Raw genomic sequence first — 57,671 nt, forward strand, 5'->3', positions numbered from 1 at the left:
TGAAGCAGGCACAGCCGCAGTTGTTTGCGCACATCCAGTCGACCTTTGCCGACACCCGGCAGGAGGCTGTCAGCCACGAACAATTCAAGCTGCTGACCAAAGATGCAGTTGCCATCATTCGTACCGGAGAGTGTTCTCCGTATGCCAATATCATTTTGCAATCCGGTGTAACCTTTTAGACGGCTGAACGAGCAAGGGAGGGAGAGAGCATGTCGGATTCATTGTTGGAAATGAAGGAAATCAGCAAGTCGTTTCCCGGTGTCAAAGTGCTGAACAACGTCCAGTTATCCTTGTCCGGCGGCGAACTGCTGGCACTGATGGGGGAAAACGGTGCGGGCAAATCTACCTTGATGAAGATTCTCGGCGGCATTTATGAGCGGGATTCCGGGACGATCGTGGTCAAGGGAGCCGTCCAGGAAAACATGACGCCTGATCTGGCCAGCAAGCTGGGGATCGCGATTATCCACCAGGAGTTGAACCTGATTCCCCACCTGTCCGTGATGGAAAACATTTTCCTCGGGCGCGAGTTTACCTATGGCAAGTCAGGATTTGTCAACTGGCGCAAGATGCGGCATGAGACAAAATACTGGCTGGAACAATTGGGCATCGAGATGGACCCGGACGTGCTGGTCGGCGATCTGTCCGTCGGTCAGCAGCAAATGATCGAGATCGCCAAGGCGCTTTCCATGCAGGCAGACATCCTCGTTCTTGATGAGCCGACAGCGGCGCTGACGAACAGGGAGATTGAAGCCTTGTTCCAGGTAATCGCCTCGCTCAAGGAAAAAGGGGTCGGGATGATCTACATTTCGCACCGGATGGAAGAGATTTTTCAGGTGAGCGATCGCATTACCGTATTGCGCGACGGTCAGTACGTCGGGACCGTGAGAACCGCCGAGACGACCATGGATGAACTGGTCAAGATGATGGTAGGACGGGAAATTACCGACCGTTTCCCCAAAGTGGAAATCGAGCAGGGGGCGGAGCGGCTTCGTGTCGAGAACCTGAGCGTCAAAGGGAAACTGAGCGGCATCAGTTTTTCTGTAAAAGGCGGAGAAATCGTCGGTGTCGCCGGTTTGATGGGAGCGGGACGCACGGAGATGGCCAAAGCGATTTTTGGCTTGGAGGATATACAGCAGGGAGACATCTACGTCGATGGGCAGCATGTGCGGATCAATCGCCCGATTGACGCCATCCGCGCGGGCATCGCACTCGTCACGGAGGACAGAAAAGAAGAAGGGCTGGTGCTGTCGCTGCCCGTCCGGGAAAACATTTCCCTGCCCAATCTCGCAAACGTCTCGTCCGTAGGCGTCTTGAAGCCGAAAGCCGAGCAGGAGCTAAGCGACGAAACCATCCGCCGCCTGCTGATCAAAACGGCGGGTGGAGAGCAGATCGTCGGCTCCCTGTCCGGCGGCAACCAGCAAAAGGTGGTTATCGGCAAATGGCTCGCCACCAAGCCGAAGATTCTGATTCTCGATGAGCCGACCCGCGGCGTCGACATCGGAGCCAAAAAAGAGATTTACGACATTATGAACCAGTTGGCTCAGTCAGGGGTAGCCATCCTGATGATCTCCTCCGAACTTCCGGAGGTACTGGGAATGAGCGACCGGGTGCTGGTCATGCACGAAGGGCGCATTACCGGCGAGTTTACCCGCGAAGAGGCGACACAGGAATCGATCATGCATGCTGCGACAGGAGGGAAGAGCCATGCAGTTTAATGTTTTGAAAAGAATGGGCCCGCTGCTTGGGCTGGCGTTGATCGTCATCGTCCTGTCGGTGACGACGGAGAACTTTCTTACTGTAAGCAACATCTTTAACGTACTCAGGCAAATTTCGATCAACGCGCTGATTGCCTTCGGGATGACCTTTGTCATCCTGACGGGCGGGATTGACCTTTCTGTAGGCTCGATCCTCGCACTCTCCAGCGCGGTTACCGCTGGGTTGATGACCGGTGGGATGGATACGAGCCTCGCTGTCTTGGTCGGGTTGCTCGCCGGTGCTGTCATGGGGGCGATCAACGGTGTCATCGTAGCCAAAGGAAAAGTGGCTCCGTTTATCGCCACCCTGGCGACGATGACGATCTTCCGCGGGCTGACGCTCGTGTATACGGAAGGAAAGCCAATCACCGGACTGAACGAAGACTTCGGCATGCTCGGAAAAGGCTTCTTCCTGGAGATTCCGATGCCGGTCATCTGGATGCTGATTTCCTTTGCCATCCTGTACTTCATTCTTCGCCATACTACGTTTGGCCGGCACGTCTACGCGCTTGGCAGCAATGAGGAAGCGACGAGACTGTCCGGGATCAGCACCAGCAGGGTTAAAGTCATGGTCTACTCGATCAGCGGCCTGTTTGCCGCACTGAGCGGGATCATCCTGACTTCCCGTCTCAATTCCGCGCAGCCTACTGCGGGAACCTCGTATGAACTGGATGCCATTGCCGCCGTCGTACTCGGCGGGACCAGCCTGTCAGGTGGCAATGGATGGATCGTCGGTACCCTGATCGGGGCGATGATCATCGGTGTGTTAGATAACGGTCTCAATCTGCTCAATGTCTCTTCTTTCTACCAGGCAGTGGTAAAAGGGGCAGTCATTTTGCTGGCAGTATTGATTGACCGATCTAAAGCAAAAAAATAAAGAAAAAAGATGCATGCTATTAAGGAGGATGGTTTTCATGAAAAAGGTTTTGAAAATGGCGTTGACTTCATCTTTGGTGCTCGCGATGCTGGCGGGCTGCTCCACATCGTCCAACCTGGAAAACAACACGCCGGAACAATCGACAGGCAACGCAGGTGAGGGCGACGGCAAGCTGACGATTGGTCTGGCTGTCTCGACCCTGAACAACCCGTTCTTCGTTACATTGCGAGACGGTGCCCAAAAAGCGGCAGACGAAGCTGGCGTGGAACTGCTCGTCGTCGATGCGCAGGATGATACCGCGAAGCAGATCAGCGGCGTAGAAGACCTGATTCAGAAAAAAGTAGACGTGCTGCTGATCAACCCGACAGACAGTGCGGCGATTGTGACTGCGGTAGAAGCGGCCAACCAGGCCAATATCCCGGTCATTACCGTTGACCGCGCTTCCGAAGGAGGACAAGTCGTATCCCATATCGCTTCCGACAATATCGCAGGCGGCAAAATGGCCGGCGAGTTCATCCTCGAGAAACTGGGCGGAGCCGGCAACATCGTAGAGCTGCAAGGCATCGCCGGAACGTCTGCGGCCCGCGATCGCGGCCAAGGCTTCCACGAGGCAGTAGACAACAAGGACGGCGTTGCTGTAGTCGCCTCCCAGCCTGCTGACTTCGACCGTGCCAAAGGAATGAACGTCATGGAAAACATCCTGCAATCGACTCCTGACGTGCAAGCTGTGTTTGCCCACAACGACGAAATGGCGCTCGGTGCTTTGCAAGCGATCGAAGCACAAGGAAAAGACATCCTCGTAGTCGGCTTCGATGCCACAGACGATGCTGTGAAAGCGGTAAACGACGGCAAGATGGCGGCGACGGTAGCGCAAAAGCCTGACCTGATCGGGGAAACCGCGCTGCAAACCGCTGTAAAGGTAGCCAATGGCGAACAAGTGGAAGCCAACATTCCGGTCGAGCTGGAACTGGTGACCAAGCAATAGGACAGTAATAATTGAGAAGAAAGAGCCTCCTGAGGGAATCAGGGGGCTTTTTTCTCATTTTTTGTTTTTTCTGATGGGAAAATAGTGGCAAGATAGGGCATGTCTGCCCTTATTGTTCCTATTTTTCTTAATAATCGCAACTAATACGACTATGTGAAACCAGAGGGCGTAAAGAAAGGATGAGCGCGGTGTATGGTGTGGAGAAAATGAATACGAAAGGAGGGCGCCGGATGAGGAGTATCATCGCCCGCATACTGGTGATCCTGTTGCTGGTCGGGGTGGTTCCTTCCCTGGGGGTGTCGCAAGAAGTCTACGCGCAGGAGATGCGTCCGAATAGGGTGGATGTGGCAATCGCTGCGTCTAATATCAAGTTTGTGTATGGAGATGTGATCGGCGGAGGCAGCATAATCGTGGGGGATCAAATATCCAGCGATATCTTCAATGCCAAAGGAGCCATCCGTTTTCAACTGAACGCCACTGATCGAGACAAAGAGATCGAGTCTGTCGTCCTCAGTTTGTACGTTTCGACGTTTAGCGAATCGCCGAGCTTAAGTGTATATGGAGCCGACGAGAACTTTTGGACTGAGAAAGACCTTACACTGCCTGATCAAAATTGTGTGTTGATCCCCCATAACATCCAGCAAATCCGTGCAAATGAGAAAATTGTTGTTGACGTAACGAATTTTGTGAAGACGAAGATCGCAGCAGGCGATCAAGGGGTCAACTTTCGTTTGGAAGGAAACACACCAGGCAACTTTGTTGAGTTCATAGGTAGCGTGTACTATGGCACTAAACTTCCTCATCTGGAAGTCACCTATGTAAACCATCCTCCAACCAATCTGACATTGTCCAGCAACACCATCCCGGAAAACAGTCCGACTGAAACGGTTATCGGCACGCTTTCCGCCACTGATCCGGATGTTGGCGATACGTTGACGTACAGCTTGGCAGACGGGGATACGGCTGCATTTCGCATCGAGGGAGACCAGTTGCTCTCCAATGCGCTGTTTGATTACGAGACGAAGAACGAGTACTCCATCAAGGTACGGGTCACGGATTCGGCAGGCAATATAGTGGAGGAACAGTTCACCATCACCGTCACCGATGTAAACGAGGCTCCGCAGATCACATCCTTCGAGTTGGTTGGCGGGAGCACATACACAAACGATGAAGAAGTGTCGCTCTCCCTTTCGATCACCGATCCTGATGCAGGCGATTCGCTGAGGTACCAGCTCAGCAATACGAAAGATACGTGGGACGGCAACTGGCAGAACTACACGACTACTCCGAGCATTGCAAACTGGACGTTTTCTGCTCCCGGGCAGGACGGCTCCAAAACGGTGTATGTGCTGGCGGAAGATCGCGACGGTCTGCGGGCAGAGTCGGAACTGACGATTACGCTCGACAAGACCCGGCCGACAGGCTCCCTCACGATCAACCAAGGGGCTTTGTACACCAGTTCTGCGCAAGTTTCTCTTTTCCCGACAGGCAGTGATGCAAACGGAATCTCAAGTATGCGCTTCTCCAATGACGCGATTGAGTGGGAGTCGTTCCGCCCCTATTCCGCGGACAGCGTCACATGGACTGTGCCTGCAGGAGACGGAGTAAAAGAAGTGTGGATGCAACTGCGCGACACAGCAGGAAACATTTCCGATCCGATTCGGGCCACGATCACTCTCGATACGACTCCTCCTGTGGTCAGCGGTGTCGCAAATGGCGGAGTGTACAACACGGATGTCGTCATTGAGTTCAACGAGGGCACTGCTGTACTCAATGGGATGTCGATTCGAAATACTACAAATGTCTCTGCAGAAGGCAGATACGTGCTGATCGTCACAGACATGGTTGGCAATACCACCACGATTCCGTTTGTTATCGACCGAACCGCGCCGACAGGTGACATAACGATTAACGACGGAGCAGCGACTGCTACGTCACGCAATGTGACCCTGACGATCACCGCGACAGACAATCTCGGCAGCATCGAGATGCGCGTCTCCAACGAGTACGGCACATGGAGCAATCGGCAGCCGTGGACGAACAGCCTGCCGTGGACATTGGAAAGCGGCAATGGTCAGAAAAAAGTGCTGCTGGAGCTGAGAGATGAGGCAGGGAATGTATCGGCATGGGAGGATACGATTGAGCTGATATTGCCAACGCCGCCAGCTCCGAACCCGAATCCAAATCCAAATCCAAATCCAAACCCGAACTGCCAGCCGAGATTTCGGTGACGGATGTCCAACTGGACGTACGCACGTTCACATTGCGTACGGGTGAAACGAGAGGATTGACAGCTACGATTCAGCCGTACGACGCCACAGACAAGACCGTCTCCTGGGAAAGCAGCGACTCGCGGGTGGCCGAAGTGGACGATACGGGCAAGGTGACGGCGAAACAAGCAGGAACCGCGACGATTACCGTCACTACCCGTGATGGCGGAAAAACGGATTCGGCGGAGGTAACTGTCCGTGACCGTGAAGCATCCTTCCATCTGGAGGCATCTGAATCTGCCTACTGGCTGCAAACAGGACAGCGCACGATCCTCTATATTTACAAGGTAGAGGGAGGAGAGCGTACGAACATTACCAAAGACAAAGGGATCACGTACAGCACAGAACACGATCTGGTCACGGTAGGTTCGGGAAGGATCGAAGCCGGCAAAGAGCCGGGCGAGGACATCGTTACCGTGCATTACGAGGGAGAAGAGCTGAGGGTTCCGGTTACGGTATCAAGTTCTCTCCTTCGCACACTGACCCTGTCCAACCCTTACGCGGTGTTGGAGGAAGGGGAAGAGCGCCAACTGGAACTGACGGGCACCTTTAGCAACCGCGAAGAGCAGGACGTCAGCGAACTCGCTACCTGGGACTCCAGTGATACGGACGTCGTGGAAGTGACCGGTGATGGCCGACTGATTGCCCATGAGCCCGGAACGGCAGTCATCACCGCCCGGCTCAGCGGCAAGATCGTGATCGCGCATGTACGGGTCATGGAGGAGAAGAAACCGCAAAGGATCGTCGCTTCTCCGGCGTTCCTGCGCCTGGACGTAGGCGATACACAAGAAATCGTCCTGTACGCGGACTATGGGAACCGCTACCTTGACTTGCTCGAGGAAAAGGTGGAATGGGACGTACAGCATCCCGAGATCGTCACAGTCGAAGACGGAGAGGTAATTGCACTGCAAAAAGGGCGCACGGTCATCACTGTACGTTATCAGGGCAGAGAAGACACGATTCCGGTCACTGTTCGCTAATTGCAGAGGAAGTGCCAGCATCTCGCTGGCACTTTTTTCATCTCCGCAAATTCCCAATGGTACGGGAAGAAATAACTACCAGGATTGGCTGTTTTTATACGTCAGGAGGCTTATTTCGTATTTTTTGTTTTACGCAAGCATGAGAATAGTTGTAAAATATATGCAGGTCTGTCTTCTTAATTGTATTTTTCCTAATAATCACAACATCAGTAACGACAAGGATCATCTAGGGCAAAAGACCAAATATGGCTGTTCGGATAGGCCTGCTTGTTCGAATTTTGTTTATCAAGAAAGGGTGAAGTGCATTGCATGCTACAGAACAAATCAATATGAAGGGAGGGAGTACGATAAGGAGCAAAATCGCCCGCATGCTGGTCGTCCTGTTGCTGGTTGGGTTGATACCGTCCGTGGGTGTGCCGCAGGAGGCGCGTGCGGAGGAGGTGCGACCGTATCAAGGAGATGTGTCCATTCGTCCAGAGGCAGACAAGTTTGTGGATGACCTAGGCGCATATCCAAATGGTGAAGTCGATGGTGCGGATTTAAGTAATCAGAATGCGCTGTACATCGGTTTTCAACCTCCTGATTTCAATTCCATGAAAGTAGCGTTTCGTTTTCCGCTGGGTGCGATTGATCAAAACAAAGAGATCCAGTCCGTTGTCCTCAGTATGTACGTCAGGAGCAGGCAAGGCGCGAGAACCGAGCCGATTCTCAACGTGTATGGAGCCGACGAGAACTTTTGGACTGAGACCGACCGCACACTGCCTGATCAAAATTCTGTGTTGATCCCCCATAACATCCAGCAAATCCGTGCGAATGAGAGAATCGGTGTTGACGTAACGAATTTTGTGAAGACGAAGATCGCAGCAGGCGATCAAAGGGTCAACTTTCGTTTGGAAGGACACCCAAACTTGGACAGCATGTTCACCATCACCGATAGTTTCATCGATAATCCTCTCTACAATACCTACCTGGAAGTAACCTATGTACCCAACCAACCTCCGACCAATCTGACATTGTCCAGCAATATCATCCCGGAAAACAGTCCGACTGAAACGGTTATCGGCACGCTTTCCGCCACTGATCCGGATGTTGGCGATACGTTGACGTACAGCTTGGCAGACGGGGATACGGCTGCATTTCGCATCGAGGGAGACCAGTTGCTCTCCAATGCGGTGTTTGATTACGAGACGAAGAACGAGTACTCCATCAAGGTACGGGTCACGGATTCGGCAGGCAATATAGTGGAGGAACAGTTCACCATCACCGTCACCGATGTAAACGAGGCTCCGCAGATCACATCCTTCGAGTTGGTTGGCGGGAGCACATACACAAACGATGAAGAAGTGTCGCTCTCCCTTTCAATCACCGATCCTGATGCGGGCGATTCGCTGAGGTACCAGCTCAGCAATACGAAAGATACGTGGGACGGCAACTGGCAGAACTACACGACTACTCCGACCATTGCAAACTGGACGCTTTCTGCTCCCGGGCAGGACGGCTCCAAAACAGTGTATGTGCTGGCGGAAGATCGCGACGGTCTGCGGGCAGAGTCGGAACTGACGATTACGCTCGACAAGACCCGGCCGACAGGTAGTCTTACGATCAATCAAGGAGCTTTGTACACCAGTTCTGCACAGGTTTCCCTTCTCGCAACAGGCAGTGATGCAAACGGGATTTCGGGTATGCGCTTCACCAATGATCGGAATGTGTGGGAGTCGTTCCGCCCCTATTCCACGGACAGCGTCACATGGACTGTGCCTGCAGGAGACGGAGAAAAAGAAGTGTGGATGCAACTGCGCGATACGGCAGGAAATATCTCTGATCCGATTCGGGCCACGATCACTCTCGATACGACTCCACCTGTGGTCAGCGGTGTCGTAAATGGCGGAGTGTACAACACGGATGTAGAGATTACCTTCAATGAAGGAACGGCTACGCTGGACGGAATTCCGTTTACCAATGGCAGCCTTGTCAGTGCGGAAGGAAATCATACCCTCGTCGTAACAGACAACGCGGGCAATACAACGACGATCTCCTTTTCGATCTTGAAAAACGCCCCGACCGGGTCGGTGTCGATTAACGGAGGAGCGGCGTACACCAACACGCGAAATGTGACGCTGGCAATCACTATAGACGGCTCTGCGGACGGACTGCAAATGGCAGTGACAGAAGCGGGAGGCACTCCGACGTATGAAGCGTATGCCCCGACCAAAGCATGGACGCTCTCTGCGGGAGACGGGCTGAAAACGGTCGAGGTGCATCTGAAGGATCGCGCAGGAAACGAGCGAATCCTGCCCGCCACGATCACCCTGGATACAATCAAACCTACCGGAAGCATTACCATCAATGACGGTGCCAGTGTCACCGGCTCGCCCCAGGTGACTCTTGGTATACAGGCTGCTGATGCAAACCCGGTGGAGGTTCGTTTCAGCAACGATGGTACGGACTGGACAGCTTGGGCTTCCCCGCCCCAGGACGGCACGCTGAGCTGGGTGCTGACAGGTGCGGACGGCTCCAAGACGGTAGTGATGGAAGTGCGTGATCAGGCAGGGAATACAGAGATCTTTACGGGTTCCATCACGCTGGATACGATTCCACCTGTCGTGTCGGGTGTGACGAATGGCTCATTCTACAATCAAGATATCACTATCACCTTTAACGAAGGTACAGCTACGTTGAACGGTGAGCCGTTCACCAGTGGGACGATTGTATCGACGGAGGGCGAATACACGCTCATTGTCACCGATGAGGCAGGCAATGCCGCCACTGTGTCCTTCAGCATTGTGAGAACACTGCCAGAAAGCAGGCTGCAGATTAACGGAGGAGCGGCGTACACCAACACGCGAAATGTGACGCTGGCAATCACAGTAAACGGCTCTGCGGACGGACTGCAAATGGCAGTGACAGAAGCGGGAGGCACTCCGACGTATGAAGCGTATGCCCCGACCAAAGCGTGGACGCTCTCTGCGGGAGACGGGCTGAAAACGGTCGAGGTGCATCTGAAGGATCGCGCAGGAAACGAGCGAATCCTGCCCGCCACGATCACCCTGGATACAATCAAACCTACCGGAAGCATTACCATCAATGACGGTGCCAGTGTCACCGGCTCGCCCCAGGTGACTCTTGGTATACAGGCTGCTGATGCAAACCCGGTGGAGGTTCGTTTCAGCAACGATGGTACGGACTGGACAGCTTGGGCTTCCCCGCCCCAGGACGGCACGCTGAGCTGGGTGCTGGCAGGTGCGGACGGCTCCAAGACGGTAGTGATGGAAGTGCGTGATCAGGCAGGGAATACAGAGAGCTTTACGGGTTCCATCACGCTGGATACGATTCCACCTGTCGTGTCGGGTGTGACGAATGGCTCATTCTACAATCAAGATGTCATTATCTCCTTTAACGAAGGTACAGCTACGCTCAACGGTTTACCATTCACTAGTGGGACGACAGTATCGGCAGAAGACCAGTACGTATTGATCGTCACGGACATGGTTGGCAATACCACCACGATTCCGTTTGTTATCGACCGAACCGCGCCGACAGGTGGCGTAACGATTAACAACGGAGCAGCGACTGCTACGTCACGCAATGTGACCCTGACGATCAACGCGACAGACAATCTCGGCAGCATCGAGATGCGTGTCTCCAACGAGTACGGCACATGGAGCAATTGGCAGCCGTGGACGAACAGCCTGCCGTGGACATTGGAAAGCGGCAATGGTCAGAAAAAAGTGCTGCTGGAGCTGAGAGATGAGGCAGGGAATGTATCGGCATGGGAGGATACGATTGAGCTGATTTTGCCAACGCCGCCAGCTCCGAATCCAAACCCGAATCCGAACCCGAATCCAAATCCGAATCCAGAACCGCCAGCCGAGATTCCGGTGACGGATGTCCAACTGGACGTACGCACGTTCACATTGCGTACGGGTGAAACGAGAGAATTGACAGCTACGATTCAGCCGCACGACGCCACAGACAAGACTGTCTCCTGGGAAAGCAGCGACTCGCGGGTGGCCGAGGTGGACGATACGGGCAAGGTGACAGCGAAACAAGCAGGAACCGCGACGATTACCGTCACTACCCGTGACGGCGGGAAAACGGATTCGGCGGAGGTAACTGTCCGTGACCGTGAAGCATCCTTCCATCTGGAAGCATCCGAATCTGCCTACTGGCTGCAAACAGGACAGCGCACGATCCTCTATATTTACAAGGTAGAGGGAAGGGAGCGTACGAACATTACCAGAGACAAAGGGATCACGTACAGCACAGAGCACGATCTGGTCACGGTAGGTTCGGGAAGGATCGAAGCCGGCAAAGAGCCGGGCGAGGACATCGTTACCGTGCATTACGAGGGAGAAGAGCTGAGGGTTCCGGTTACGGTATCAAGTTCTCTCCTTCGCACACTGACCCTGTCCAACCCTTACGCGGTGCTGGAGGAAGGGGAAGAGCGCCAGCTGGAACTGACGGGCACCTTTAGCAACCGCGAAGAGCAGGACGTCAGCGAACTCGCTACCTGGGACTCCAGTGATACGGACGTCGTGGAAGTGACCGGTGATGGCCGACTGATTGCCCATGAGCCCGGAACGGCAGTCATCACCGCCCGGCTCAGCGGCAAGATCGTGATCGCGCATGTGCGGGTCATGGAGGAGAAGAAACCGCAAAGGATCGTCGCTTCTCCGGCGTTCCTGCGCCTGGACGTAGGCGATACACAAGAAATCGTCGTGTACGCGGACTACGGGAACCGCTACCTTGACTTGCTCGAGGAAGAGGTGGAATGGGACGTACAGCATCCCGAGATCGTCACAGTCGAAGACGGAGAGGTAATTGCACTGCAAAAAGGGCGCACGGTCATCACTGTACGTTATCAGGGCAGAGAAGACACGATTCCGGTCACCGTCCGCTAATTGCAGAGGAAGTGCCAGCATCTCGCTGGCACTTTCCCTCTACTTTTTTCACGGGTATTGAAACGGGAACGAAATGACGTCACAGTTTGTACGGGGTGAATATGTACACGACAAGACTGGCTGTCTTGAATCAGGACGATGATTTTCAGTTCGAATTGTACGCCTCCACCAGGCAGGAGGAAATGGCCCTGTGGGGGTGGAGCGAATGGGACAAGCGGGAATTTTTGCACATGCAGTTTCGCATGCAACAACATTCCTATGCCAGCCAGTATCCGGAGTTGGAGACCCGAATCATCCTGGCTGAAGAAGAGCGAATCGGCAGAATCCTGACAGCGTGCACGTCCGAGGCGATCCATTTGGTTGATCTGTCGCTGCTGCCGCCCTATCGCAACAAAGGGATTGGCAGTGAACTGATTCGAGTTCTGATGGACAAGTCATGCGAGTTGCAACTGCCTTTGTTGTTGCAGGTTCTTCAGGTCAATACGGCAAAGCGACTGTACGAACGCCTTGGCTTTCAGGTCGTCGATGCATCTGGTTTGTATGTAAAGATGGCGTACATGGTGTAGCAGGAAGAAGGAACGGGAGGGAGTCTATCCACCCGAGAAGCGGAGGAGGTACCTTATGGATCAATATGTCGGAGAAATCAGAATGTTCGGCGGGAATTATGCGCCTCAAGGCTGGGCTTTTTGTAACGGTCAGCTTTTGTCGCCCGATCAATATCCAGCGCTGTTTGCCCTCATCGGAACTACCTATGGAGGAGACGGAGTGGGGACATTTGCCTTGCCAGATTTGCGGGGACGTCTGCCTGTTCATATGGGCACCAATCCCGGCACGAATACCGCGTATAGCTTGGGGCAAAAGGGCGGTGTGGAGACGGTCGCGCTGACACAAAACCAGCTCCCCCACCATACTCACGTTGTACAAGCATCATCCCAGGCGGGAACTTCGAACAATCCTGAAAACAATGTGTGGGCGAGCGGGCAACAGTTGTTTTACAACGGGGTCCAGTCCTCTGGCATTACGATGGGCAGCAGCATTAGCGCTACCGGAGGAGCCCAACCCCATAACAATATCATGCCGTTTCTCGCCACTAACTTCATCATCGCATTGGATGGGAATTGGCCGCCACAAGATTGAATCATGCGTGAATAAAGGAGGAGATTTCGATGGCAGAACCATTTATCGGTGAAATTCGTCTGTTTGCTTGGAACAATGTTCCGACAGGCTGGGCTTTGTGCGATGGACGTCTATTGACTATTCACCAGAATCAGGCGTTATATTCCATTTTGGGAACGATGTATGGCGGGAATGGACAGACTACATTTGCTCTTCCCGACCTGCGTGGCCGCGTGCCGATCCATCCGGATGGATCTCAGGTAAGGATCGGGCAAAGCGGCGGTGAGGAGACGCATACCCTGACAGTAGGGGAAATGCCAGCGCATAATCACTATGTCCTCACCACAAGCAGCTTGGCAGACCAGCGAAATCCAGAGGGTCTTTTTTGGGCAAAGACCAGTGACGCGGTTCATATTTACAATAATACGCCAGATGCTGACATGAGCTCCGAAGCCTTGAGTGCATCTGGTGGAAACCAGGCGCACACGAATATGCAGCCGTATGCTGTACTGAATTTTTGCATTGCGCTTCAGGGATATTTTCCGCCAAGAAACTAATCGAGAGCGAGGGATGAAAAATGGATCCATTTATAGGTGAAATCCGATTGTTTGCGGGTAGCTTTGCGCCAAGAGGGTGGGCTTTGTGCGATGGTTCACGCTTGTCTATTAGCCAATATAGAGAGTTGTACAGCATTTTGGGCACTGTGTATGGCGGGGATGGGAAGACCACTTTCGCCTTGCCTGATTTTCGCGGAAGAGCACCTGTTCATGCCGGAGCAGGCCCTGGATTAACGACGTATGTTCCTGGACAGACGGGAGGTACGAGCAATGTAGCATTGATGGTAAATGAAATGCCGTCCCATACCCATCAACCGATAGCCGCTTCCACAGTAAATGCGACGAGTCCTGAAGGGGGGGTTTGGGGCAGCACACAAAGCGTAAGAGGCTCCATCGCAGCGTATGCAGCAGGAGGTGGCAGTTCCACGCCGATGAGCCCGTCAGCGATCAAGCCTGCAGGAAGCAGTGCCCCTCATAACAATATGCAGCCGTACCTGGGCCTGAATTTTATTATCGCGCTTGATGGAATTTTTCCTCCCCGCTCGTAAACGAGCGCTTGTTCAAAACACCGGATGTGAAAGCTCCGGTGTTTTTCTACATGCTGTCACTGTCAGCCTCGGCATGAATCGGAGTTTTTGTAAACTTGTCCGCAATCTGTTTACAAAACGGTATAGACACGGTATATTTACCTAGATTGAGATGTGTATTCCTACTTTTGGTGAGATGACATGATGAAAACGATCATCCGTTTGGATACGATTGAAAAACAGTTTGCCGGCTCAGTCGTCATTCCCCCTTTTTCTCTTTCCATAGAAGAAGGGGAGTTTTTGACATTGCTAGGTCCCAGTGGCTGCGGAAAAACGACATTGTTACGTATGATCGCAGGATTTGAGGAGCCTACCTCCGGGGAGATTTATCTCGACGGCAAGCCGCTCAGCAAAGTGCCTGCCTATCAACGGGACATGAACATGGTGTTTCAGCAGTACGCGCTGTTTCCGCACATGACAGTCGAACAGAACATCCTGTTTGGCCTGAAGATGAAGAAAGTGGATGCTGCGGAGCAAAAGCGGAGGCTGGAAGAAGTGCTGCACTACGTCCAGTTGGGCGAATTGCGCAAACGGACGCCCAAACAGTTGTCTGGCGGTCAGCAGCAACGCGTGGCGATTGCCAGGGCGATCATCAACAATCCCAAGGTGCTGCTTCTGGACGAACCGCTCGGGGCGCTGGACTATCAGCTTCGAAAGAGCCTGCAGCTTGAATTGAAAAATTTGCAAAAAAATTTAGGGATTACCTTTATTTACGTGACGCACGATCAGGAGGAAGCGATGGCGATGTCCGACCGGATCGCTGTCATGAACCAGGGCAGGATCGAGCAGATTGCGTCTCCCGCAGAAATTTACAACCATCCGCAAACGATGTTTGTAGCGACCTTTATCGGGGAAAACAACATCTTTCAGCAGGGGGATACGCGAATTGCGGTTCGTCCTGAAAAAATCAGGCTGTATCCGCTCGATCAGGAAACCAACAACGTGAGGCATACCGGCCGTATCGCGGATGTCGTGTTCCTGGGGAATGTATGCAAGCTGTACATCCACCTGGACGGACAGGATACACGCGTGATGGCCCATCAAAATACAGGTGACGGCTTTGACTGGAAGGTAGATCAACAAGTGGCAATTGGCTGGTCACAGACTGACGAGGTGATGCTTTCTTGCTGAAAAAGTGGGGAATAAAGCCTCTCGCGCTTCCGACACTGGTGTGGATGGGGGCGCTCTTCGTCTTGCCCATGCTCCTGATGCTGGTTCTTTCTTTTTTGAAAAGAGGCACATACGGGCAAGTTGTCTACGAGTTCACTCTGGAAAACTACGCACGGCTTGCCGATCCGCTGTACGCCCTGATTTTTTGGGATACGCTGATTGTCGCTGTGCTTACTACCATTTTTTGCATCCTGTGCGGCTATCCACTCGCTTATTACATATCGCGGCTGGAAAAATCGTCACAAAAAATCTGGCTGTTGCTCGTGATGATTCCTTTCTGGATCAACTTTCTCGTTCGTTCCTACGCCTGGGTCATCATCTTGCGCTCGCAAGGAGTCGTCAACACAGTTTTGCAATCGCTCGGTTTGATTGACGAGCCGTTGCCGCTGTTGTACAATTCCGGTTCCGTGTTGCTCGGCATGGTCTACACCTTGCTGCCGTTTATGGTACTGCCGATTTACGTATCGCTGGAGCAGATGGATCACCGCAAGCTGGAAGCTGCCTACGACCTGGGAGCGACGCCATGGAAGGCATTTTGGCATGTGACGCTGCCGATGACCCGAACAGGTGTAGTGACAGGCTCGATTCTCGTGTTTGTTTCTTCGATCGGCATGTTCGTCGTTCCGGATGTGATGGGAGGAGCCAAGTCAGCGCTGATTGGAAACGTCATCCAAAACCAGTTCCTCTCCGCGCGTGACTGGCCATTCGGCTCTGCGCTGTCGATTTTGCTCATGCTCCTGTCCATGCTGATGATTTATCTGTACTTCCGCGCGACTAAAGCGGGAGAGGCGAAGGAGGGAGGGGCGTGAAAAACTGGAGGCAAAATGCCTTGTCCGGCTATTCCTGGCTCATGCTCGTCTTCCTGTACCTGCCGATCGCCATCCTGATTCTGTATTCCTTTAACGAAGCGCGAATCAATGCGGTCTGGAGCGGCTTTACGTGGAAGTGGTACGTTTCCTTGTTTGAGAATCGCCACGTACTGGAAGCATTGCGCAACAGCCTGACGATCGGACTGATCAGCAGTGTGCTGGCTACGCTTTTGGGGACGGCGGCCTCGCTTGCGATCAAGCACTATTCCATCCGCTGGCAAACGGTCATCAACGGCCTCATCTACCTGCCGATTGTGATTCCCGAGATCATGCTGGGGTTGGCGCTGCTGATTTTGTTCAGCCAGGCCAACGTCGAGCTGGGCAAAGCGACTTTGATCATGGCGCACACTACGTTCAGCATTCCGTTTGTCATGGTCATCATCTCCGCCAGACTGGCCGATATGGGCAAAGAGCTGGAGGAGGCGGCACAAGATTTGGGCGCGACAGCGTGGGAGACGATTCGCTATGTGACGCTTCCGCTGATTATGCCGGGCGTTGTCGCTGCTTTTTTAATGGCCTTCACGCTGTCATTGGACGATTTCATCATTTCGTTTTTCGTGGCAGGCCCCAACTCGACGACACTGCCGCTGTATATTTACGGGCTGGTCAAGCGCGGCGTCTCGCCTGAGGTCAACGCGCTGTCTACACTGTTGATTGTAAGTACGGTTTTATTGGTGATCGTGGCGGAGCTCCTGCGTCGCAAGGATTCCAAGACGACCACGTATTGATTCATAGAGGGGGAGATAGAGAATGAAACGATTCAAATCACTGGTAATCGGCGCACTGGCCGCCACTCTGGCTTTGACTGCAGCAGGCTGTTCTTCTTCCAGCGAGGGAGGGGAAAAGGTTCTCAACATCTACAGTTGGGCTGACAACTTCAACCCGGATGTGATTGCGAAGTTTGAAGAACAGTACAACGTCAAGGTAAATTACGACGTATACGGCAGCAACGAAGAGATGCTGGCCAAAATCCAGGCTGGCGCTTCCGGATACGATCTGATCCAGCCTTCCGATTACATGGTCGCTACCATGATCGAACTGGGCTTGCTGGAAGAGTTGAACAAGGAAAACATTCCGAACCTGAAAAACATCGTCTCTTCCTTCCAGACGCCTCCGTACGATCCGGACAACAAGCACTCGATCGTCTACACCTGGGGGATTACCGGGATCGCGTACAACAAGAACTACGTGAAAGAGACGCCGACAAGCTGGAGTGATTTGTGGAAGGATGAGTACAAGGATCGCGTCATCCTGCTCAACGACCCGCGTGAAGTAATCGGGATGTCGCTGATCAAGAACGGTTTCTCCAACAGCACGACCGACAAGGCAGAGCTGGAGACCGCCTTTGCCGATTTGAAAACATTGGTGCCGAATGTGATCGCCTTTGACACAGACAATATCAAGCAAAAAATGATCGCCGAGGAAGCGTGGATCGGGACTGTCTGGTCTGGGGATGCCGCGTATATCCAGGCGGAAAATGAAAATGTGGACTACGTCGTTCCAAAAGAAGGGGCGACGATTTGGGCGGACACGTTTGCTATCCCGAAAGGTGCCAAGAACAAGGAAATTGCCGAGCAATTCATCAACTTCCTGATGGACCCCGAAGTGAGCGTGGAAAACTACGAGTGGATCGGCTACAGCAACCCGAACGAAGCAGCATATGAGCTGCACAGCGAAGAATATCGCGCCAACAAGATGATCTTCCTCGATCCGGCGGATATCGCGCGTGCCGAATGGCTGGTCGATGTAGGCGAAACGCTGCAAGAGTACGATCGCTACTGGACAGAACTGAAGAGCGGCAGATAAATAACTGCGAAAACGAAGCCAGGACTTGTGTTGTCACAACAGTCCTGGTTTTTTCGTGCTCGTGACGATTAAATATTGTAAGATGGTAAAGAATAGCAACGAGTAAAAGGCGAGGAGGGTGTACTCATGTCATCTGCCATTTTGCACAGCGCGCAAGCAGTCCGTTCGATTTTGCTGAAAAGAATCAAAGATGTACCGGAAGAGCTTTTTGACGTGCAGCCAGAAGGATTCAACAACACGATCCGCTGGAATCTGGGGCACATTGTGGTGTCTCTCGATTTCTTCTTTTCGATTGGCGCTTCATTCAGTACGAACCTTCCCGAATCGTACCCAGGGCTTTTCAAAACGGGAACGAAACCGGACCAATGGGAAGCTGCTCCACCGTCGAAAGAAGAACTGGTCCACTACCTTTCTCTGCAATTGGACAAAATCAAGGAAATGGACCCGGCAGCCCTGGACGTAAAACTCCAAAATCCGGTGGAAATGGCTTCGATCCGCATGGAGACAACTGCGGAACTGGTCAATTTCGGAGTCATTCACGAAACGATGCACGTCACCACCATATCCAACTACGTGAAATTGTTGAAAAACAAGCGTCAGCAATAGTCAGAACAAAATGGAACGTACCTGTTTCGCTGCAAGCAGGTACGTTTTTGCGTTTCTTTTTTTTTGTAAAAATTCGTGCCTGATTTTCGGCGACGCCAAAGTCTCGACCTCGCTATAATCAAGGTACATGGATCGAAGGCAGGGAGGAAACGTATGGAACCGATAGACACAATCAAACAGCAGCGCTACTACCAGGCGCTGCTCGACAAAAACACGGAGTATGAAGGTGTATTTTATGTAGGCGTGAAAACGACAGGAGTGTTCTGCAGACCTTCCTGTCCAGCGCGCAAACCAAAGCTGTCCAATTGCGAGTTTTTTGAGACGGCACAACAGGCATTGTTGGCGTCGTATCGGCCGTGCAAGCGTTGTCGACCGCTCTCCCATCCCAATCAGGTATCGGAACTGGTGCAAAAGCTGGTCGAGGAGGTGGAAGCCAATCCGGAGAAGAGGTGGAGGGATCAAGATTTCCGGGAGCTGAGCGTGGATGCCTCTACCGCGCGCCGGCAGTTCAAGAAGAGGTTCGGGATGACGTTCGTCGAGTACGCGCGGGCGCGAAGAATCGGGCTTGCGATGAAGCAGATTCGGGAAGGGGCTGCTGTCATCGATGCGCAATTGACGACCGGCTATGAATCGAGCAGCGGGTTTCGCGATGCGTTTTCCCGATTGCTCGGGGCAGCACCGACCCAGATGGAACAGCACAGCCAGGTACTCCGCGCGACGTGGCTGGATACGCGCCTTGGCCCGATGGTCGCCATCGCTGACGACGAGCGTCTGTATTTGCTGGAATTTGTGGATCGCCGCGGGCTGGAGCGGGAGATGGAGCGATTGCGAGAGAAGACTGGAGCGGCGATCATCCCGGGCAGGACCCGACCGATCGAGCAGATCGAACAGGAGCTCGGCCTGTATTTTGAAGGAAAGCTGCATACGTTCACCACACCGCTGCATTTGCTCGGCACACCGTTTCAACGCCGGGTATGGCAGGAGTTGTTGGCGATTCCGTACGGAGAAACACGTAGCTATCGGGAAATCGCCGACCGGGTCGGGCGTCCGGCAGCGTATCGAGCCGTTGCCCAGGCCAACGGAGCAAACCAGTTGGCGATCGTCATTCCCTGCCATCGCGTGATCAACACCAATGGCGATTTGGGTGGATACGCTGGCGGCTTGACGCGAAAAGAATGGTTGCTGTCACATGAAAAAAGGAGCGTGAATCGATGAGATCGCAAAGGAAACGGGATAATCTGTCCAACATCTGGGACGCCGGAGGTGCGATGGAGGTGGAATCGCTGCCGGGAGTCGGTCTGTGGCATCGGCGCATGGGGATCACGCCGGAAAAGAACTCCCCTTTGATTTGGTCATGGCCAATGTGGAACGAATCGTTGCCAGAGTTGCTGTTCCGCCGTCGCTAGATGTGGCGATAGGCTACGGGAAGCATGCCAGCAAGCTATGTCGCGATAAGTGAGAAAATCCGCAAAAACCCCCCTCTGGGACACACAAATGTGTTCTGGTGGGGGATTTTTGTGTTTTCAGTAGTGAAGCACGAATGATCTGAACATTTGTTCAAGTTTTGAACAAATGGAAACTTACGGTGGAATATTCGGAATGGTGTGCTTATAATGAAATTACGTACAGCATAGTGAACAAAATTTCAAAGGAATGTTGCCGGTGTATACCTTAAACGAGATGATTCGCGTGGCCAAATTGTATTACGAAAAAGGGCTGACGCAAAAAGAAATCGCCAAGCTGGAAAATATTTCGCGGCCTACAGTCAGCCGTATCCTCGATGCAGCCCTAAGAGAGGGGATTGTCACCTTTTCGATCCAGTACCCGGTGGAATCGGTCAATCATCTGGAGGATGAGTTGAAAAGCCGATTCTCGTTAAAAAAGGTATTTATCGTTCCTGCCATCATCCCGGAGCCGGCCTTTGTACTGGCGGACGTAGGCAAAGCGGTGGGCGAATATTTATCGGGTCTTGTACGCGATGGCGACACGATCGGTATTTCCTGGGGCACGAGCCTCAGCTATGTGGCCAGCCATCTGCGCTCGGCAGCGCGCAACAATGTAAGGGTCGTCCAATTGAATGGCGGTGTGAGCACGACCTCGTTTTCCACCGGGGCGATGAACATTCTGGAGCAATTTTCCAAGGCATTCGACGCCCAGCCCTACATGCTTTCCGTGCCGACGATTGTCGACTCGAAAGAAATCGCCTCCGCCATTTTGCGCGACTCCGGCATCAGCGAGATCGTTTCCATGGGCCGAGAAGCGAACATCGCGGTATTCGGGATCGGGAAAACCTCGTATCAGTCGGTCCTGAATCTGGCCGGATACTTCAAGGAAGGGGAATACGACAAGCTGCTCGCAGCAGGTGCGGTCGGCGATATTTGCTCCCGATTCTTTACCGTGGATGGGCACATTTGCGACGAGACCTTGAATGAGCGAACAATTGGCATTCACCTGGCAGATCTGCAACAGAAAGAACATTCCATCGCCATAGCCTGTGGCGAAGAAAAAGCGCTCGCGGTCCTCGGAGCGTTGCAGGGTAATTACGTGAACACCTTGTTTACAGACGAACTGACGGCAAAAGAATTGATCAAGCAGCATGACATTTCAAGAGAGCAGGGGGCTTTAGCATGAAAGCGGTGAAACTGTACGAGCCTGGCAATCTCCAGGTGGAAGAAGTGGCAGTACCGGAAATTGGTCCAGACGAAGTGCTGGTAGAGGTAAAAGCGGTAGGGGTATGCGGATCGGACATCCCGCGTGCATTGTACAAAGGGGCGTACTATCAGGGACTGACGCTGGGGCATGAATTTGCCGGCAAAATCGTCCAAGTCGGATCAGCGGTAGAGGGCTGGCAGGAAAACGACCGGGTGTCGGTGGCCCCTTTGCTGCCTTGTTACGAATGCACGTATTGCAAGTCTGGGGATTACTCGCTGTGCGATACGTACAGCTATTACGGATCGCGGACGGACGGAGCGATGGCCCGCTTTATCAAGGTGGCGGCGACCAACCTGCTGCGCTTGCCGGACAATGTCTCGTACGAGGCAGGCGCGATGATCGACCCTGCCGCCAACGCGATACACGGACTGTGGCGAGGCCAGTTCCGGGAGGGCGACAAAGTGGCTGTATTCGGGCTGGGGGCGATCGGCTTGTTCGTCATTCAGTTTGCCAAGGTGCTCGGCGCCAAGCAAATTGTCGCGGTCGACATCCATCAGGAAAAACTGGATCTCGCCGTGCAACTGGGCGCAGATGTGACGGTCAACTCAGCGCAGGGCAATGCAGTACAGGAAGTGCTGGCGCAAACAGGCGGCGTCGACTACGTGATCGATACATCGGGTTCGCCGATCGCGCAGAACCAAGCTGTATGCGTGGCGGCGAAAAAGGGCAGAGTCGTTTTTCTGGGAATCTCCAACAACGAGCTTGCGCTGAGCAAGGAAGCGGTCAATAACCTGCTTCGCTACGAATTGTCCGTAAACGGCTCGTGGAATTCGTTTTCCCATCCGTTTCCCGGCCGCGAGTGGACATTGACCGCCGAACTGATGGGACAAGGAAAACTCGTCGCCGAACCACTCATTTCCCATCGCTTCTCACTCAGTGAAGCGCCGCAAGTATTCGAAAAAATCAAAAAACGAGAACTGGTCTTCAACAAGATCATGTTTTTTCCTGAATGAAAAGGGAGTGGGAAGAAATGTTTGCAGACAAACCGTGCGTGATGGGTATCGATTTCGGCACACAGGGTCTGAAAGCAGGAATCTTCACCACAGATGGCAAGCTGGTATGGAAAAGCGAGCGTTCCTATCCTACCGTGTACCCGCAAGTGGGCAGGGCGGAACAGGAGCCGTTGGATTGGTGGCAGGCTTTGCGCGAAGTGCTAAAGTCCGCTTCCGACAACATCGACCTGCGGCAGATTGACGGCATCGCGGTATGCGCCACCTCGTCCACTGTGCTGCACACAGATGCCCAGGGTGTCCCCCGGCGGCCGGCGATATTGTGGATGGACCAGCGGGCGGTCGCCGAGATGGAAGAGATCAACGCCAACCGGCAGCAGGACGTGCAGGAAGTGCTGCAGTACGCGGGAGGCAAGGTGTCGGAAGAATGGATGACGGCCAAGACGCTGTGGCTGAAACGGCATGCTGAGTTGAAGCCCGGAGACAAAATCGTGGAACAGCTCGACTGGCTCCATTATCAATTGACCGGTGTGTGGGCAGCGTCAATGTGCAACGCCGTCTGCAAGTGGAACTATGTAAAAAGCGGCGGCGGATTTTCGCCGGATTATTTTGCCGCCATCGGCTTGTCCGATTATGCCGCATACTGGCCGGACCGCGTTGTCCCGGTCGGCGGGCAGGTCGGCACGCTTACCGACAAAGCTGCGCAAGAGCTCGGGCTGCCCGCTGGAACGCCGGTCTTCCAAGGCGGCATTGACGCCCATATCGGCATGCTCGGCGTCGGCGCGGTAGACACCGGCGTGATGAGTCTCGTCATGGGATCGAGCTTTGTCCATCTGGTGCACGCCGACCGTCCTGTCTTTCATCCCGGACTGTGGGGACCGTACCAGGATGCAATCCTGCCGCAAAGCTGGCTGATCGAAGGCGGGCAGCTTACATGCGGCTCGCTGACTACCTGGTTCTTGCAGCAGTTTTACCCGCATGTGCCGGAAGGACAGCGGGACGAGGTGTACGCCGAGCTGCTGCGGGAAGCCGGAAAATTGCCCCCAGGCAGCGAGGGCATCGTCATCATGGACAGCTGGCAGGGAAACCGCACGCCGTACCGCGACCCGCTGGCGACCGGGGCTGTCGTCGGATTGACGCTGGCACACAACCGCTACCATCTGTTCCGGGGCATGCTGGAATCAACCGCTTACGGCACGCGAAATATCATCGAGACATTCCAGGAGAGCGGACTTGCCATCCACCGCATCATCGCCTGCGGCGGGGGAACCAAAAATCCGCTCTGGATGCAGATTTTAAGCGACGTGACAGGACTGGTGATCGAGACGCTGGAAGAGACGGAAGCAGGGATCAAGGGGTGCGCGATGATCGCCTCCTACGGGTTGGGCCACTACGGCGAGCTGTCCGCAGCAGCCAAGGCAATGGTGGAGCCAGGGAGCATCTACACTCCGCAACAGTCCAACAAACAGCTTTACGACAAATACTTTGACATGTACCTCGAATTGCATAAAGCGCTCTTGCCCGTCATGCACAACCTGACAGCCAAGTGAGAAGGGAAGGAGGAGTGAAGAGATGGACGCGATATTGGAGATGAAACAGATCAGCAAGTCGTTTCCCGGTGTGAAAGCGCTGCAACAAGTGGATTTTTCCGTCAGACAAGGTGAGGTTCATTGCCTGATCGGAGCGAATGGAGCCGGCAAGTCGACTTTGATGAAGATTCTCGCCGGAGTCTACGCCAAGGACGAAGGGACGATTTTGCTGGATGGGCAGAAGATAGAGGCCGGCAGCCCTGCGGACAGCAGACGGCTGGGAGTGATGACCATTTATCAGGAACTGTCGCTGGTGGAGCATTTGACGGTCGCAGAAAATATCTTTCTCGGCAGCTACGCCAATCCTCGCTATGGCGTCGTTTCATGGAAGCGTTTACGTGAGGAAGCGCAAAAGGTAATCACCCGACTGGGCATTTCAATCGACGTGGAGCAGCCGGTATCCGCACTGAGCATGGGCCACAAGCAAATTGTCGAGCTGGCCAAAGCCCTGGAAGGAAACGCGAAGATCATCGTCATGGATGAGCCTTCGACGACGCTGTCGGAAAAAGAGATTCACACGTTGTTTGCCACCATCGATGAGTTGAAACGGCAAGGTATCACAATCATCTACATTTCACACAAGCTCGAAGAACTGTTTACTGTCGGTGACAGGGTAACCGTCCTGCGCGACGGGAAATGGATCGCCACCCGCGACATCGGCGAACTGGACCAGGAAACGCTGACCGAGCTGATTACCGGGCACAAGGTGGCGAAAAAGGAGCGGACGCTGGAGCAGCGACAATTCACGGAAGTGTTGCGGGTCGACTCGATTCACACAGACAAAATCGGACAAGTCTCTTTCAGCTTGGGAAAAGGAGAGATTCTCGGGTTGTACGGGCTGGTAGGCTCGGGACGGACGGAATTGCTGAAAGCGCTGTACGGCGTAGACCCGATAAAAAACGGGACCGTCTATCTCGATGGGCAGGCGAGAAAAATCAGCAAGCCGAGCCAGGCGATCGCGCTGGGGATGGGGTTGGTGCCGGAAAACCGCAAAACGGAGGGAGCGGTGCTAGGACTATCCGTTGAAGAAAATGCGGTAATGCCCTCGTACGACCGGTTTGCCCGCTGGGGAGTGATCCAAAAGCGGAAAGTACAGGAGGCGGTATCCAGGCATGTGTTGGCGATGCGCGTAAAAACGCCGTCGCTTGCTACCAGCGTCGGCAATTTGAGCGGCGGCAACCAGCAGAAGGTGATCATTTCCAAATGGCTGGTTCACGAATCAAGGATCATCCTGTTTGACGAACCGACACAGGGGATCGACATCGGGGCAAAGCAGGAAATCTACAGGATTATGCGCGAGTTGGCGGAGCAGGGCACGAGCATGATTGTCGCATCGTCGGAAATCAACGAACTCCTGGAAATATGTCACCGCATCCTGGTCATGTATCGCGGCGAGGTGGCTGGCGAATTCCGCGACCCGCAGCAACAGAAAGAAGAGATACTTCATTATGCAGTGACGGGGGGAACAGCCGTATGGAATACGTGAAGACCGAGAAAGCACAAGCAAAGCCTTCCTTTCAACTCGGAAAGTTTTTGCGCAAATACAACTTGCTGCTGCTGTTGCTCGTCTTTATCGTCATTGGTTCATTGTTATCACCCAAGTTTTTAACTGTTCAAAACTTTCTCAACCTGCTTCAACAATCTGCCGTAACAGGAATCGTCGCTATCGGGATCACCTTCGTCATTATCGTGGCGGGAATCGACCTGTCCGTCGGCTCCGTGCTCGCTTTTGCCGGCATGGTGATGGCGCTGCTGCTTCCGCATACCGGTCTGTTCGTCGCTTTTTTGGCCGGGATAGCGAGCGGTGCTGTCCTCGGCTGGATCAACGGGGTTGTCAGCACGAAACTGAAAATTCCGGCGTTTATAGCGACCCTGGCGATGATGGTCGCGGCTCGCGGCTTGGCGCTGTTGCTGACAGACGGTAAACCGGTATTCAACCTGCCTGAATCTGTTCGCTTTTTCGGCAAAAACCTGTTTGGGATTCCGGTATCCGGGTTGATCTGGATTGCCTTGACGCTGATCGCCATTTTTGTACTGCGCTACACCACGTTTGGCAGAAAGCTGTACGCCATTGGCGGTAATCCTCAATCTGCTCACCTGACGGGGATTGAGGTTAACCGATATATAACGTTTGCGTATGTGATCTGTGGAGCATTGTCCGCGTTGGCGGGTATCGTGCTTGCCTCCTGGCTCACCGTAGGGCAGCCTACTGCGGGAAGCGGCATCGAACTCGACGCGATCGCGGCGGTTGTTCTCGGCGGGACCAGTTTGATGGGGGGAGTAGGAGGTGTTGGCGGAACTTTCATCGGTGTGCTTTTGATGAGCATGATTACCAACATTTTTAACCTGTTGGGATTATCCTCATATTTCCAATCGATTTTTATGGGGATGATCATCGTACTGGCTTTGGTCTTGAACAAATTTGTCATTCAAAAGAAAGAGCAGGGGGGATTTTGATGTTGAACAAATGGAAAAAAGGGAACATGCTGATGCTCACTACGCTGGCAGCGACACTTGTATTTGCCGGATGCTCCACTGGACAGTCGACCGGAGGACAGTCTTCGGCAGAAGGCGGAAACGAGAAGCTGGTCATCGGCTTCTCCAACGTGACCTCCGAATCGCCATTTTACACGGCATTGGCTGATGCGGCAAAAGCGGAAGCAGAGCGGCAAGGCGCCGACATCATCGTGATGGATGCACAAAACAACATCGAAAAGCAAAACGCCGACGTACAGGATATGATCACCAAAGGGATTGATGTGCTGATTCTCAACCCGACCAATCCGAGCGCGGTAACTCCCGCCCTGGAAGCGGCCAAGCAAGCCAACATCCAGGTGATCACCGTAGACCGTCCGACGGAAGCGCAAGTCACATCGTTTGTCGGCCGCGACAACAAGGCGATGGGCGAAATCGCCGGCAAACAGGCAGTTGCCCTGCTGGGCGGGGAAGGCAAGGCGCAAGGAAAAATTATTGAAATCCAGGGTGACGCCGGCGGAAAAGTAATGATGGACCGCCATGACGGTTTCCACGCTGCAGTCGATAAAGAGTCGGGCATCACCGTGGTAGAAGGCCCGTACAGCGACTATGTCCGAGCCAAAGCGGTCAAGGCGTTCCAGGATTTGTTGCAGGCCCATCCCGACGTAAATCTGGTCTATGCCCACAACGATGACATGGCGCTCGGCGCGCTGCAGGTACTCGAACAAAACAACATGCTGGAGCAGGTAAAAATCGTCGGCATCGACGGCTTGTCCGAAGCGGTCAAAGCGATCATGGACGGAAAATACAGTGCCACGGTGTTCAACGATCCGGGCAAAATGGGGGCCATGGCTGTCGACACGGCATTGAAAGCGGCAAAAGGCGAGCAAGTTCCGGATTATGTCGACGCCGGCACGGGCTTGATCGACGCCTCGAACGCCGCGGATGTGTACAACGAAGCAGACGTATTTGCTCAGATGAACTAGGAGGCTTGTCATATGAATGGAACTGCAATCGCATCGTTGATTGACCACACACTGTTGAAACCGGAGGCAACCCGGGAACAGATCAAAACATTGTGCGAGGAAGCGAAAGAGCACCAGTTTTTCTCCGTGTGCGTCAATCCGTACCATGTCGCCTACGCAAAATCGCTGCTGGAGGGCAGTGGTGTCAAGGTATGCTCCGTCGTTGGCTTCCCCCTCGGGGCCAATACCAAAGAGAGCAAGGCTGCCGAGACCGCCCAGGCGATCAAAGACGGCGCTGACGAAATCGATACGGTGATCAACATCGGCGCGCTCAAGGCAAATGCCAGAGACGAGGTAGTAGACCATATTCGCGCCGTGGTGGAAGCGGCAGACGGCAGGCTGGTCAAAGTGATTCTGGAATGCTGCTTGCTGGAAAAGGATGAAATCGTTATTGCCTGCCAGCTTTCAAAGGAAGCGGGAGCACATTACGTCAAGACATCTACCGGCTTTTCCAGCGGCGGTGCGACCGTAGAGGACGTGGGGCTGATGCGGAAAACAGTCGGAGAGAAACTCGGCGTGAAAGCATCCGGGGGAATTCGCGATCTGGAGACGCTGCAAAAAATGGTGGAGGCAGGCGCTACCCGAATCGGCACCAGCAATGGCGTGGCAATGGTAAAAGGGTAAGGCAATCGCCGAGAGCAGGATGCGGATGGGGAAAAGCATTTCCTCATCCGTTGTTTTTTCGTCGTATAGTCAGGCAGCAATGGATGACTGTCACCCGGGCGCTCGTTTTCTGACAGCAGGCCATAGCCGATGCGACGGGTGAAAAGAGAGGGGAACTACGGGCAATGAAAGGGTCAATGTCACGAAGGCGGAACAGGCTTGTACCTGGATGGTTTGACAGGCTGACGATTTTTCCCAAGATGATGGTCGTCGTCTGCATGATGATCGTCTCGATGCTCGGGATCTGGGGAGCCGGTTTTTATTATCTGTCCACCTCCACTGCGAGCATGGGGGTGATGTACAATCGCGATTTGATGCCGATTTTGGAGATCGGCAAGGTGCGGACCAACCTGCGTACGATCGAAAGCCTGTTTTACCAGTTGACGCTGGAGGAGGACAGCTCCAGATACAATGGCATGATCGAGCAAATCCTGCTGCTGGTGGACGAAAACAACAAGTTGCTCGCAAGCTATGAACAGACACTTGTCGATCCGGATGAACAAAACAGCTTGGAAGCAATGAAGCAAAAAATGAAGGAGTACCAGAAAAAGCGCTCGGAGACGATCGATCTGGTACTGCATCAGCAATCGCAGGAAGCGCTTGAGCAATACAAGCTGCTGGCGCCGCTGCTGACACAGATCAACGACGGCTTCCAGGAACTGATGGACTACAGGGAAAACCACGCACTGACCAGCTATCAGAACAACATGCAAAACGCCGGGACGGCGAACGGCATCATGGTCGGCATTTTGCTGCTTGCTTCCCTGCTGTCCTTACTTTCAAGCATCGCCATCGCACGTTCGATTGCCAACTCGGTCAAGGGCGTGACTGACTGGGTGACTTTCTTCGCGGAAAAAACGGCAAGCGGCGTCTCTGATCTGAGCCAGCGCATCCAGGTCAAGGCGAACGGAGAAATCGCCGTGCTGATCGGTTCCTTCAACCTGTTTATCGAAAAAGTGCAGGAGATTGTCCATGCCACCAAAGCGAGCGTTGCCGAGCTTTCCGCTTCTGCGCAAGGCATGCTGGAGAGCGCCGGGCAGTCATCGGATTCCGCACGTCAGGTGCAGGACGCGATCGGGCAAGTGACAGAGCTGTCGCAGACGCAGCTTGGCAATATGGAAGAACTGGCTGCCGTCATGGAAGAAGTGGCGAGCGGCATGCAGAACATTGCCGACAGGACTGCGGGAATCGCCGAAGCCTCCACGACCATGGCCGAGCAGACGCAGCAAGGAAACGGAATGCTGCAGGAGTTGATGGTGCAGATCAATGTGATGAACGAGATGGCGGGACACGCCACGGACGAGATAGCCAGCCTGGGCAGACGCTCGGAGGAAATCGTCGAAGTCCTGACGATGATCTCAGCCATTTCCAGACAAACCAATCTGCTCGCCTTGAATGCTGCGATCGAGGCATCGCGCGCCGGGGAACACGGAAAAGGGTTTGCCGTCGTAGCCGACGAAGTGCGAAAACTGGCCCAAGAGTCACAGGACGCGACCAACCGCATCGAAGCGTTGATCAGGGAGATTCAGGAGGACAGCGGTCGCGCTGCTTTTGCCATGGACAGCGTCAGCAAGGAAGTGCAGACTGGGCTGGCAACGGCGGTGCAAACTGGCCAAGCCTTCGAAAAGATCGGCGTGATCATCGGCGACGTAACGGAGAGCTTGCAGGACATTTCCGCGAACTCGACACAGGTATCCGCCGGTGCGCAGCAGACTAGCGCTTCCGTCCAGGAGCTGACGTCGATGGCGCAAACCGTCTCTTCGCACAGTAATCGGGTAGCAGGGCATACCGAGAATCAGCTCGCCTCCGCTGTGGCGATCAGGGAGATGGCAGGCCAGCTTGCCCGCACTGCCGAATCGTTGCGTAGCATGGTCACGGGTTATACGACTTGAAAAGAAGCGGCACGAACATCTGGCAACTTTCGCCCTTTCGCTGAAAGTTGCTTTTTTCCATTATTTTTATTTGCAGCAAAATAAAGTACACTGAACATATAGCAACAATACGATTACTTGCCTTCGGAGGTGCATGATGATGCAAACAGTGCAGCAAATCTGGAATACGCATGTCATACGAGAGAAAAAACAGATGGCAGAATGGCACTTGCAGACGTAACATCCAAAGCGTAACTTGTCACCTGCCCGAAAGGCGGATACCATCCTATGTTGATCGACGCACCGCGCGTGTACATGATCATTCGTTTTCTGACATCGCTTGCCAACAGCACGATGTTTACCACCTACGCGATCTTCTACATTGCGGAGCTGGGATTTCATCCGTTGCAGCTTCTGCTCATCGGCATGGTACTGGAAGGCACGGTTTTGATCTTTGAAGGAATTACCGGGGTCGTAGCCGATACGTACAGCAGGCGGGTCTCCGTACTATGCGGGATGATTGTCCTGGGCATCGGATTTGTCCTGCAAGGAGCGACTCCTGGTCCGGAAGCAGTGCTGCCGCTTGTGACGGCATTTGCCTGGATTTTGGCAGGGCAGGTAGTGTGCGGCATTGGCTACACGCTGATCAGCGGAGCGGATCAGGCGTGGATTGTCGATGAGGTAGGGGCGGACAATCTCGGCAACCTGTTTATGCGGGCGCAGCAGGTGTCGCTGTTTGCGACTTTGCTGGGGATTGGACTCAGCGTACTTCTGTCCACGCTGGCGACTCATCTGCCCTATGTAGTGGGAGGTCTTTTGTATATCGGACTGGGGCTGTTTTTGCTCCTGTTTATGAAAGAAACACGGTTCGTCCGACCCAAGCCGAACCGTCGCGGATACTGGAGCGAGATGGGCAAAACATGGCTGGAGGGAATTCGGGCGATCCGTACCAAACCGGCTCTGCTCCTGATTTTGCTCGTTACGGTTTGCATCGGGGCGGCTTCCGAGGGGTACGACCGGCTGTGGGAAGCGCACATGATTATGGAGATCGGATTCCCCCAGGCTGGCGGGCTATCCATGCAGATGTGGTTTGGGCTGATCGCGGCACTCTCTGCGCTGTTAGGCATCGTTGCTGTGAAATGGGCAGACAACCGCCTGGACCTGCGAAAGGAGCGCGTCGTAGTCCGCTCGATGTTTGTCTTGACAGCGCTGCATATCAGCGCAGTCGTCTCCTTCGCCCTGTCGCCTTCGTTTGCCTGGGCGCTTGTCTTCGTTCTCGTCATTGATGTGATTCGCTCGCTTGTCCAGCCTGTGTACGACACGTGGCTCAACCGCAATTTGGACAGCAACGTACGGGCGACGGTCATCTCCATGATGAGCCAGACAGACGCACTGGGGCAGACAGCCGGCGGCCCGTTCGTCGGTTGGGTGGGCAATCGCGTGTCCATTCGCGCCTCCTTGCTCGTTGCGGCAGCGTTGTTGTCACCCATCCTGTTTGTCTGCACGCGGTTTCGGAAAACAGCCAGCGAGCACAGCGCAGACAACAGGTAAACGCAAGAAAATGTTGAAGGGAGCTGGCGCACATGGAAGGTTTGACGGTCATCATTGTATTTGGGGCGATCTTTCTTTTTATCGTTCTCCTCAACCTCGGTTCCGGCAAAGGCAGAAGGAGGAGGAAGGGCTCGTCCGGCTATGCAGACGGCGGCAGCTCCGGCTTCTACAGCAGTGGTGGGAGCGACTGCAGTGGCGGTGACGGCGGTGGAGGAGGAGGGGGAGACTGACCCCCTGTAATCGTTCGTCTTGTCGTGATACAATATATGGGAAATACACCTCCAGACGATTCACCCGATGGGCAACGGTTATGGAAGGAAAAAGGAGCGATGTTATATGAACATGAACAAAACGAGAATTGTGAAAGCCGGGTCACAGGAATCCTCCTTTGCTACGAACAGGCTGTAACATACCGTTTGCCAAATGAGGATTCACACTGTGACTGGTTGCATGTAGCGAGTTGCTGACAAAACCAATCGCAGGAGGAATCCGCAGGTGAATTCACATCTACAAAATGAACCGAAAACATTGGAAGAATTGGGCTGGAATCCGCATTTTGCGCAGCATTTCGCCCCTTATGCCGAGCAAGGCTACAGCGTGGGACGAATCACGCTGGAACATAAACGTCTCTATCGCATCATCAGCGAATACGGCGAGCTGTTGGGAGAAGTAAGCGGCAAGCTGCGCTATGAAGCGACAGGCAGAGACGACTTTCCGGCCGTCGGGGATTGGGTCGTGATCGCCCCCCGCGAGCTGGAGAAAAAAGCGACGGTTCACGCCGTGCTTCCGCGGATCAGCAAGTTTTCCCGCAAAGCGGCGGGGGACACGGTGGAGGAGCAGATCGTCGCGGCCAACGTGGACACGGTGTTTCTCGTCAATGCCTTAAACAACGATTTCAATCTCCGGCGGATGGAACGCTACCTGGTGCTCGCCTGGGAAAGCGGCGCCACTCCCGTTATCGTGCTGAGCAAAGCCGATTTGTGCGAGGACCGGCCTGCCCGCATCGCGGAAGTGGAAGCGGTGGCGATAGGCGTACCGATCCACGTGGTGAGTGCAGAACACGACGAGGGCATGGAGCAGCTTGCGCCGTATTTGGGCCAGGGGCAGACCATCGCTTTGATCGGCTCTTCCGGAGTGGGCAAATCCACCCTGATCAACAAGCTGAGCGGCGTGGACGTCCAACGCATCAGCGAGGTTCGCGAAGGCGATGACCGCGGACGCCATACGACGACGCATCGGGAGCTGTTTCTGTTGCCCGGGGGCGCCTTGCTGATCGACACGCCCGGCATGCGTGAATTGCAGCTTTGGGATGCACAAGCCGGGTTTCACGGCGCATTCGAGGACATCGAGGAACTGGCAGCGGCTTGTCGCTTTCACGACTGCCGGCACGACCGCGAGCCGGGCTGCGCAATCCAGGCGGCGCTTGCAGATGGCACCCTGGACAAATCCCGCTATACCAGCTACCAAAAGCTGCAGCGGGAGCTGGCACACCAGGCGCGCAAGGAAGACGCCCGCCTGCAGATAGCGGAGCGCAACAAGTGGAAGCAGATCAATATGAGTCAACGGCAAAACAAGAAGCGAAACAAGCGCTAAACAAGCGGGACTGTCACAGGTTGGATTGACATGTGGCAGTCCTTTCTTGTATGGAGGGGGATTGGACGATATAAAGTTTTTTCTCTCAAAAAATAACGCTTGATAGAGAATGATCGAGTATGGTAGATTGGTCAATATCGAAAAAGCATAACGGAGTGCTCGTATAATTTTGGGGATATGGCCCAGCAGTTTCTACCAGATGACCGTAAATCGTCTGACTACGAGTGAAAGAGCGCCTAGGGTTCCGTTTTTCACGGGAAAAAGCTGGTCCGAGCGGCGCTGGCACATGGTTTGTGCTACACCCGAGGGAGAAAAGCCCAGAGGGACAGGTTTCACTTGGCGTTGTATGATGTCGCCAGGATGTGACCTGTCTCTTCTGGGCTTTATTTTTTACTGCAGGACTCCTGCATGAGACGAAAAGTAGCCCAACGTACAGGGAGGAGCAAGAAGACGATGAAAGAATTGCAGGAACGCATTTTGCGTGATGGAAAAGTGCTGTCCGAGTCTGTCCTGAAAGTCGATTCGTTTTTGAACCACCAGGTGGACCCGCAGTTGACCATGAAGATCGGAGAGGCGTTCGCCGAAATATTCCGGAGCGAGCGCATCACCAAAGTGATGACCATCGAAGCCAGCGGTATTCACTTTGCCATGGCGACTGCGTATGCGCTTGGCGTGCCCTTTATTTACGCCAAAAAGAAAAAAGCGATCACGCAGGCCGACGAAGTATACTCGGCGCCTGTTCATTCATTCACGCGCAAGGAGACGTATCAGATCAGCGTAGCCCGGCACTATGTGGGCAAGGACGACCGAATCCTGATCGTCGATGATTTTCTTGCGACAGGTGCGGCTCTGATCGGTCTGGCGAAAATCGTCAAGGAATCGGGAGCGCATCTCGTCGGAGTCGGCGCCGTGATCGAAAAAAGTTTTCAAGAGGGACGCGGGCTTTTGGAGCAGGAAGGAATTCGCGTAGAATCGCTGGCGCGCATCCAATCGATGTCAGCGGAAGGCATTCACTTTTTGCAGCCAGCCACCCCTTCCATCAAATAAAAATAAAAACGCATAGAGGAGAGAATCGGTTGTCATGCTATCCAAACAAAAGATCGTCACGTTGGGTTTGCAGCACGTACTTGCCATGTACGCGGGTGCAGTTGTCGTTCCGCTGATTATTGGCGCAGCGCTAAACCTGACACCGGCGCAGATCGCCTACCTGATCGCCGCTGACTTGTTTACGTGCGGGATCGCCACGCTGTTGCAGGTAATCGGGACCCGCTACACGGGTATTCGCCTTCCAGTCGTACTCGGCTGTACGTTTACCGCGGTAGGTCCGATTATCGCCATCGGTTCCGCCAGCAACCTGGCGACGGTGTACGGAGCGATTATCGTCTCCGGTCTCTTTGTCGTCTTTGCCGCACCACTCTTCGGCAAGCTGCTCAAGTTTTTCCCTACGGTCGTCCAGGGTTCCGTCGTGACCATCATCGGTTTGTCGCTGATTCCCGTCGCGATGAACAACGTAGCGGGCGGGGAAGGAAGCCCGGATTTCGGCGAGCCGCGCAATTTGCTGCTCGCATTGGGTACACTCGTCCTGATCCTGCTGATCAATCGCTTTGCAAAGGGCTTTATGCGCGCCATTTCCGTTCTGCTCGGCCTGATCGCCGGTACCGTAGTAGCGTCGATGATGGGCATGGTAAACTTCAGTTCGGTAAAAGACGCTTCTTGGTTTAGTGTAGTTGAACCTTTTTACTTTGGTGTTCCTCAGTTCAGTGTTGTTGCCATTATTACCATGATTCTCGTTAATATCATCAGCATGGCGGAGTCTACAGGCGTATACTTCGCGCTTGGCAAAGCGACCAACACGGAGGTCGGCAAGGAAGACGTCGTAAAAGGATTGCGCGGGGAAGGCGTGGCGATTGTGTTGGGTGGTATTTTCAACGCGTTTCCGTACACCGCTTTTTCGCAAAACGTCGGATTGGTGCAGATGTCGGGAATCAAAAGCCGCAATGTGATTATCGGCGCCGGCGTGATTTTGCTCATCCTCGGTCTGTTGCCCAAGCTGGCTGCTTTGACGACCGTCATTCCCAATCCTGTTCTCGGCGGCGCCATGGTCGCGATGTTCGGCATGGTAGTCGCATCCGGCATCAACATTCTCTCGCAGGTCGACTTGCGGCAAAACGAAAATCTCCTCATCGCCGCTTGCAGTATCGGCATCGGACTCGGCTCGGCTGCTGTTCCCAGCATGTTCGACCAACTGCCGACGATGGCGAAAATGCTGCTGCAAAACGGCATCGTTACCGGCTCGCTGACTGCGGTAGCGCTGAACCTGCTGCTCGTCCACTGGAACAAAAACGCGCGGCAGACGCCAGCCGCAGAGGTCAGCCCGTCCGTGACAAAAGGATAAGGACAACCAAGCAAAAAGCTCCGCCATGGATTGGCGGGGTTTTTTTGTGGGCTTTGTATGTTGCGCATTGGTGCGAACCTCTATATCTCGATGTCTCGCAGTTTGATCGTTTGGTTTTGCTTGAGCAGTTGGCGTACAAAATCGATCCCGTCCATCGACAGGGCAGGAGCGGTAAACGGACTTTTGACGCCCCGACGCCCTTTTCAAAAAAAGGCTGTCCTGCTGCGGATAGATGTCCAACGACGGTAGGTCAAGTCCGGCATAGGATGGCTACAGAGCATGCAGAGAGGGGATGAGAACCGATGGCTACGTATAAAGAGGCTTTGCAGGCAAAAGAGCGATTGGTGAGACGCTGGAACAGCATGCCGGGAGTAGTCGGCATTGGGATCGGTTATGCAAATGGAAAAAATCACAGGGGCGGTCTGTGTGTCGTGTTGTATACCGTGAACGCCAGCACAGCGGTGAGGAGAAGCTGTCCGCAAAGCGTCGCGCTCAAGAAGAAAAAACGGCTCGGGACGAAGGTTCCCGTCCGAGTAATTGTTTCCGGTCGATGCTCCTGCCAGCCTCGGGTCACTGTGGCGGCAAGCCCGAGAAACATCAGGGGGCGAATTCGTCCGGTAGTAGCTGGGTACAGTGTCGGCTTTCCCGGCGTATCGGGAACCGCAGGCTTGATTGTACGCGCTGCCCGTTCACGGGCACAGCGCTATTTGTTGAGCAACAACCACGTATTGAATCGCAATAACAGCAGCAGTCTGAGCCAGACGATTCAGCCTGGCGGCGCAGATGGCGGCGTGGCACCCAGGGATACGATCGGCCGGCTGTACCGGTTTGTCCGGCTGCGCAGAGATCGGGCGAATCTCATGGACGCGGCGATCAGCATCCCGCGTTCCAATGCGCTCCTCGCTTCTCGCTACGCAGGAGTAGGGCGCGTTCGCGGCTATGTACGTTCCTATGCGCTGGGCGCGAGATTGAAAAAGGTCGGCAGGACGACCGGGTTTGTCCGAGGCGAGGTCGTATCGGTCAACACAGATGTGATCGTCGACTACGGCAGCTACGGCGGTTTGGGCCGTATTCGTTTCCGCAATCAGACCGTGATTCGCGGCAGCCGCCCTGTTTCCTTGGCAGGCGATTCTGGCTCCGTCTGGCTCACAGGCAACAATTACGCCGCAGCGGTCAACTTTGCCGGGACAGCCGACGGTCGGATGTCGATCGCCTTTCCGATTCGCTGGGCAGTACAGGCATTTCGCATTCGTCCGATCGGAGCTGGTATTGCGCGTGGAAAAAAAGGAACCGTTTCGACCCGCTCGCTGAGCAAGGTGGAGCTTCGGCAAATTCGGGGGCGGATTGGCAAAGGGCGCGCCTAGCAAAACGGAATGGAAAAAAGCTGTTATTGAAGTCGGCGAACTTCAATAACAGCTTCTTTTCGTTGCAAAACCTGTTCGGTATAACCGGGCACGATGGCAGTTTCCTACTTTTGCTGTTGTTGCTGCTGCTGTTGGGCCTGGATGGCGGACTGAACCTGCGAGACGAGTGTTTGAGCCTGAGCAATCTCCTGGGAAGCCTGCTTCAGCGCCTCTTCTGCGAGCTGCTGATTGGCGGACGACTGTTCGATCGCCTGCGTAATCATGCTCTTTGCCAACGTAGCAGCTGCTTCCGCTTTTTTCAGTGAGTCGGTGTTGATTTGACCAGACATGGGCAACGATCCCTCCTTTTCGAAATGATCTACTCGCTTACTGTTTCCAACGGGGAACAAGTTATGCGCGCAGAGTGCCCAAACCTTACCTGTACGGCTTGCATACACTTTTACGAAGGAGGGATCGGCTATGGCCAAGGGTCGAATCCAGACCATTCTTGATGCGGAGCGTGCCTTCTGGACGATTGTATTTTCCGCTGACAAGAGAATTGGAGAGCGGGGCGTACTGCTGCCGCGACGATTCAACTCCGTAGCAAAAATTCGCCGGTTTTTGAAAAAGAGCATGACCGGCTGTCTTGCAAATCGGGTGATCGGGAATCTGTCGTTACGGAGGATCAGAGGGCGGCTGGCTATTCCGGTAGGAGATGGCATCGGTCACGCTCCACTGGTGAAAACGCAAGTCCTGGACCAATCCAAAAAGCGGGCGACCATTGCCGTCTGGTTTGCGTTTGACCGCAGCGACCGTTTTTTCCGCGTTTACAAGTTGCGAAAAATTGCCGGCAGAGGCTGGATTGTCGTCGGCCGCCATCCGCTGGACTATCCGTTCAATCCGAAGGGAAGGATCAGGAGGGTCGTTGCCGGTTGCTGTAACACATGTGGGAAAGCGGTGAATCGAATAGCGCGTTAAAAACGCAACGAAGTGAAGCTGGGGCAACCCGGCTTCTTTTTTTACGGGTTTGCGATCCATGGGAATCCGCTTTTTTTTTAATGAAATGCAGCCTATTGGTAAAAATATCGGAAACGAGGAAGAAATAGACAGGCCTCAGGCCGAAAAGACAGGCAAGGAGAGCCGCTATGCAAAAATGGTTTTCAAACCAGATTCAGGATTCCAGCGAACCTTCGCCGGGGGCTCCCACCCTTCTTTCATCAGCGCTGGATCGCAACGTAGAGGTTTTCAGACAAATCTTTGACGCATCCGATGATGTCCAGTTCCGGTCGTTCTTGGTAGGAGGGGAGGTCAAGGCGGAGCTTGTCTACATACCTGGCATGTCAGACAGGCGGGAGATCGACGATAGTGTCCTGAATCCGTTGATGCGATCCGGCGATGTGGACGTAAGAGATATGCAGTCAATAAAAAACAAGGTCTTGTCCATCGTGGCGGTCGAGGAAGTCGACACGATTGAAGAATCCGCCAAGCAGGTGATCAGAGGATTTCCGTTGCTGTTGATTGACGAATGTGACAGGGCCTTGCTGCTCAAAATCGCCAAATGGGATAAACGTCCGGTGGAAGAACCGAAGACCGAGGCCGCGCTACGAGGACCACGCGAAGGATTTACGGAATCCATCGAGACAAATCTGTCGCTTTTGCGCCGAAGAATCCAGACTGTCGATTTAAAGCTGAAGTCGATGCGTCTCGGGCGCCATACACAAACCGAGACCTATATCGCGTATATGGAAGGTCTGGCTGAACCGGCCATGATCAATGAGGTGTGCACCCGGATTGGACGTATCGAGTTGGACAGCGTGTTGGAAACGGGCTATATAGAGGAGCTTACGGAAGACAGTCCGTATTCGCCGTTTCCGCAGCAACAATTTACGGAGCGTGTCGATATTGCCGCTGCCAGCTTGCTGGAAGGCCGTATCGTCATTCTGGTCGACGGCACGCCGAACGTGCTGATTGTCCCGACGACGCTGGTGACACTGCTGCAAGCGGCTGACGATTATTACAACCGCGCCTTTTATTCCAGTACCCTTCGTTTTTTACGGTATTGCACCTTGTTTATTTCGCTGACTCTGCCGGGCGTATACGTGGCATTGTTGACGTTTCATCAGGAAATGGTGCCAGGGAAACTGTTGCTGAGCATCGTGTCCTCGAGAGAGGCCATCCCTTTTCCGACGATTGTGGAAGTCTTGATGATGCAATTGACGTTCGAGGTACTCCGTGAAGCGGGACTTCGCCTTCCCCGGCAAATCGGTTCGGCGATCACCATCGTCGGCGCGCTCGTCGTGGGAGAGGCAGCCGTTTCTGCGGGACTCGTATCGGCACCGATCGTTATCATTATTGCCTTTACCGGCATTGCCGGATTTACGACCCCGCATTATTCGGTCGAATTCTCGATTCGCCTCCTGCGGCTTTTGTTAATTGTGATGGGAGGGACACTTGGGATTCTCGGCGTCATGTTCGGGATTATCGGCATCGCCATCCATCTGTGCACGTTGCGCTCGTTCGGCGTTCCTTATTTGTCGCCCTTTGCGCCGTTTGTGGCAAGCGACATAAAGGATACGGCAATCCGGGTTCCATGGTGGAAAATGATCATGCGTCCGAGCTTTTCGAGCAGTCGGAACCGTAAACGTCTTGCTCGCTATCAACGGCCGGAGCCGGGAAAAGGAGGAGAACAGTAAAGGATATGGTGAAACGCACAGTTCCGGTCATATCTGGGGAGAAAAGAACGGGTTCTGGCAATCATGACTGGGTTTCATCTGAGGGGAGAGTCCTATGGAAGCGTTCGCACAGACTGCTCCTCTTGTTTGTGGCGGTATTGGCGTGTATGTCTGTAACCGGCTGCTGGGATCGCAAGGAAGTGAATGACTTGGCCATCGTTACGAGTGCCGGTCTCGACCGGACGGAGAACGGAGACATCGAACTGGCCGTAGAAATTATCGCGTCGGAACAGGAGAAACGTGGTAACCAAACGAGCGCAAACTTGCAACAAGGGGGTTCGAGTTCGACTATAGTACGGTTCGCGACAGGGGAAACGATGGGGGATGCAGTGACAAAACTGCAACTGATGCTGCCCCGCACGATTTATTGGGGGCAATTGAAAGTGCTGGTTGTAGGAGAGAGGTTGTCGCGCCACGGGTTCCGCGAACAACTGGATTATGTGGTACGTGACAATGAAGTGCGCTTGCGGATTTTGCCTTTCATTTGCAAGGGCAAAGTCCGCGACTTTTTCGCTTCCCCCTTTTCGCTGGAACAGTCCAAGGCGGACTTTCTGCAAGGGGAAGCAGTTCGCGTCTTCCACAAGCCATTGACTTTAAACGCAGTTATACAAAACCTTGGCAACGTAACGGAAACGGTGAAAGTTCCCTATGTGAATGTCCCTTCCAAAGAAAAGGAAAGCAACCCGTATATTCAGGGGTACGCCGCTTTTTCCAGCGATCGGATGACAGGGGTGTTGACCGGGGATATGTTCTCGGGACTGAAATGGATGATAAATCAAATCAACAGAGATATCGAGACTGTGAAGCTGAAGGGCACGACTCCTCCCCATGTATCGCTTGCAGTCATATCTGCACAGACCCGTTTGCTTCCCCGTTTGGAGGGAGGCAAATGGCATATGGACGTTCGCATAAAAACAGATTTGGGCGTTATCCAAAATACGACCCGCTTCAAAACATCCAATCCGAAAAACGTCAAAGAAATGGAGAAAGCTGTGGAAAACCATATCCGGCAGAAGGTTGAACGCACCATCAGGCACGTGCAGCGTATGGGCACCGACGTTTTCGGTTTCGGTGAAGCGATCAACCGTCATAGCCCCGAGGCATGGAACAAGTTGCAAGATCACTGGAAAGAGGAGTTTGCTGCGATGGAAGTCAAGGTTTTCATTGATGCAAACATCCGTCGCATCGGCATGAATATCGTCCCAGTCGGTTTGCCGCAAGAGGAGGAAGGAAAATGACTTGGTTGAGTGTGGCAGGGGTATCGCTATTCGTTGCGTTGATGGTTGGAAATGAATGGCGTCACTTGAGCAGCGAGAGAAAAAAGGAGCGGACGGCATTGATCGCTGTAGCTGTCCTCGGTTGGCTCCCGGCTGTGTTGCTTCTTTTTTTTCCGAAAATGCCCGGGCCCATCGAATTGGTTGATTGGTTGTGCAAGCCGCTGACAAGCATGCTGAAATAAGGGGGCATTCCAATGATCGAGAAAGGGAAGATTTCCGCAGCGCAATTCGGGTTTCTTTTGTATTCTTTGCTCGCGTACGACGGATTGCTCTTCATTCCCAAAATAACCGGGAAGGAAGCAGGTCGCGATTTATGGATCTCCCCCATCTGGGCCCATCTCGCCGGTTTGTTCTTTGTGCTGGCGATGCTGCGCCTCGGACGCATGTATCCGAGGGAAACGATCATTCAATACAGCCAGCGGGTGTTGGGGAGGTTTCTGGGCAAAGCGGCTGGCTTTCTAGTCGTGTTTTACGGTGTTTATCTGACCTCCACGATTTTGCGAATCTATGGAGATTTCATCTCCGCCGTATTTTTGGAAAGGACGCCCTACCTAGTCTCCACAGGCGGTATGATGTTTCTGGTGTCTTATGCGGTCAGGGGAGGGGCGGAGGTGCTGGGGCGGTTGGCGCAGCTTTTCCTGCCAGTCACGATTTTCATTTTTATGTTGCTTGTTGTGCTGTCGATTCCGGAGTGGGATACTACGAATATTTTTCCAATCATGGGGAAAGGGGCGACTCCTTCTATCCTTGGAGCTGTTGTCCCGTTTTCCTGGTTCGCAGGATACATCATGGTCGGGTTGTACTACCCGCTTCTGTCGAATCAGCAGGCGGCAAAGGTATACACGCTGTTGACCTGGTTTTTGCTCATGGCGACGCTTGTCGTGTCCGGTCTCGTCTCCGTTCTTCTCTTCGGGGATCATGCGAGGACGCTGAATTATCCATTTATCGAAGTCGTTCGTTATATCGGGGTCGGGGAATTTTTCCAGCATATTGATGCCTTGCTGCTGGCAGTATGGCTTCCCGGCACGTTTCTTCAACTGGCGACCTATCAATACGGCGCTGTGTTGGGAGCCGCACAATGGCTCGGACTCGAAGATTATCGGGTTTTGGCCTTTCCGATTGGTTTTCTCATACTGGTCATTGATGTCTGGGGCCCTGCCAGCGATGTGGATTTTGACCATTATTTGTCGACGAGCCACATCATATTCGATGGCTTTTTCATCGCCCTTGGCCTTGTCCTGTTCCTCGTGGCGTGGATTCGCGGGAAAATCCGGGAGAACGCATCCAGCGAGGGGCACGACATGGAAGCAAGCAGCGATGCGGGGCAACAGGATTGAGAGGAGCCGAAAATACTTGCCAGCGAGATGAAAGGTATGATTTGCAGCCCAAGGAATCATTTCTGTGCAATGCACCGGTAGAACAACGCTGAAAAACGAGCAAAGAAAAGGTTTCTCTTCATTTGGGAAAGCGCTCCAACTGGTAAAAAAATCCGGTATTGCGCGTCGAACGATTTGCCTGTATAGTATTGAAGTGAAATCGCTGCTATGCGACAATTGTCGACATGCCGGTATGGCGGAATTGGCAGACGCGCGCGACTCAAAATCGTGAGGGAAACCGTGGGGGTTCAAGTCCCTCTACCGGCACCATATTTTCATCACTATCGCTATAAGGTGGGGAACAGCGCAAGAATACCTGTTTCTCACTTTTTTATTTTGCCTGGGTGCCCAGAGCATGCCTTTCTCACAGGCAACTGGTACAATAGAAGAAAAGGGAGGGTGTTGCATGAGACTGAGTGGAAAGCAAGTAGTATGCTTCGTCGAGTCCGAATTCGAGGACCTGGAGTTGTGGTATCCGGTCCTGCGGCTGCGCGAGGAGGGGGCAGTGGTCCACCTCGTCGGCCCGAAAGCAAACACGGCCTACATCGGCAAGTACGGCGTGCCCTGCGAGACGGACAAGGATCTCGATCAGGTCCAGCCCGACTCGTACGATGGCGTGCTGATACCTGGCGGCTGGGCCCCTGACAAGCTGCGCCGCTATCCGCAAGTGCTTTCCTTTGTTCGGGCGATGCATGAGGCCAAAAAACCGATCGGTCACATCTGCCACGCTGGCTGGGTACTGGCATCGGCGAAAATCTTGCAAGGCGTGACCACAACTTCGACACCGGGAATCAAGGATGATATGGAGCATGCAGGAGCAATCTGGGTAGATCAGGAGGTCGTAGTCGACGGTCACATCGTCGGGTCGCGCCGTCCGCCAGACCTGCCTGCCTATGCAAAGGCATTTGCTGACCTGTTGGCAGAAAGCTGAATTGAGGAGAAGGGTGTTCGGCGAGGGGACAGAAGGCTTGCCGGACATCCTTCTTTTTTTTCGCTGCATACGGAGGAAAGTTCCACTGACAAACGCGATTCTGGGAATTGAACTACCCCGGCAGGTATGATACATTCGGCTTGGTAGAATTCGCGAGGAAAGAGAAGAGAGAGGGAACATGGGAGAGGATGGTAGAGATGCCCGAGACGCAAGTGCTGGAGCCGCAGACGGCTTTTGTCAAAATGGCACAGGCATGGGAACAGGCTGCAGCCTACATGAAGGCAAACGGGGATGAACGCACGCCAGGCAAGATGCTGCAACTGGCGGACAAGACGAAACGGATGGAGTTGAACATCGCGTTTTGCGGCCATTTTTCGGCAGGCAAGTCGACGATGATCAATACACTTTTGGGAGTAAAGCTGCTTCCTTCCAACCCGATCCCCACGAGCGCCAATGTGGTCAAGATTCGCGGCGGGGAGAAAGCGGCCCGGGTCTACACCAGGGAAGGCGGAGTCGTCACCTTTGACCCGGACACCGAGATGGAGCGGCTGAAGCAGTTCGCTGTGGACGGAGACACTGTAGAATGGGTAGAAGTCCAGTATCCCGGTACGTTTCTCGACGATCATTCCAGCCTGCTGGATACGCCGGGGATCGATTCGACGGACGCGGCCCACAAGATTGCCACGGAGTCAGCTTTGCACCTGGCAGATGTGGTTATCTACATGATGGACTACAACCACGTGCAGGCCGAGGAAAACTTCAATTTTACCAAGACACTCAAGGATCGCGGCAAGCCGGTCTATCTGGTCGTCAACATGATCGACAAGCACATCGACTTCGAGCTCGACTTCGACAGCTACAAGGAGAGCGTAGACGAAGCCTTTGATACGTGGAATATCAAGCCGGACGGAATCTTTTACACCTCCCTGGCAGAACCGGATCATCCGGAGAACCAGTACGAGGAGTTTCGCGCCAAGCTGCAGCAGCTCATTGCCGACAGGGAGAGCCTGGTGGCGGAAAGCGTCCGCGGCGCAGCACATCACCTGGTTGAGGAGCACGTTCAGGCACTGAAAGCAGGCAGTGAAGCCAATCGTCTGCAATGGGAAAGCGAGCTTGCAGCGATCCAGGCAGACGGCGTCGACAGCACGGATGGCGAAATGGTAGCGGCAGCGCTGCAACAGGCGCAAGCCGAGGCCGAATCGCTGCACAGCCGTGCAGCCGAGGCGCGCAAGCAGATGGAAAAGGAACTGGGCGCACTGCTGGACAATGCCCGGCTGACCTACTACAGCACGAACGAAGCCGCACAATCCTACCTGGAGAGCCGCAAGCCCGGCTTCAAAATGGGACTGTTGTTTGCGGGCAAAAAGACGGAAGAGGAAAAGGCGCGACGCGAAGAAGCGCTGCTCGCTGACCTGCGCGAAAAAGTGGCAGGAAACCTCGATTTCCACTTCAAGCAGTTGATGGGCAAGCTGCCGCAAGAGTACGGAATTCGCGACGACGCTTACAACGAAGCGGTGCACGCTACCCAAATCGAGCTGACAGGCTCGTTTTTGGCTGCACATATCAAGGAAGGGGCGCAATCCCGCGAGTACGTGATGAATTACTGCACGGATGTATCCAATGCGATCAAGCTCGAGTACAGACGGGCCGGGCTTTCCTTTATCGGAAAGATTGTCGCGCAATTGGAACAGCAAGCCAGCGAACAGGGCAAACAGCTTGAGGAGAGACTTGCCGCCCTGCGCAGCCTGGCAGCGCTGCACGAAAAGCTCGCAGCCTTGTCCAGAAGCGAAGAAAAAGCCAGAGAAGAGCTGCAGGCGATCCTGCAAGAAGGAGCGTAACAGACAACCATGAACCAGTTGAGAGAAAAACTGTCTGCGGCAGCCGAGCGTTTGCGGCTGGCCAGCAGGGAGATTGAAGCAGTACCCGGGATGCAGGGACAGGCGCAAGCCATGCTGGAGCGGGCGGGCCGTCTGGATGCCAACCGTTTTACCGTAGCGTTGTTCGGAGCGTTCAGCGCGGGGAAATCGTCGTTTGCCAACGCCTTGATGGGCGATCTGGTGCTGCCGGTATCGCCCAATCCGACTACTGCTGCGATTAACAAGATCATGCCGCCGACCGACGAACAGCCGCACGGCACCGTCCGCGTCGTGCTGAAAAGCAGGGAAGCCGTAGAACAGGATGTCCTGCGCTCGCTGGCCGTATTCGGGCTGAGCGCTCGCGATCTGGAAGGCGCACTCGATGAGCTGAACAAGATCGACGTTTCGCAAATCCCGCCGACGGCAAAGCCGCACTACACGTTTTTAAAAGCAGTCACCAAAGGGCTCGGCGAGATGGGCGAACATCTCGGCGGCGAGCTGCTGGTAGACATGAAAGCGTTCAAGGGGTTTGTCGCCAAGGAAGAAAAAGCCTGCTTTGCGGAGTACATCGAGCTGTTTTACGCTTGTCCGCTGACAGACCAGGGGATCGTGCTTGTCGATACGCCCGGAGCGGATTCGATCAACGCCCGTCACACCGGCGTTGCCTTTGAATACATGAAAAATGCGGACGCAGTCCTGTTCGTCACCTACTACAATCACGCTTTTTCCCAGGCGGACCGCGAGTTTTTGCTGCAAATGGGGCGGGTAAAAGACACCTTCGAGATGGACAAAATGTTTTTTATCGTCAATGCGGCTGACCTCGCTGCTTCTCCTGATGAGCTGCAAGACGTCATCACACACGTGGAAAAGAACCTGCTCACCTGCGGAATCCGTCTGCCGCGCATCTATCCCGTCTCCAGCCAGACCGCTTTGCTGGCCCGCATGCACGAGGCAGGAAAGCTGTCCGGCTCTTCGGAAAAGGTGTACCGCCAACGGACGAACCGGGCGGAAGGGGAAGAGCTGATGCCGGCTGACGAGGGCTTCGCCTTGTCCGGTATGGCTCATTTTGAGCAGGATTTCCTGCGCTTTACGATCGAGGAGCTGACGCAGATCGCCGTCAATGCCGCAGTCGGAGAAATCCGCCGCGCGTACGATACGCTGGAGGAGTTTATGCGCATGGCGCAGGCTGGCGAAAGCGAGCGCGTGGAGCGCAAGCAAGCCGCACTCGAAGCGCGTACGGCTGCACTGGCCGCTGTGGACGCACTCTCGGTGGCGGCGATGGAGCGGGATTTGGCCAAGGAGCGGGAGGAGTTGCTGTACTACGTCAAACAGCGCCTGTTCTTCCGCTTTAACGAGCTGTTTGGCTTCGCCTTCAACCCTGCGGTACTCAAAGAGGACGGACGCAACATGAAGCAAGCCCTGCAAGGCTGTCTGACCGATCTATTGCGCTCGATCAGCTACGATCTGGCTCAGGAGCTGCGCGCTACCACATTGCGGCTGGAGAAATTTGTGAACCGGCAGGGTGTGGCCCTGGTACAGCACTTGCAGCAGGACGTACAGGCACATGCCACGGGACTTTCGCTTGCACCGTACCAGCCGCACAAGGTAGAGACGCTCTCCTTTGGCGAGGAGCTGCCGGTGTCAGCAGCCGCCTTGCAGCCGGTCCTGTCGCTGTTCAAGAGCACGAAGGATTTCTTCGAGCAGGACGGCCGGGCGAAAATGCGCGACGAGCTGGAAAAGCGCCTGCAGGAGCCGGTAGAAGCCTACATCGCGAGCGGAAGCGAGCTGTTGCACGAGCAATTCTCCTCGCTGTTTGCACGTGTAGCAGAAGAAGAGCGCAGTCGGGCCAAGCAGCAGATCGAATCGTACTTCACGGGACTGACTGCTGCGCTGGAGATGAAGGTAGACTTGCAAGAGCTGGAAGCCAAACGCAATCGTGTGGCTGCCCAACTGGAGCAGTAAGCAAAAAAGGGAAGCCTGGAGTCTGTGATGAAGACTCGGGCTTCCCTTTTTTCTACTGCTGCTCTTCGACCTGAATTTGTCCGCTGGTGTCCAGATTGACCCGGAACTCCTTGACGACAGCAGGTTCTGCCGACGGATCGTTCAGGTTGACTTTCTCGATCTGAAAGGTTCCGTCTGCGGTCAATTGACCTGTGTATTCCACTCCGAACAATTCCGAACGGTACAGGCTGAAGTTGGCCAGCTCCGTATTTTGCAACTCTTCCTGCAGCAGTGTTCCATTGCCGCTAAACATCGCATTGCGCAGATTTTCCGAGGAATCGTACTTCTCCTGCAGATATGTTTTCAACTGCTGGGCCAATTCTGATTCGGCGAGCTGTTTGCCTGCGTCGACGAGCTGCTGCCCGGCTTCCAGGGCCTGTTTTCCTGTTTCGACGGCTTGCTTGCCCGTCTCGATCGCTTGCTGGGCATTTTGTACGCCTTCGCTTATTTCTGCGCAGGCGGTAAGCATGAGGCTGAGCAGAACGACAACCAGTTTGCGCAAGATGAATTCCCCCTGCTTGTTTGTTTTTCAATCCCACATACATTATTTATTATATCGTATCTCCCCTTGCATGACATCCGCATACATTGAAGTAAGCGGATTGCTGTTTGAAATGACAGGGAGGAAAAGGAAAGATGCAGGGAAAAGTGAAATGGTTCAGCAAGGAAAAAGGGTACGGTTTTATCGAGCGGGATGGAGGGCCGGATGTATTCGTCCATTATTCCGCGATTACCGGGACCGGCTACCGCAATTTGCAGGAAGGCGAGCTGGTAACCTTTGAGATTGTTGCCGGACAGCGCGGACTGCAGGCGGCAAATGTTTCACGCATCGAGTAGCAAGGCGGAGGTCATACAGCAAGACGCCACTTTTCCAATCGGAGAAGTGGCGTTTTTTGGCGACAGATTGCAGAGAGGTACTAGAGGCGGTAGAGATAGATCACAAGGGCGATCAGCAGAATCAAGGTGATCGTTATATAGATCGCCAGCAAGTTGCGCGAGCGTTGTGTAAAGGTGCGCTGCTTTTCCTCTTTACCCCGCAAACCGATGATAACGGTTCCAAGTAGTGCTACGAAAATAAGGACGATAACGGCAATAATAAAAGGAAAGATGGACACGGAATATTCAATCCTTTCGGCACGCAGACAGGTCTGCGTTTTCAATCACAGCTTTTTCGTTTAATATAAACCATAGATGGAAGGAGTGCTAGGGGAATGAAACAATATTTGGATTTATGCCAGCGAATTGTGAATGAGGGTGTCACAAAACAAGACAGAACCGGCACCGGGACAATCAGCGTTTTCGGCCATCAGATGCGTTTTGACCTGAGCGAAGGCTTTCCGCTGGTGACGACCAAAAAGCTGCACACCAAGTCGATTATCCATGAGTTGATCTGGTTTTTGTCCGGCGATACCAACATTCGCTACCTGCAAGAAAACGGCGTGCGAATCTGGAACGAGTGGGCCGACGAAAACGGTGATCTGGGACCTGTGTACGGCAAACAGTGGCGCTCCTTCGCCGGACCGGACGGCAAAACAGTCGATCAGATCCAATGGGTTATCGATGAAATAAAACGAAATCCGAATTCCCGCCGACTGGTGGTCAGCGCCTGGAATCCGGCTGAACTGGACAAGATGGCGCTGCCGCCCTGCCACCTGCTGTTCCAGTTTTACGTGGCAGAGGGCAAGCTTTCCTGTCAGCTTTACCAGCGCAGCGCCGATACGTTTTTGGGCGTTCCCTTCAACATCGCCAGCTACGCCCTGCTGACCCAGATGATGGCGCATGTGACCGGACTGGCTCCCGGCGATTTTGTGCATACGATCGGCGATGCCCACCTGTATCTGAACCACCTGGAGCAAGTGAAGCTGCAGCTTACGCGCGAACCGAAGCCGTTGCCTACGCTGCGGCTGAATCCGGATGTAACCAGTATTTTTGATTTCACATACGACGATATCGAGATTGTCGGCTACGAGGCACACCCGCATATCAAAGGGGAGGTCTCGGTATGATCAGCCTGCTTGTCGCCTACGCGAAGAACCAGGTGATGGGCAAAGACGGGACCATGCCCTGGCACCTGCCGGCAGACCTCAAGCACGTCAAGGAAATTACGACGGGAAAGACGATCGTGATGGGACGCAAAACGCTCGAATCGATCGGCAAACCGCTGCCTAACCGGCGAAATGTAGTGCTGACGCGCAATCGCGACTTTCACATGCCGGGAGTAGAGGTCGTCCATAGCAAGGACGAGGTGCTGGCGCTGGGCGACGTCATCATTTTTGGCGGCGCGGAAATTTACCGGCAGTTTCTGGACGAGGTAGAGCGCATGTACATTACGGAGATCGACCTGGAGACGGAAGGGGACACCTTCTTTCCGGAGTGGGACCGCAGTGCCTTTACTCTCGTGGACAAGCGGCAAGGAATCGTCGACGAAAAAAATCGCTATCCGCATACCTTTTACGTATACGATCGGAAGTTGTGACCAAAGCCTCATCCGCAGACATACTGCCTGTCTCGATCACATAAAAGAAAAGTAAATGGCAGTGTTGCCCATGGAGGGGATCGGGATGAAGGTAGACTTCCATGTACGGCTTCAAGAAGGATCACATTCACTGGAATGGCTGCAGCGCACCGCGCAATCGCTGCAGCCGCTTGTGTCCAGTCAGCCGTCTGGCAGTCCAGGCTGGGCGCAGGCGCTGGCCCGCAAGCTGGCGGAACGAATCGGGGGTGGCGCGTACAACCGGGAGTGGCTGGAGCTTTATCGGCATCGGGCAAAGGGGTCGGGAGTCCAAGTGGTCGGAGTCGTGGAGCATCTGTACCGCTTCGTGGAGTTTCGCGATTTGTACGCCGCACATGTGCAGCTTGGCGGCGATCGGGTGGGACTTTTGCAGCGCCGCTGGCTGGATCAGGTGAGCTGCGAATCCTTGTCCGCGTACGTGCTCTTCATGGAGGAGGAGCAGAGGCGCTGGGCAGAAGACGGGATCGCGCTGAAGATCGGCATTGCCCTCGACTTCTTTGCAGGGGCCGAGGACGAGCTGTCCCGCGTCATTCGTGCATATCCCTGGGATTTTTGTCTGGGAAAAGTGCGCTTTGTCGACGGACGGGGACTTCATCTGCCAGACGTGCGGGAGAGATTCGCGCAGCGAGGGCGCAGCGGCTCGTACAGCGATTACTTCGATCTGGTGGAACAGGCGGTGGAAAGCGGACTGTTTGACCTGCTGGCTGATGTGGACGGGCTTCGCTATTTCGGCGGCATGGCGGATCAGACCTCGTTTCTTCGCTACTACCAGCGGCTGGCTCGAGCGCTGAAGCGGCATGATGTAGCTGTAGAAATTCAGCCGTTTGGTGCAGTCGTCCCGTTTCGCAAGCCGAGCAACGGATATGTACTGTTGGAAATTCTCGCCCAGCACAAAGTGGCGGTCACTGTCGCTTCTGGGGCGTGCTATCCCGAGCAGCTCGGTCAGCACTGGGAAGAGGCGAGCGAAGTGCTGAAGAGGGCAGGGATTGATAGCATTGCCGTGTATGACAGGAGAGTGAGGCAGACGCTCCCGCTTGGTCAACGCATCGTATGAAGGAGAACAATCCGGTCCATCGCAAATCGTTACAATAGTGGGAAAAGTGGGAGGAGTAAGGATGAAACTTGTAGATCAATTGCCAGAGCTGTTGCGCCAAATGGAACCGCAAATCGTCAGTTGGCGGCGGCATTTGCACCAGTATCCGGAACTGTCGTTTCAGGAAGAGAAGACCCCGGCCATGATTGCGGACATTTTGCGCGAACTGGCATTTGATGAAGTGCGCACAGGTGTGGGCGGTCGCGGTGTCGTAGGCGTGCTGCGCGGCAGCAGACCGGGAGCGGTCGTGGCGTTGCGTGCAGATTTTGACGCGCTGCCGATCCAGGACCAGAAAGAGGTCGAGTACAAATCCAAAGTGCCGGGCGTGATGCATGCTTGCGGGCACGATGCGCACACATCGCAGTTGCTCGGTCTGGCCAGCGTCCTGGCCAAGCATCGCGAGCAGTTCGCCGGCGAAATTCGCTTTTTGTTCCAGCATGCCGAGGAGGAGAATCCGGGCGGTGCCATCCAGATGGTGGAGGATGGCGCCATTGAGGGCGTGGACGCGGTATTCGGCGTGCATCTGTGGTCGATGTTTCCGGTCGGCAACGTGTATATCAGCGCAGGACCGATCATGGCCAACGTCGACGACTTTGTCATTACGATCAAAGGACGCGGCGGTCACGGAGCGCTGCCTGAACAGACGGTGGATTCGATCGTCGTCGGCTCACAAATCGTCAGCTCCCTGCAAACGATTGCCAGCCGCAACGTAAGCCCGCTGGATCACGTCGTCGTCACGGTGGGAACCTTCCATGCCGGAGACAACAACAACGTGATCGCCGACTCGTGCCGCCTGAGCGGTACCGTACGCACCTTTTTGCCGGAAACGCGCGACCTCGCCGAGCAGCGGCTGATTGAGGTAGCGAAGGGAACCGCCGCTCTCATGGGGGCTGTCGCAGAGGTCGAGTACGACCGCGGCTATCCGGCTGTCATCAACTGTGATAAGGAAAGCGAGATCGCTCGCCAGGCTGCCCTGGAGGCTTTCGGCGAGGAGCGGGTGCTGCCGATGAAGCCGGTGATGGGCGGAGAGGACTTTTCCTACTACCTGGGCAAAGTGCCGGGCGCGTACCTGTTCATCGGTGCAGGCAACCCGGATCACAACGCTACGTATCCGCATCATCATCCGCGCTTTGACATTGACGAGTCCGCCATGCTGGTCGCCTCGGAAGTGCTCGGTCGGACGGCACTTCGCTACCTGGAGCAGCACCAGTCTTGAGATGAGCAATATGCGCTTTCGCCTACCACGGCGGAGGCGCTTTTTTATGCTGACGACCATAAACTGACAAGGAGAGGAAACGCCATAGCAGCAAAGAGAGGTGTTGCCGACGGTGCCCAGACGAATTGGAGTCCTGACGTATCGAGGGGAGTACGGGTTTTTGGAGCCCGACTTTTTTCGCCGACTGATTGCAGAAGGGAAACGGATGGGAGCTCACGTGTTTCTCTTTGGCCCGCAGGATGTAATGCCCGCGGAACGAAAAATCAGGGGGTTCACGCCTTGTGCAAACGGTTGGAAGAGCGAACAATACGGTTGGCCGGACATTGTCATCGACCACTATCGTTACTATCCGGTGCCCAAACACAAGCATTACCTGCCTTTTCGCAAAAAGGAATGGCTTCGGTACGCCAACAACCGGTTTACCAACAAGTTTCGCGTCCATCAAATTCTCGAGCAGGATGCTGTCATCCACAAATGGCTGCCGCATACGGCTGACTATTCCCGGGAGGCGCTATCGGACATGCTGGATAAGCACCGCGTCGTCTATCTGAAGCCGACTACGGGCACAGGCGGACGCAGCATTCTGCGCATGGAACGGGCAAATCGCGGGTTTTTGCTGCACGGACGAACCAAAGAGCTTCGGAAAAGCACACTGAAACTGGGCACGATCGAAGCCTTGAGCAAATTGGTCGAAAGCTGGATGGCGAGGGAGAAGCGAGGCCGGGAACAATTTTTTTTGCAGCAAGGGCTGAATCTTTCCCTGGTGCCTGGGCGTACAGTCGACGCACGGATTCTGGTCCAAAAGGACGGGACAGGAGAGTGGAGCATTACCGGGATGGGCATGCGCATAGGTTCGCTGCAATCTTCCACTTCCAACCTGCACAGTGGGGGCAGGGCCGTGCCTTGCGGGAAGTTTCTCACGCGCGTATTTGGAGAGTCCCGTGCCAGCGCGATCATGGAAGAGTGCAAGGAATTGGCCTTGCTTGCAGTGACGCGTGTGGAAGAGCATTTTGGACAGATGATCGAATTTGGCATCGATGTCGGCATTGATGTGAGCGGCCGCGTCTGGTTGATCGAGATGAATCCCAAGCCGGGACGGGAGATTTTCCGCCAGCTCGGGCAGATGGACCGCTATCTGCTGGCCGTGCGCAGGCCGCTGGAATACGCGCTCTATTTGCTGGACGCAGACGATCGGAAATAGAAGCAAGGTTCAGTCCCACGGGTCGAGCAGCAGCCTGGGGGACTATTTCATTTCAGGCGGAAAGAAGGCATAATGAATAAAGGAGACAATGGAAGAAGAGGTGAAGAGTGTGCAACGAGAAGCATTCGCCTTGTCGCTGGGAGAGGGCTTGACCTTGCGCGGCAATTGGCACGCCGACCCGTCAGCAGGGGCAGGTCAGCCGATTTTGCTGTTTTGCCACGGCTTCAAGGGATTCAAGGACTGGGGCAGCTTTCCCTATGTGGCAGACGAGCTGGCAAAACGGGGGATCGTCACCCTGCGCTTCAACTTTAGCTGCAATGGAGTGGGGGAGAGTGAAAGCGAATTTGACGAGTTGGAAAAGTTCGGGATCAATACATACGCCCGCGAAATCGCCGATCTGAACGCCCTGTGGGAAGCGATCCGATCCGGGAAGCTGGTGCTGCCCGCGTGCGCGGACACAAACAAGCTGTTCGTACTCGGACACAGCAAAGGCGGGGCCGACGCCATCCTGTTTGGCGCAGGCCATCCGGAAGTGGCGGGGATCATTACCTGGAATGGAGTAGCGGATGTCAATCTGTTCGACGAGGCTTTGCGCAGCCAGATCGCACAAAATGGCATAGGCTACATCTCCAATGCGCGGACCGGACAGGACATGCCGGTCACCCGTGTCGTCATCGAGGATGTCGATCAAAACCGGGAAGCGTACGACCTGCTGCGCAAGGTAGCGGAGATGAACCAGCGGCTGTGCATCATCCAGGGCCGCAAGGATTTCGCCCGCCTGGTCAAAGGGGCGGAGAGACTCAAGCAGGCGGATGAGGATGCCGTATTGCACTGGATCGAGGAAGGAGATCATACCTTCAACGCCCGTCATCCGTTTGCCGGCACGACACCGCAACTGGAAGAGGCGATCCGGCTGACGGCTGATTTCGTGCTTCGCCGCTAGCCAGGAAAAAGAAAAATACCTTGATTTTTCTGCATTCTCTTTCTATTTTTGCTGTGCTATACTGGGCTTATGTCAAGAGATATAATGATTAGAATATTCTGATAATTATACAGCAGAATAAAGACATGTATGGGGTGGAGACATGGAAAGCAAGGTGTATTTGTACGATACCACACTGCGTGACGGGACACAGGGAGAAGGAATCAGCCTGTCCGTAGAAGACAAGATCAAAATTGCGCAACGGCTCGATCAGTTTGGCATCGATTTTATCGAAGGCGGATGGCCGGGCAGCAACCCAAAGGATATGGCATTTTTTGAGCAAATACGAAATGTGCCGCTGCAGCATGCGAAAATCACCGCGTTCGGCAGCACTTGCCGCCCGAATGTGGCAGCAGCCGAAGATGCCAACCTGCAAGCGTTGATTGCCAGCGGTGCCAAGGCTGCCGCTATTTTTGGGAAGTCGTGGGATTTGCATGTCACCGACGCATTAAAGACGACATTGGATGAAAATGTGCGCATGGTCGCCGACTCTGTTTCTTTCCTGAAAGGACAGGGACTGACCACGCTGTTTTTGGCTGAGCATTTCTTCGACGGCTACAAGGCAAACGAAGATTACGCCTTCCGCGTGCTGGAAGCAGCACAACAGGCAGGGGCAGACTGGATCGTCCTGTGTGATACGAACGGCGGAAGCCTGCCGACAGAAATCTACGACATCGTCAAGGCCGTACGGGGCAAACTGGACGCACCTTTGGGCATCCATCCGCATAACGACTGCGGCGTGGCGGTAGCCAACGCGCTGGCGGCGGTCCAGGCGGGAGCGACACAGGTGCAGGGAACGATCAATGGCATCGGCGAGCGCTGCGGCAACGTCAACCTCGTCTCGGTCATTCCGAATCTCCAGCTCAAGCTGGGGTACAACTGCGTCAGCAGCGAACAGCTCAAAGGTTTGACACAGTTGGCCCGCTACGTCGCGGAAATCGCCAACATGATCCTGCCGAACAACCAGCCGTTCGTCGGGTACAGCGCGTTTGCCCACAAGGGGGGCATTCACGTCAGCGCCGTGCTGCGCGACCCGAAAACATACGAGCACATGGAGCCGCAGGACATCGGAAACAAGCGGCGCGTTCTCGTCTCCGAGCTGGCCGGACAGAGCAATCTTCAGGCCAAGATGGAAGAGCTCGATATCGACCTTTCGCTGGACCGCGAAGAGGCGCGCGAAGTGATGAAGCTGATCAAGGAACGCGAATTCCAGGGCTACCAGTACGAGGGAGCGGAGGCGTCACTGACCCTATTGCTGCTGGAAGCGTCAGGGAAACTGAAAAACCTGTTCGATCTCAACTCTTTCAAAATTCTCATGGAGAAATCGGCAGAGCGGGCGATCTCCTCGGAAGCGACCGTCAAAATCACCGTCAATCAGGATACGGTCCATACCGCAGCAGACGGCAACGGTCCGGTCAACGCCCTGGACAACGCGATGCGAAAAGCGCTGGAGCGATACTACCCCTGTATTTCCCGGATGAGCCTGACTGACTACAAAGTGCGTGTCCTCGACGAGAACGGCGCGACCGCAGCCAAGGTTCGCGTGTTGATCGAGTCTGCCTGTGACGGGGAAAAATGGAGCACGGTGGGTGTCTCTACCAACGTCATCGAAGCGAGCTGGGAGGCGCTTGCCGACAGTATCCGTTACCTGCTGTGGAAGGAAGGCTGCGAAGCGCCGCAGCCGGTGGCGACAGTAGAAGAGCGCGTAGGAATCGTCAATCACTAGACAGGAAATGCAAGCAATGACCCGGTACGATGCAGTATCGGGTTTTTTATTCTCAATTTGGTTTATGGCTAAAATAGTTTATGAGAAATGCTCTTTTTTCACTCTATACATATTTGTAAGAATTTTCATATAAGAGTTTATCATAACTGAAATCAAATAATTAAATTGGCATAAATTCATATGATCCGTTACATTATTATAAACAAAATAATCAGATTTTTAATGAAAATTTAATTTTTTTGAAAAGTAATTTTTGATCTAACGAATACCCGAACAAGTGTCGGCAATCAAGGAAGGGGGATTCACGTGGTAGCGATCGACAGACAGAAAATAAAAGAGAGGATCGAGGACAAACTTCGCACCCTCTGCGACTTGCACGGTGTCGCCGGATACGAGGAGGACGTCACGACCTATGTCTTGCAGGAGCTGGACGGACTGGTCGATGAATCGTCGGTAGATCCGCTCGGCAATATTCTGGCGAAAAAGAAAGGGAATGGCAAGAAGAGCCTGATGATTGCCGCCCACCTCGATGAAATCGGCCTGATGGTGCGCCATATCGATGACAAGGGCTTCCTGTACGGCGTCAGTATCGGCGGAATCCGTCCGCAAAATCTGTTTGCCAGGACATGCGTGGTCAAGACCGAAAAGGGGCTGGTAAAGGGCTTGATCAACAGCGTCAATCCCGGACGTCCAAAAGCGATGACGACCATCCCGGACGTAAGCGAGTTTTTCATCGACCTGGGTGTTTCCAGCAGAGAAGAAGCAGAAGCGCTCGGCGTAGAAATCGGAAACACCGTCGCCATCCATTACGACTTCGACATCCTGGGGAACAAAGTGGTGGGGAAAGCGCTGGACGACCGCCTGCTCGTGTTTATTTTGCTGGAAGCCTTGCGCCTGCTGAAAGAGACCGGCATCGAAACAGTCGACCTGTACCCGGTCTTTACCGTGCAGGAAGAAGTCGGCTGCCGCGGGGCGCGCACTGCGGCCTACACGCTCAATCCGGATATGGCTGTCGCGCTCGACATTACTGTCGCCAATGACACGCCGCAAATTCCCGCACATGAACGGATTACCGAACTGGACAAGGGACCGGCGATCAAGCTGATCGACAAGGTGCCGACCGGACTCGGATTGATTGCTTCCCCGAAAGTAGTCCGTCTGATGAAACAGACGGCGAAGAAGCACGACATCAAGCACCAGATGGAAGTGTTCATGGCAGGTTCAACGGATGCTGCTACCATTCATCTGGAGCGGGGAGGAATTCCGTCCGGAGCCATTCTCGTGCCGACCCGCTATGTGCATGCGCATGAGATGGCGTCCATCGACGATATTATCGATTCGATCGCCCTGCTGTACCATTTCATCGCGGAAGTTTCACAGGAGCAGTAGTGCGTAGTAGGGGTAGTGGCATGGCAAAAAAGGTGTCGCTGATCATTTGCTTGGTGACAATCGGGTCTGTGCTCGGTCTTTTGCTCACCGGCTGGCTTGCAGCCTTGCATCTGGTGAATACGGTATTTTTTTGCTCCCTCTGTTTGCTGATTGCAGGCATCATGCTGCTCTTGCTGGAAAAAGGCTTCTTTGACCGCCTGGTCGTCGGCTTTAAACGGTTTTTTCGCAGCTTTGACAAGAGCAAGCAATTTCTCGACGAACTGGAAGGAAAAAAGCAGCATCTTCCCCGTTCTCGTACATTTGCCTTTACCATGCCCGTGCTTCTGTCCGGTGTCATCCTGTTTTTGCTTACGATCTTTACTGCGTTTCTGCTTTGAATGACTACTGTGTCAGGAGGGATTGCTTTGTACGCACACATAAACGGAACCCGCATCTTTTTTGATGTGGAAGGGGCCGGCTTCGTCCCGGACGGTCCCCGGATGAAAGAAAAACCGGTATGCTTCGTACTGCACGGCGGCCCAGGCGGCGACCACACCGGCTTCAAGCCAGCGCTCAGCCCGCTTGCAGAGGACATGCAGCTCGTCTACATCGACAATCGCGGCAGCGGCCGTTCGGCGAAAGGTCCTCAATCGACCTATTCACTTGACAACAATGTGGAGGACATCGAGGCTTTGCGACAGCATCTGGGACTGGAGAAGATCGTGTTGCTTGGCCAATCCTACGGCGGCATGGTA

At 54.2% G+C, this 57,671-nt stretch carries 54 protein-coding genes, 1 tRNA gene and 1 riboswitch (2 of these 56 running past the window's edge); of the genes, 52 read left to right on the plus strand and 3 right to left on the minus strand.

Translation table 11 applies throughout. The features are described from left to right. The 32 genes from rbsD to ACAF76_RS04680 form a co-directional block, all read left to right on the plus strand. Positions 1–179: the 3' end of a D-ribose pyranase gene (gene rbsD, locus ACAF76_RS04525; RefSeq protein ID WP_400162713.1), read on the plus strand. Its footprint begins 217 nt before the window's first position; 179 of the gene's 396 nt are visible here — the last part of the coding sequence; the start codon falls outside the window, past its left edge; it ends in the stop codon at positions 177–179. 30 nt (positions 180–209) lie between these two features. Beyond that, positions 210–1,715: a sugar ABC transporter ATP-binding protein gene (locus ACAF76_RS04530; RefSeq protein WP_400162714.1), complete on the plus strand. Its 1,506-nt coding sequence runs from the start codon at positions 210–212 to the stop codon at positions 1,713–1,715. Continuing rightward, positions 1,705–2,631 (plus strand): ABC transporter permease subunit, encoded by a 927-nt coding sequence (locus tag ACAF76_RS04535; protein WP_400162715.1) that lies wholly within the window; start codon positions 1,705–1,707, stop codon positions 2,629–2,631. Before ACAF76_RS04530 ends, ACAF76_RS04535 begins: the two co-directional genes overlap by 11 nt. Positions 2,632–2,668: 37 nt before the next feature. Continuing rightward, positions 2,669–3,616, plus strand: coding sequence for a ribose ABC transporter substrate-binding protein RbsB (gene rbsB, locus ACAF76_RS04540; protein ID WP_400162716.1), 948 nt, complete (start codon positions 2,669–2,671; stop codon positions 3,614–3,616). Between the two features lie 230 nt (positions 3,617–3,846). Further along, on the plus strand, positions 3,847–5,847 hold the full coding sequence (locus tag ACAF76_RS04545; protein ID WP_400162717.1) for a cadherin domain-containing protein: 2,001 nt from the start codon (positions 3,847–3,849) through the stop codon (positions 5,845–5,847). Then, positions 5,844–6,866, plus strand: coding sequence for an Ig-like domain-containing protein (locus tag ACAF76_RS04550; protein WP_400162718.1), 1,023 nt, complete (start codon positions 5,844–5,846; stop codon positions 6,864–6,866). The genes ACAF76_RS04545 and ACAF76_RS04550 overlap by 4 nt, the downstream gene beginning before the upstream one ends. 305 nt (positions 6,867–7,171) lie before the next feature. Continuing rightward, positions 7,172–11,767, plus strand: a complete 4,596-nt coding sequence (locus ACAF76_RS04555; RefSeq protein WP_400162719.1) for an Ig-like domain-containing protein — start codon at positions 7,172–7,174, stop codon at positions 11,765–11,767. A 101-nt stretch (positions 11,768–11,868) separates the two neighbouring features. Then, entirely contained in the window at positions 11,869–12,333 is a 465-nt protein-coding gene (locus tag ACAF76_RS04560; RefSeq protein ID WP_400162720.1) for a GNAT family N-acetyltransferase, read from the plus strand. Positions 12,334–12,388: 55 nt separating this feature from the next. After that, positions 12,389–12,904 (plus strand): phage tail protein, encoded by a 516-nt coding sequence (locus ACAF76_RS04565; RefSeq protein WP_400162721.1) that lies wholly within the window; start codon positions 12,389–12,391, stop codon positions 12,902–12,904. Positions 12,905–12,933: 29 nt separating this feature from the next. Beyond that, positions 12,934–13,440 carry a phage tail protein gene (locus ACAF76_RS04570; protein ID WP_400162722.1) on the plus strand — a complete coding sequence of 169 codons (507 nt, stop codon included), beginning with the start codon at positions 12,934–12,936 and terminating at the stop codon, positions 13,438–13,440. Between the two features lie 20 nt (positions 13,441–13,460). Beyond that, positions 13,461–13,988, plus strand: coding sequence for a phage tail protein (locus ACAF76_RS04575; RefSeq protein ID WP_400162723.1), 528 nt, complete (start codon positions 13,461–13,463; stop codon positions 13,986–13,988). Between the two features lie 183 nt (positions 13,989–14,171). Beyond that, on the plus strand, positions 14,172–15,158 hold the full coding sequence (locus ACAF76_RS04580; protein WP_400162724.1) for an ABC transporter ATP-binding protein: 987 nt from the start codon (positions 14,172–14,174) through the stop codon (positions 15,156–15,158). After that, positions 15,155–16,006, plus strand: coding sequence for an ABC transporter permease (locus tag ACAF76_RS04585; RefSeq protein WP_400162865.1), 852 nt, complete (start codon positions 15,155–15,157; stop codon positions 16,004–16,006). Before ACAF76_RS04580 ends, ACAF76_RS04585 begins: the two co-directional genes overlap by 4 nt. Positions 16,007–16,047: 41 nt before the next feature. Further along, positions 16,048–16,794 carry an ABC transporter permease gene (locus ACAF76_RS04590; RefSeq protein WP_400162866.1) on the plus strand — a complete coding sequence of 249 codons (747 nt, stop codon included), beginning with the start codon at positions 16,048–16,050 and terminating at the stop codon, positions 16,792–16,794. Positions 16,795–16,816: 22 nt separating this feature from the next. Next, positions 16,817–17,872 carry a spermidine/putrescine ABC transporter substrate-binding protein gene (locus tag ACAF76_RS04595; protein WP_400162725.1) on the plus strand — a complete coding sequence of 352 codons (1,056 nt, stop codon included), beginning with the start codon at positions 16,817–16,819 and terminating at the stop codon, positions 17,870–17,872. 126 nt (positions 17,873–17,998) lie between these two features. Continuing rightward, a complete protein-coding gene (locus ACAF76_RS04600) occupies positions 17,999–18,478 on the plus strand; it encodes a DinB family protein (RefSeq protein WP_400162726.1) in 480 nt (159 codons plus the stop codon). 153 nt (positions 18,479–18,631) lie between these two features. Then, positions 18,632–19,693 (plus strand): bifunctional transcriptional activator/DNA repair enzyme AdaA, encoded by a 1,062-nt coding sequence (locus ACAF76_RS04605; protein WP_400162727.1) that lies wholly within the window; start codon positions 18,632–18,634, stop codon positions 19,691–19,693. A gap of 85 nt (positions 19,694–19,778) precedes the next feature. Next, the gene (locus tag ACAF76_RS04610; RefSeq protein ID WP_400162728.1) at positions 19,779–19,937 is read left to right on the plus strand and encodes a hypothetical protein; all 159 of its coding nucleotides are present in this window, start codon (positions 19,779–19,781) and stop codon (positions 19,935–19,937) included. Positions 19,938–20,140: 203 nt separating this feature from the next. Next, positions 20,141–21,109 carry a sugar-binding transcriptional regulator gene (locus ACAF76_RS04615; RefSeq protein WP_400162729.1) on the plus strand — a complete coding sequence of 323 codons (969 nt, stop codon included), beginning with the start codon at positions 20,141–20,143 and terminating at the stop codon, positions 21,107–21,109. After that, complete coding sequence (locus tag ACAF76_RS04620; protein ID WP_400162730.1) at positions 21,106–22,143, plus strand: galactitol-1-phosphate 5-dehydrogenase; 1,038 nt, start codon at positions 21,106–21,108, stop codon at positions 22,141–22,143. The genes ACAF76_RS04615 and ACAF76_RS04620 overlap by 4 nt, the downstream gene beginning before the upstream one ends. 17 nt (positions 22,144–22,160) lie before the next feature. Next, positions 22,161–23,690 carry a ribulokinase gene (locus tag ACAF76_RS04625; RefSeq protein WP_400162731.1) on the plus strand — a complete coding sequence of 510 codons (1,530 nt, stop codon included), beginning with the start codon at positions 22,161–22,163 and terminating at the stop codon, positions 23,688–23,690. A 22-nt stretch (positions 23,691–23,712) separates the two neighbouring features. Beyond that, the gene (locus ACAF76_RS04630; RefSeq protein WP_400162732.1) at positions 23,713–25,215 is read left to right on the plus strand and encodes a sugar ABC transporter ATP-binding protein; all 1,503 of its coding nucleotides are present in this window, start codon (positions 23,713–23,715) and stop codon (positions 25,213–25,215) included. Continuing rightward, a complete protein-coding gene (locus ACAF76_RS04635; protein ID WP_400162733.1) occupies positions 25,203–26,186 on the plus strand; it encodes an ABC transporter permease in 984 nt (327 codons plus the stop codon). Before ACAF76_RS04630 ends, ACAF76_RS04635 begins: the two co-directional genes overlap by 13 nt. Then, positions 26,186–27,190: a substrate-binding domain-containing protein gene (locus tag ACAF76_RS04640; RefSeq protein ID WP_400162734.1), complete on the plus strand. Its 1,005-nt coding sequence runs from the start codon at positions 26,186–26,188 to the stop codon at positions 27,188–27,190. Before ACAF76_RS04635 ends, ACAF76_RS04640 begins: the two co-directional genes overlap by 1 nt. A 12-nt stretch (positions 27,191–27,202) precedes the next feature. After that, entirely contained in the window at positions 27,203–27,853 is a 651-nt protein-coding gene (deoC, locus tag ACAF76_RS04645) for a deoxyribose-phosphate aldolase (RefSeq protein WP_400162735.1), read from the plus strand. A gap of 164 nt (positions 27,854–28,017) precedes the next feature. Continuing rightward, entirely contained in the window at positions 28,018–29,784 is a 1,767-nt protein-coding gene (locus ACAF76_RS04650) for a methyl-accepting chemotaxis protein (RefSeq protein ID WP_400162736.1), read from the plus strand. A 267-nt stretch (positions 29,785–30,051) separates the two neighbouring features. Then, positions 30,052–31,314 (plus strand): MFS transporter, encoded by a 1,263-nt coding sequence (locus tag ACAF76_RS04655; protein WP_400162737.1) that lies wholly within the window; start codon positions 30,052–30,054, stop codon positions 31,312–31,314. Positions 31,315–31,346: 32 nt separating this feature from the next. Continuing rightward, on the plus strand, positions 31,347–31,544 hold the full coding sequence (locus ACAF76_RS04660; RefSeq protein ID WP_400162738.1) for a hypothetical protein: 198 nt from the start codon (positions 31,347–31,349) through the stop codon (positions 31,542–31,544). A gap of 265 nt (positions 31,545–31,809) precedes the next feature. Further along, the gene (rsgA, locus tag ACAF76_RS04665; RefSeq protein WP_400162739.1) at positions 31,810–32,907 is read left to right on the plus strand and encodes a ribosome small subunit-dependent GTPase A; all 1,098 of its coding nucleotides are present in this window, start codon (positions 31,810–31,812) and stop codon (positions 32,905–32,907) included. A 139-nt stretch (positions 32,908–33,046) separates the two neighbouring features. Continuing rightward, positions 33,047–33,148: riboswitch (purine riboswitch) on the plus strand. Between the two features lie 212 nt (positions 33,149–33,360). Beyond that, complete coding sequence (locus ACAF76_RS04670; protein ID WP_400162740.1) at positions 33,361–33,954, plus strand: xanthine phosphoribosyltransferase; 594 nt, start codon at positions 33,361–33,363, stop codon at positions 33,952–33,954. Positions 33,955–33,988: 34 nt separating this feature from the next. Beyond that, the gene (locus tag ACAF76_RS04675; RefSeq protein WP_400162741.1) at positions 33,989–35,302 is read left to right on the plus strand and encodes a nucleobase:cation symporter-2 family protein; all 1,314 of its coding nucleotides are present in this window, start codon (positions 33,989–33,991) and stop codon (positions 35,300–35,302) included. Between the two features lie 302 nt (positions 35,303–35,604). Further along, positions 35,605–36,666: a hypothetical protein gene (locus ACAF76_RS04680; RefSeq protein WP_400162742.1), complete on the plus strand. Its 1,062-nt coding sequence runs from the start codon at positions 35,605–35,607 to the stop codon at positions 36,664–36,666. Between the two features lie 104 nt (positions 36,667–36,770). On the opposite strand, the gene ACAF76_RS04685 is transcribed toward ACAF76_RS04680, so the two are convergent. Then, complete coding sequence (locus tag ACAF76_RS04685; protein WP_400162743.1) at positions 36,771–36,995, minus strand: hypothetical protein; 225 nt, start codon at positions 36,993–36,995, stop codon at positions 36,771–36,773. Positions 36,996–37,125: 130 nt separating this feature from the next. Here ACAF76_RS04685 and ACAF76_RS04690 point away from each other — a divergent pair, with 130 nt between their 5' ends. The 9 genes from ACAF76_RS04690 (at position 37,126) to ACAF76_RS04730 (ending at position 46,779) form a co-directional block, all read left to right on the plus strand. Beyond that, the gene (locus ACAF76_RS04690) at positions 37,126–37,623 is read left to right on the plus strand and encodes a hypothetical protein (RefSeq protein ID WP_400162744.1); all 498 of its coding nucleotides are present in this window, start codon (positions 37,126–37,128) and stop codon (positions 37,621–37,623) included. 167 nt (positions 37,624–37,790) lie between these two features. After that, positions 37,791–39,338 (plus strand): spore germination protein, encoded by a 1,548-nt coding sequence (locus ACAF76_RS04695; protein WP_400162745.1) that lies wholly within the window; start codon positions 37,791–37,793, stop codon positions 39,336–39,338. A 5-nt stretch (positions 39,339–39,343) separates the two neighbouring features. Continuing rightward, entirely contained in the window at positions 39,344–40,615 is a 1,272-nt protein-coding gene (locus ACAF76_RS04700) for a Ger(x)C family spore germination protein (RefSeq protein WP_400162746.1), read from the plus strand. Beyond that, entirely contained in the window at positions 40,612–40,836 is a 225-nt protein-coding gene (locus tag ACAF76_RS04705) for a hypothetical protein (RefSeq protein WP_400162747.1), read from the plus strand. Before ACAF76_RS04700 ends, ACAF76_RS04705 begins: the two co-directional genes overlap by 4 nt. Positions 40,837–40,848: 12 nt before the next feature. Next, complete coding sequence (locus tag ACAF76_RS04710; protein WP_400162748.1) at positions 40,849–41,991, plus strand: endospore germination permease; 1,143 nt, start codon at positions 40,849–40,851, stop codon at positions 41,989–41,991. A 226-nt stretch (positions 41,992–42,217) separates the two neighbouring features. Further along, a tRNA-Leu gene (locus ACAF76_RS04715) sits at positions 42,218–42,300 on the plus strand. A 136-nt stretch (positions 42,301–42,436) separates the two neighbouring features. Beyond that, positions 42,437–42,961, plus strand: coding sequence for a type 1 glutamine amidotransferase domain-containing protein (locus tag ACAF76_RS04720; RefSeq protein ID WP_400162749.1), 525 nt, complete (start codon positions 42,437–42,439; stop codon positions 42,959–42,961). Positions 42,962–43,158: 197 nt separating this feature from the next. Beyond that, positions 43,159–44,799 carry a dynamin family protein gene (locus ACAF76_RS04725; protein WP_400162750.1) on the plus strand — a complete coding sequence of 547 codons (1,641 nt, stop codon included), beginning with the start codon at positions 43,159–43,161 and terminating at the stop codon, positions 44,797–44,799. A 9-nt stretch (positions 44,800–44,808) separates the two neighbouring features. Beyond that, a complete protein-coding gene (locus ACAF76_RS04730) occupies positions 44,809–46,779 on the plus strand; it encodes a dynamin family protein (RefSeq protein WP_400162751.1) in 1,971 nt (656 codons plus the stop codon). Positions 46,780–46,831: 52 nt separating this feature from the next. Here ACAF76_RS04730 and ACAF76_RS04735 read toward each other — a convergent pair whose 3' ends face one another. After that, complete coding sequence (locus tag ACAF76_RS04735; protein WP_400162752.1) at positions 46,832–47,320, minus strand: hypothetical protein; 489 nt, start codon at positions 47,318–47,320, stop codon at positions 46,832–46,834. A gap of 134 nt (positions 47,321–47,454) precedes the next feature. Here ACAF76_RS04735 and ACAF76_RS04740 point away from each other — a divergent pair, with 134 nt between their 5' ends. Continuing rightward, positions 47,455–47,655, plus strand: a complete 201-nt coding sequence (locus tag ACAF76_RS04740) for a cold shock domain-containing protein (protein WP_400162753.1) — start codon at positions 47,455–47,457, stop codon at positions 47,653–47,655. A gap of 80 nt (positions 47,656–47,735) precedes the next feature. Here ACAF76_RS04740 and ACAF76_RS04745 read toward each other — a convergent pair whose 3' ends face one another. Then, on the minus strand, positions 47,736–47,933 hold the full coding sequence (locus ACAF76_RS04745; protein ID WP_400162754.1) for a hypothetical protein: 198 nt from the start codon (positions 47,931–47,933) through the stop codon (positions 47,736–47,738). Positions 47,934–48,029: 96 nt separating this feature from the next. Between ACAF76_RS04745 and ACAF76_RS04750 the strand changes: the two genes are divergently transcribed. The 10 genes from ACAF76_RS04750 to ACAF76_RS04795 form a co-directional block, all read left to right on the plus strand. After that, positions 48,030–48,824: a thymidylate synthase gene (locus ACAF76_RS04750; protein ID WP_400162755.1), complete on the plus strand. Its 795-nt coding sequence runs from the start codon at positions 48,030–48,032 to the stop codon at positions 48,822–48,824. Continuing rightward, the gene (locus ACAF76_RS04755; protein ID WP_400162756.1) at positions 48,821–49,294 is read left to right on the plus strand and encodes a dihydrofolate reductase; all 474 of its coding nucleotides are present in this window, start codon (positions 48,821–48,823) and stop codon (positions 49,292–49,294) included. The genes ACAF76_RS04750 and ACAF76_RS04755 overlap by 4 nt, the downstream gene beginning before the upstream one ends. Positions 49,295–49,379: 85 nt before the next feature. Then, on the plus strand, positions 49,380–50,384 hold the full coding sequence (locus tag ACAF76_RS04760; RefSeq protein WP_400162757.1) for a histidinol phosphate phosphatase domain-containing protein: 1,005 nt from the start codon (positions 49,380–49,382) through the stop codon (positions 50,382–50,384). A 61-nt stretch (positions 50,385–50,445) separates the two neighbouring features. Next, positions 50,446–51,639 (plus strand): M20 family metallopeptidase, encoded by a 1,194-nt coding sequence (locus ACAF76_RS04765; RefSeq protein ID WP_400162758.1) that lies wholly within the window; start codon positions 50,446–50,448, stop codon positions 51,637–51,639. A 112-nt stretch (positions 51,640–51,751) separates the two neighbouring features. Continuing rightward, entirely contained in the window at positions 51,752–52,840 is a 1,089-nt protein-coding gene (locus ACAF76_RS04770) for a YheC/YheD family protein (RefSeq protein WP_400162759.1), read from the plus strand. 109 nt (positions 52,841–52,949) lie between these two features. Continuing rightward, a complete protein-coding gene (locus ACAF76_RS04775; protein ID WP_400162760.1) occupies positions 52,950–53,783 on the plus strand; it encodes an alpha/beta hydrolase in 834 nt (277 codons plus the stop codon). A 142-nt stretch (positions 53,784–53,925) separates the two neighbouring features. Further along, positions 53,926–55,548 carry a citramalate synthase gene (gene cimA, locus ACAF76_RS04780; RefSeq protein WP_400162761.1) on the plus strand — a complete coding sequence of 541 codons (1,623 nt, stop codon included), beginning with the start codon at positions 53,926–53,928 and terminating at the stop codon, positions 55,546–55,548. A 306-nt stretch (positions 55,549–55,854) separates the two neighbouring features. Continuing rightward, the gene (locus ACAF76_RS04785) at positions 55,855–56,937 is read left to right on the plus strand and encodes a M42 family metallopeptidase (protein ID WP_400162762.1); all 1,083 of its coding nucleotides are present in this window, start codon (positions 55,855–55,857) and stop codon (positions 56,935–56,937) included. A 20-nt stretch (positions 56,938–56,957) separates the two neighbouring features. After that, positions 56,958–57,314, plus strand: a complete 357-nt coding sequence (locus ACAF76_RS04790; RefSeq protein WP_400162763.1) for a DUF3899 domain-containing protein — start codon at positions 56,958–56,960, stop codon at positions 57,312–57,314. Between the two features lie 27 nt (positions 57,315–57,341). Beyond that, positions 57,342–57,671: the 5' end (the start) of an alpha/beta fold hydrolase gene (locus tag ACAF76_RS04795; RefSeq protein ID WP_400162764.1), read on the plus strand. Its footprint extends 567 nt past the window's final position; the window shows 330 of its 897 coding nt (coding positions 1–330); its start codon is at positions 57,342–57,344; the stop codon falls past the right edge of the window.

Origin of the sequence: Brevibacillus sp. TJ4, from assembly GCF_044627595.2 — a bacterium.
Lineage (GTDB): Bacteria > Bacillota > Bacilli > Brevibacillales > Brevibacillaceae > Brevibacillus.

What these genes read in the sequence shown, in the direction of transcription:
- ACAF76_RS04545 (WP_400162717.1), top strand. Translation starts at nt 3,847, where the DNA reads ATGAGGAGTATCATCGCCCGCATACTGGTGATCCTGTTGCTGGTCGGG.
- deoC (WP_400162735.1), top strand. Translation starts at nt 27,203, where the DNA reads ATGAATGGAACTGCAATCGCATCGTTGATTGACCACACACTGTTGAAA.
- ACAF76_RS04630 (WP_400162732.1), top strand. Translation starts at nt 23,713, where the DNA reads ATGGACGCGATATTGGAGATGAAACAGATCAGCAAGTCGTTTCCCGGT.
- ACAF76_RS04595 (WP_400162725.1), top strand. Translation starts at nt 16,817, where the DNA reads ATGAAACGATTCAAATCACTGGTAATCGGCGCACTGGCCGCCACTCTG.
- ACAF76_RS04720 (WP_400162749.1), top strand. Translation starts at nt 42,437, where the DNA reads ATGAGACTGAGTGGAAAGCAAGTAGTATGCTTCGTCGAGTCCGAATTC.
- ACAF76_RS04765 (WP_400162758.1), top strand. Translation starts at nt 50,446, where the DNA reads ATGAAACTTGTAGATCAATTGCCAGAGCTGTTGCGCCAAATGGAACCG.
- cimA (WP_400162761.1), top strand. Translation starts at nt 53,926, where the DNA reads ATGGAAAGCAAGGTGTATTTGTACGATACCACACTGCGTGACGGGACA.
- ACAF76_RS04650 (WP_400162736.1), top strand. Translation starts at nt 28,018, where the DNA reads ATGAAAGGGTCAATGTCACGAAGGCGGAACAGGCTTGTACCTGGATGG.
- ACAF76_RS04570 (WP_400162722.1), top strand. Translation starts at nt 12,934, where the DNA reads ATGGCAGAACCATTTATCGGTGAAATTCGTCTGTTTGCTTGGAACAAT.
- ACAF76_RS04575 (WP_400162723.1), top strand. Translation starts at nt 13,461, where the DNA reads ATGGATCCATTTATAGGTGAAATCCGATTGTTTGCGGGTAGCTTTGCG.
- ACAF76_RS04635 (WP_400162733.1), top strand. Translation starts at nt 25,203, where the DNA reads ATGGAATACGTGAAGACCGAGAAAGCACAAGCAAAGCCTTCCTTTCAA.
- ACAF76_RS04580 (WP_400162724.1), top strand. Translation starts at nt 14,172, where the DNA reads ATGAAAACGATCATCCGTTTGGATACGATTGAAAAACAGTTTGCCGGC.
- ACAF76_RS04730 (WP_400162751.1), top strand. Translation starts at nt 44,809, where the DNA reads ATGAACCAGTTGAGAGAAAAACTGTCTGCGGCAGCCGAGCGTTTGCGG.
- ACAF76_RS04680 (WP_400162742.1), top strand. Translation starts at nt 35,605, where the DNA reads ATGGCTACGTATAAAGAGGCTTTGCAGGCAAAAGAGCGATTGGTGAGA.
- ACAF76_RS04655 (WP_400162737.1), top strand. Translation starts at nt 30,052, where the DNA reads ATGTTGATCGACGCACCGCGCGTGTACATGATCATTCGTTTTCTGACA.
- ACAF76_RS04625 (WP_400162731.1), top strand. Translation starts at nt 22,161, where the DNA reads ATGTTTGCAGACAAACCGTGCGTGATGGGTATCGATTTCGGCACACAG.
- ACAF76_RS04600 (WP_400162726.1), top strand. Translation starts at nt 17,999, where the DNA reads ATGTCATCTGCCATTTTGCACAGCGCGCAAGCAGTCCGTTCGATTTTG.
- ACAF76_RS04705 (WP_400162747.1), top strand. Translation starts at nt 40,612, where the DNA reads ATGACTTGGTTGAGTGTGGCAGGGGTATCGCTATTCGTTGCGTTGATG.
- ACAF76_RS04660 (WP_400162738.1), top strand. Translation starts at nt 31,347, where the DNA reads ATGGAAGGTTTGACGGTCATCATTGTATTTGGGGCGATCTTTCTTTTT.
- ACAF76_RS04740 (WP_400162753.1), top strand. Translation starts at nt 47,455, where the DNA reads ATGCAGGGAAAAGTGAAATGGTTCAGCAAGGAAAAAGGGTACGGTTTT.
- ACAF76_RS04605 (WP_400162727.1), top strand. Translation starts at nt 18,632, where the DNA reads ATGGAACCGATAGACACAATCAAACAGCAGCGCTACTACCAGGCGCTG.
- ACAF76_RS04760 (WP_400162757.1), top strand. Translation starts at nt 49,380, where the DNA reads ATGAAGGTAGACTTCCATGTACGGCTTCAAGAAGGATCACATTCACTG.
- ACAF76_RS04670 (WP_400162740.1), top strand. Translation starts at nt 33,361, where the DNA reads ATGAAAGAATTGCAGGAACGCATTTTGCGTGATGGAAAAGTGCTGTCC.
- ACAF76_RS04675 (WP_400162741.1), top strand. Translation starts at nt 33,989, where the DNA reads ATGCTATCCAAACAAAAGATCGTCACGTTGGGTTTGCAGCACGTACTT.
- ACAF76_RS04590 (WP_400162866.1), top strand. Translation starts at nt 16,048, where the DNA reads ATGCTCGTCTTCCTGTACCTGCCGATCGCCATCCTGATTCTGTATTCC.
- rbsB (WP_400162716.1), top strand. Translation starts at nt 2,669, where the DNA reads ATGAAAAAGGTTTTGAAAATGGCGTTGACTTCATCTTTGGTGCTCGCG.
- ACAF76_RS04790 (WP_400162763.1), top strand. Translation starts at nt 56,958, where the DNA reads ATGGCAAAAAAGGTGTCGCTGATCATTTGCTTGGTGACAATCGGGTCT.
- ACAF76_RS04690 (WP_400162744.1), top strand. Translation starts at nt 37,126, where the DNA reads ATGGCCAAGGGTCGAATCCAGACCATTCTTGATGCGGAGCGTGCCTTC.
- ACAF76_RS04700 (WP_400162746.1), top strand. Translation starts at nt 39,344, where the DNA reads ATGGTGAAACGCACAGTTCCGGTCATATCTGGGGAGAAAAGAACGGGT.
- ACAF76_RS04710 (WP_400162748.1), top strand. Translation starts at nt 40,849, where the DNA reads ATGATCGAGAAAGGGAAGATTTCCGCAGCGCAATTCGGGTTTCTTTTG.
- ACAF76_RS04695 (WP_400162745.1), top strand. Translation starts at nt 37,791, where the DNA reads ATGCAAAAATGGTTTTCAAACCAGATTCAGGATTCCAGCGAACCTTCG.
- ACAF76_RS04530 (WP_400162714.1), top strand. Translation starts at nt 210, where the DNA reads ATGTCGGATTCATTGTTGGAAATGAAGGAAATCAGCAAGTCGTTTCCC.
- ACAF76_RS04640 (WP_400162734.1), top strand. Translation starts at nt 26,186, where the DNA reads ATGTTGAACAAATGGAAAAAAGGGAACATGCTGATGCTCACTACGCTG.
- ACAF76_RS04535 (WP_400162715.1), top strand. Translation starts at nt 1,705, where the DNA reads ATGCAGTTTAATGTTTTGAAAAGAATGGGCCCGCTGCTTGGGCTGGCG.
- ACAF76_RS04565 (WP_400162721.1), top strand. Translation starts at nt 12,389, where the DNA reads ATGGATCAATATGTCGGAGAAATCAGAATGTTCGGCGGGAATTATGCG.
- ACAF76_RS04685 (WP_400162743.1), bottom strand. Translation starts at nt 36,995, where the DNA reads ATGTCTGGTCAAATCAACACCGACTCACTGAAAAAAGCGGAAGCAGCT.
- ACAF76_RS04560 (WP_400162720.1), top strand. Translation starts at nt 11,869, where the DNA reads ATGTACACGACAAGACTGGCTGTCTTGAATCAGGACGATGATTTTCAG.
- ACAF76_RS04620 (WP_400162730.1), top strand. Translation starts at nt 21,106, where the DNA reads ATGAAAGCGGTGAAACTGTACGAGCCTGGCAATCTCCAGGTGGAAGAA.
- ACAF76_RS04750 (WP_400162755.1), top strand. Translation starts at nt 48,030, where the DNA reads ATGAAACAATATTTGGATTTATGCCAGCGAATTGTGAATGAGGGTGTC.
- ACAF76_RS04755 (WP_400162756.1), top strand. Translation starts at nt 48,821, where the DNA reads ATGATCAGCCTGCTTGTCGCCTACGCGAAGAACCAGGTGATGGGCAAA.
- ACAF76_RS04725 (WP_400162750.1), top strand. Translation starts at nt 43,159, where the DNA reads ATGCCCGAGACGCAAGTGCTGGAGCCGCAGACGGCTTTTGTCAAAATG.